The 56,968-nt window shown below is 71.6% G+C and carries 51 protein-coding genes, 1 rRNA gene and 3 pseudogenes (1 of these 55 cut by a window edge); 17 read left to right on the top strand and 38 right to left on the bottom strand.

The window, feature by feature from the left end; translation table 11 throughout:
- Positions 1-646, top strand: a pseudogene (gene ctaD, locus ABD355_RS31040) (aa3-type cytochrome oxidase subunit I); its annotated part reaches 1,064 nt to the left of the window's first position; the annotation flags it as partial.
- Here the strand turns inward: ctaD and ABD355_RS31035 are convergent.
- The 4 genes and pseudogenes from ABD355_RS31035 to ABD355_RS31020 all read right to left on the bottom strand — a co-directional run bounded on the left by ABD355_RS31035 (position 645) and on the right by ABD355_RS31020 (position 4,544).
- The gene (locus ABD355_RS31035; protein ID WP_344404136.1) at positions 645-1,688 is read right to left on the bottom strand and encodes a helix-turn-helix transcriptional regulator; all 1,044 of its coding nucleotides are present in this window, start codon (positions 1,686-1,688) and stop codon (positions 645-647) included. The pseudogene ctaD and the gene ABD355_RS31035 overlap by 2 nt on opposite strands.
- Before the next feature lie 51 nt (positions 1,689-1,739).
- Positions 1,740-2,587 (bottom strand): annotated as a pseudogene (locus ABD355_RS31030) (hypothetical protein).
- A 111-nt stretch (positions 2,588-2,698) separates the two neighbouring features.
- Positions 2,699-4,000, bottom strand: coding sequence for an ABC transporter substrate-binding protein (locus tag ABD355_RS31025; protein WP_344404135.1), 1,302 nt, complete (start codon positions 3,998-4,000; stop codon positions 2,699-2,701).
- Entirely contained in the window at positions 3,969-4,544 is a 576-nt protein-coding gene (locus ABD355_RS31020) for an MTB12 C-terminal domain-containing protein (RefSeq protein ID WP_344404134.1), read from the bottom strand. Before ABD355_RS31020 ends, ABD355_RS31025 begins: the two co-directional genes overlap by 32 nt.
- A gap of 135 nt (positions 4,545-4,679) precedes the next feature.
- Between ABD355_RS31020 and ABD355_RS31015 the strand changes: the two genes are divergently transcribed.
- From ABD355_RS31015 to ABD355_RS31005, 3 genes are read left to right on the top strand one after another with little or no spacing between them, the layout of a single operon-like run.
- Positions 4,680-5,156 (top strand): hypothetical protein, encoded by a 477-nt coding sequence (locus ABD355_RS31015; RefSeq protein ID WP_344404132.1) that lies wholly within the window; start codon positions 4,680-4,682, stop codon positions 5,154-5,156.
- 9 nt (positions 5,157-5,165) lie between these two features.
- Positions 5,166-7,973, top strand: a complete 2,808-nt coding sequence (locus ABD355_RS31010; RefSeq protein ID WP_344404131.1) for an ABC transporter permease subunit — start codon at positions 5,166-5,168, stop codon at positions 7,971-7,973.
- Positions 7,970-8,686 (top strand): ATP-binding cassette domain-containing protein, encoded by a 717-nt coding sequence (locus ABD355_RS31005; RefSeq protein WP_344404130.1) that lies wholly within the window; start codon positions 7,970-7,972, stop codon positions 8,684-8,686. The genes ABD355_RS31010 and ABD355_RS31005 overlap by 4 nt, the downstream gene beginning before the upstream one ends.
- On the opposite strand, the gene ABD355_RS31000 is transcribed toward ABD355_RS31005, so the two are convergent.
- Positions 8,580-9,230, bottom strand: a complete 651-nt coding sequence (locus ABD355_RS31000) for a transglycosylase family protein (RefSeq protein WP_425585813.1) — start codon at positions 9,228-9,230, stop codon at positions 8,580-8,582. The two genes, ABD355_RS31005 and ABD355_RS31000, sit on opposite strands and share 107 nt — an antisense overlap.
- A gap of 110 nt (positions 9,231-9,340) precedes the next feature.
- Positions 9,341-9,997 (bottom strand): transglycosylase family protein, encoded by a 657-nt coding sequence (locus ABD355_RS30995; RefSeq protein ID WP_344404129.1) that lies wholly within the window; start codon positions 9,995-9,997, stop codon positions 9,341-9,343.
- 510 nt (positions 9,998-10,507) lie between these two features.
- Here ABD355_RS30995 and ABD355_RS30990 point away from each other — a divergent pair.
- Both ABD355_RS30990 and ABD355_RS30985 read left to right on the top strand, forming a co-directional pair.
- Positions 10,508-11,290, top strand: a complete 783-nt coding sequence (locus tag ABD355_RS30990; protein ID WP_344404128.1) for a hypothetical protein — start codon at positions 10,508-10,510, stop codon at positions 11,288-11,290.
- Positions 11,291-11,351: 61 nt separating this feature from the next.
- Entirely contained in the window at positions 11,352-11,702 is a 351-nt protein-coding gene (locus ABD355_RS30985) for a hypothetical protein (protein ID WP_344404126.1), read from the top strand.
- A 52-nt stretch (positions 11,703-11,754) separates the two neighbouring features.
- Here the strand turns inward: ABD355_RS30985 and der are convergent, their stop codons facing one another.
- From der to aroH, 5 genes are all read right to left on the bottom strand, one after another.
- Positions 11,755-13,233: a ribosome biogenesis GTPase Der gene (gene der / locus ABD355_RS30980; RefSeq protein ID WP_344404124.1), complete on the bottom strand. Its 1,479-nt coding sequence runs from the start codon at positions 13,231-13,233 to the stop codon at positions 11,755-11,757.
- 79 nt (positions 13,234-13,312) lie between these two features.
- Positions 13,313-13,996: a lysophospholipid acyltransferase family protein gene (locus ABD355_RS30975; RefSeq protein WP_425585812.1), complete on the bottom strand. Its 684-nt coding sequence runs from the start codon at positions 13,994-13,996 to the stop codon at positions 13,313-13,315.
- Positions 13,954-14,640, bottom strand: coding sequence for a (d)CMP kinase (gene cmk, locus ABD355_RS30970; protein WP_344404122.1), 687 nt, complete (start codon positions 14,638-14,640; stop codon positions 13,954-13,956). Before cmk ends, ABD355_RS30975 begins: the two co-directional genes overlap by 43 nt.
- 199 nt (positions 14,641-14,839) lie before the next feature.
- Positions 14,840-15,934, bottom strand: coding sequence for a prephenate dehydrogenase (locus ABD355_RS30965; protein WP_344404121.1), 1,095 nt, complete (start codon positions 15,932-15,934; stop codon positions 14,840-14,842).
- On the bottom strand, positions 15,931-16,293 hold the full coding sequence (gene aroH, locus ABD355_RS30960) for a chorismate mutase (RefSeq protein ID WP_344404120.1): 363 nt from the start codon (positions 16,291-16,293) through the stop codon (positions 15,931-15,933). Before aroH ends, ABD355_RS30965 begins: the two co-directional genes overlap by 4 nt.
- 230 nt (positions 16,294-16,523) lie before the next feature.
- Here aroH and ABD355_RS30955 point away from each other — a divergent pair, with 230 nt between their 5' ends.
- The 4 genes from ABD355_RS30955 to ABD355_RS30940 are packed head-to-tail and all read left to right on the top strand — an operon-like array spanning position 16,524 to position 18,954.
- Entirely contained in the window at positions 16,524-17,183 is a 660-nt protein-coding gene (locus ABD355_RS30955) for a hypothetical protein (protein ID WP_344404119.1), read from the top strand.
- A gap of 25 nt (positions 17,184-17,208) precedes the next feature.
- Positions 17,209-17,793: a DUF6529 family protein gene (locus ABD355_RS30950; RefSeq protein ID WP_344404118.1), complete on the top strand. Its 585-nt coding sequence runs from the start codon at positions 17,209-17,211 to the stop codon at positions 17,791-17,793.
- On the top strand, positions 17,790-18,194 hold the full coding sequence (locus ABD355_RS30945) for a Rieske (2Fe-2S) protein (protein WP_344404116.1): 405 nt from the start codon (positions 17,790-17,792) through the stop codon (positions 18,192-18,194). Before ABD355_RS30950 ends, ABD355_RS30945 begins: the two co-directional genes overlap by 4 nt.
- Positions 18,195-18,216: 22 nt before the next feature.
- Positions 18,217-18,954: a nucleotidyltransferase domain-containing protein gene (locus ABD355_RS30940; protein WP_344404115.1), complete on the top strand. Its 738-nt coding sequence runs from the start codon at positions 18,217-18,219 to the stop codon at positions 18,952-18,954.
- Here ABD355_RS30940 and ABD355_RS44750 read toward each other — a convergent pair.
- The 3 genes and pseudogenes from ABD355_RS44750 to ABD355_RS30930 form a co-directional block, all read right to left on the bottom strand.
- Positions 18,886-19,077: pseudogene (locus ABD355_RS44750) on the bottom strand (nucleotidyltransferase domain-containing protein); the annotation flags it as partial. The gene ABD355_RS30940 and the pseudogene ABD355_RS44750 sit on opposite strands and share 69 nt — an antisense overlap.
- Positions 19,078-19,223: 146 nt before the next feature.
- Positions 19,224-20,246, bottom strand: a complete 1,023-nt coding sequence (locus tag ABD355_RS30935) for an ADP-ribosylglycohydrolase family protein (RefSeq protein ID WP_344404114.1) — start codon at positions 20,244-20,246, stop codon at positions 19,224-19,226.
- Positions 20,243-20,959, bottom strand: a complete 717-nt coding sequence (locus ABD355_RS30930; RefSeq protein WP_344404112.1) for an NUDIX hydrolase — start codon at positions 20,957-20,959, stop codon at positions 20,243-20,245. Before ABD355_RS30930 ends, ABD355_RS30935 begins: the two co-directional genes overlap by 4 nt.
- A 132-nt stretch (positions 20,960-21,091) precedes the next feature.
- Here ABD355_RS30930 and ABD355_RS30925 point away from each other — a divergent pair, with 132 nt between their 5' ends.
- Positions 21,092-22,063, top strand: coding sequence for a DUF72 domain-containing protein (locus ABD355_RS30925; RefSeq protein WP_344404111.1), 972 nt, complete (start codon positions 21,092-21,094; stop codon positions 22,061-22,063).
- Here ABD355_RS30925 and ABD355_RS30920 read toward each other — a convergent pair.
- The 12 genes from ABD355_RS30920 to pyrG all read right to left on the bottom strand — a co-directional run bounded on the left by ABD355_RS30920 (position 21,946) and on the right by pyrG (position 36,343).
- A complete protein-coding gene (locus tag ABD355_RS30920) occupies positions 21,946-23,361 on the bottom strand; it encodes an MFS transporter (RefSeq protein ID WP_344404110.1) in 1,416 nt (471 codons plus the stop codon). The two genes, ABD355_RS30925 and ABD355_RS30920, sit on opposite strands and share 118 nt — an antisense overlap.
- Before the next feature lie 54 nt (positions 23,362-23,415).
- Positions 23,416-23,970 carry a TIGR03086 family metal-binding protein gene (locus tag ABD355_RS30915; RefSeq protein WP_344404109.1) on the bottom strand — a complete coding sequence of 185 codons (555 nt, stop codon included), beginning with the start codon at positions 23,968-23,970 and terminating at the stop codon, positions 23,416-23,418.
- On the bottom strand, positions 23,967-24,929 hold the full coding sequence (locus ABD355_RS30910) for a sigma-70 family RNA polymerase sigma factor (RefSeq protein WP_344404108.1): 963 nt from the start codon (positions 24,927-24,929) through the stop codon (positions 23,967-23,969). The genes ABD355_RS30915 and ABD355_RS30910 overlap by 4 nt, the downstream gene beginning before the upstream one ends.
- A 100-nt stretch (positions 24,930-25,029) precedes the next feature.
- Positions 25,030-26,151, bottom strand: coding sequence for a pseudouridine synthase (locus tag ABD355_RS30905; RefSeq protein ID WP_344404107.1), 1,122 nt, complete (start codon positions 26,149-26,151; stop codon positions 25,030-25,032).
- Positions 26,151-26,804 (bottom strand): SMC-Scp complex subunit ScpB, encoded by a 654-nt coding sequence (gene scpB / locus ABD355_RS30900; protein ID WP_344404105.1) that lies wholly within the window; start codon positions 26,802-26,804, stop codon positions 26,151-26,153. Before scpB ends, ABD355_RS30905 begins: the two co-directional genes overlap by 1 nt.
- Positions 26,801-27,871 (bottom strand): segregation and condensation protein A, encoded by a 1,071-nt coding sequence (locus tag ABD355_RS30895; RefSeq protein ID WP_425585815.1) that lies wholly within the window; start codon positions 27,869-27,871, stop codon positions 26,801-26,803. Before ABD355_RS30895 ends, scpB begins: the two co-directional genes overlap by 4 nt.
- Before the next feature lie 384 nt (positions 27,872-28,255).
- A complete protein-coding gene (locus ABD355_RS30890; protein WP_344404104.1) occupies positions 28,256-28,837 on the bottom strand; it encodes a hypothetical protein in 582 nt (193 codons plus the stop codon).
- Positions 28,822-29,997, bottom strand: a complete 1,176-nt coding sequence (locus ABD355_RS30885) for an AAA family ATPase (protein WP_099927832.1) — start codon at positions 29,995-29,997, stop codon at positions 28,822-28,824. Before ABD355_RS30885 ends, ABD355_RS30890 begins: the two co-directional genes overlap by 16 nt.
- Before the next feature lie 369 nt (positions 29,998-30,366).
- A complete protein-coding gene (gene ald / locus ABD355_RS30880) occupies positions 30,367-31,491 on the bottom strand; it encodes an alanine dehydrogenase (RefSeq protein ID WP_344404103.1) in 1,125 nt (374 codons plus the stop codon).
- A 135-nt stretch (positions 31,492-31,626) separates the two neighbouring features.
- Complete coding sequence (locus tag ABD355_RS30875; RefSeq protein WP_344404102.1) at positions 31,627-33,699, bottom strand: tetratricopeptide repeat protein; 2,073 nt, start codon at positions 33,697-33,699, stop codon at positions 31,627-31,629.
- Between the two features lie 162 nt (positions 33,700-33,861).
- Complete coding sequence (locus tag ABD355_RS30870) at positions 33,862-34,488, bottom strand: NUDIX domain-containing protein (protein WP_344404101.1); 627 nt, start codon at positions 34,486-34,488, stop codon at positions 33,862-33,864.
- 184 nt (positions 34,489-34,672) lie between these two features.
- Positions 34,673-36,343 (bottom strand): CTP synthase, encoded by a 1,671-nt coding sequence (pyrG, locus tag ABD355_RS30865; RefSeq protein ID WP_344404100.1) that lies wholly within the window; start codon positions 36,341-36,343, stop codon positions 34,673-34,675.
- A gap of 469 nt (positions 36,344-36,812) precedes the next feature.
- On the opposite strand from pyrG, the gene ABD355_RS30860 reads away from it, so the two are divergent.
- The 3 genes from ABD355_RS30860 (at position 36,813) to ABD355_RS30850 (ending at position 41,899) form a co-directional block, all read left to right on the top strand.
- Positions 36,813-38,615, top strand: coding sequence for a glycoside hydrolase family 15 protein (locus ABD355_RS30860; RefSeq protein ID WP_344404337.1), 1,803 nt, complete (start codon positions 36,813-36,815; stop codon positions 38,613-38,615).
- A gap of 66 nt (positions 38,616-38,681) precedes the next feature.
- Positions 38,682-40,064 carry an FAD-binding oxidoreductase gene (locus tag ABD355_RS30855; RefSeq protein ID WP_344404098.1) on the top strand — a complete coding sequence of 461 codons (1,383 nt, stop codon included), beginning with the start codon at positions 38,682-38,684 and terminating at the stop codon, positions 40,062-40,064.
- Between the two features lie 179 nt (positions 40,065-40,243).
- Positions 40,244-41,899 carry a PucR family transcriptional regulator gene (locus ABD355_RS30850; RefSeq protein ID WP_344404097.1) on the top strand — a complete coding sequence of 552 codons (1,656 nt, stop codon included), beginning with the start codon at positions 40,244-40,246 and terminating at the stop codon, positions 41,897-41,899.
- 10 nt (positions 41,900-41,909) lie between these two features.
- Here ABD355_RS30850 and ABD355_RS30845 read toward each other — a convergent pair whose 3' ends face one another.
- Positions 41,910-43,046, bottom strand: a complete 1,137-nt coding sequence (locus ABD355_RS30845; RefSeq protein WP_344404096.1) for a glycosyltransferase family 4 protein — start codon at positions 43,044-43,046, stop codon at positions 41,910-41,912.
- A 380-nt stretch (positions 43,047-43,426) separates the two neighbouring features.
- Positions 43,427-44,416 (bottom strand): helix-turn-helix transcriptional regulator, encoded by a 990-nt coding sequence (locus tag ABD355_RS30840; protein WP_344404095.1) that lies wholly within the window; start codon positions 44,414-44,416, stop codon positions 43,427-43,429.
- A 100-nt stretch (positions 44,417-44,516) separates the two neighbouring features.
- Here ABD355_RS30840 and ABD355_RS30835 point away from each other — a divergent pair, with 100 nt between their 5' ends.
- Positions 44,517-44,915, top strand: coding sequence for a VOC family protein (locus tag ABD355_RS30835; RefSeq protein WP_344404094.1), 399 nt, complete (start codon positions 44,517-44,519; stop codon positions 44,913-44,915).
- Positions 44,916-44,992: 77 nt separating this feature from the next.
- Here ABD355_RS30835 and recN read toward each other — a convergent pair whose 3' ends face one another.
- The 4 genes from recN to ABD355_RS30815 all read right to left on the bottom strand — a co-directional run bounded on the left by recN (position 44,993) and on the right by ABD355_RS30815 (position 48,891).
- Positions 44,993-46,711, bottom strand: coding sequence for a DNA repair protein RecN (recN, locus tag ABD355_RS30830; protein WP_344404336.1), 1,719 nt, complete (start codon positions 46,709-46,711; stop codon positions 44,993-44,995).
- Positions 46,712-46,842: 131 nt separating this feature from the next.
- A complete protein-coding gene (locus tag ABD355_RS30825) occupies positions 46,843-47,748 on the bottom strand; it encodes an NAD kinase (RefSeq protein ID WP_099927840.1) in 906 nt (301 codons plus the stop codon).
- On the bottom strand, positions 47,745-48,560 hold the full coding sequence (locus ABD355_RS30820; RefSeq protein ID WP_344404093.1) for a TlyA family RNA methyltransferase: 816 nt from the start codon (positions 48,558-48,560) through the stop codon (positions 47,745-47,747). Before ABD355_RS30820 ends, ABD355_RS30825 begins: the two co-directional genes overlap by 4 nt.
- 7 nt (positions 48,561-48,567) lie before the next feature.
- A complete protein-coding gene (locus tag ABD355_RS30815) occupies positions 48,568-48,891 on the bottom strand; it encodes a hypothetical protein (protein WP_344404092.1) in 324 nt (107 codons plus the stop codon).
- Between the two features lie 42 nt (positions 48,892-48,933).
- Here ABD355_RS30815 and ABD355_RS30810 point away from each other — a divergent pair, with 42 nt between their 5' ends.
- Entirely contained in the window at positions 48,934-49,281 is a 348-nt protein-coding gene (locus ABD355_RS30810) for an SCP2 sterol-binding domain-containing protein (RefSeq protein WP_344404091.1), read from the top strand.
- Here the strand turns inward: ABD355_RS30810 and ABD355_RS30805 are convergent.
- From ABD355_RS30805 to ABD355_RS30790, 4 genes are all read right to left on the bottom strand, one after another.
- A complete protein-coding gene (locus tag ABD355_RS30805; RefSeq protein WP_344404090.1) occupies positions 49,265-50,143 on the bottom strand; it encodes an ABC transporter ATP-binding protein in 879 nt (292 codons plus the stop codon). The two genes, ABD355_RS30810 and ABD355_RS30805, sit on opposite strands and share 17 nt — an antisense overlap.
- Positions 50,140-51,177 carry a FecCD family ABC transporter permease gene (locus ABD355_RS30800; RefSeq protein ID WP_344404089.1) on the bottom strand — a complete coding sequence of 346 codons (1,038 nt, stop codon included), beginning with the start codon at positions 51,175-51,177 and terminating at the stop codon, positions 50,140-50,142. The genes ABD355_RS30805 and ABD355_RS30800 overlap by 4 nt, the downstream gene beginning before the upstream one ends.
- A complete protein-coding gene (locus ABD355_RS30795) occupies positions 51,174-52,217 on the bottom strand; it encodes a FecCD family ABC transporter permease (RefSeq protein ID WP_344404088.1) in 1,044 nt (347 codons plus the stop codon). Before ABD355_RS30795 ends, ABD355_RS30800 begins: the two co-directional genes overlap by 4 nt.
- Positions 52,218-52,317: 100 nt before the next feature.
- Positions 52,318-53,346: an HAD hydrolase-like protein gene (locus ABD355_RS30790; protein ID WP_344404087.1), complete on the bottom strand. Its 1,029-nt coding sequence runs from the start codon at positions 53,344-53,346 to the stop codon at positions 52,318-52,320.
- A 72-nt stretch (positions 53,347-53,418) separates the two neighbouring features.
- Between ABD355_RS30790 and ABD355_RS30785 the strand changes: the two genes are divergently transcribed.
- Positions 53,419-54,711 carry a DUF1015 domain-containing protein gene (locus ABD355_RS30785; protein WP_344404085.1) on the top strand — a complete coding sequence of 431 codons (1,293 nt, stop codon included), beginning with the start codon at positions 53,419-53,421 and terminating at the stop codon, positions 54,709-54,711.
- 63 nt (positions 54,712-54,774) lie between these two features.
- Here ABD355_RS30785 and ABD355_RS30780 read toward each other — a convergent pair whose 3' ends face one another.
- Both ABD355_RS30780 and rrf read right to left on the bottom strand, forming a co-directional pair.
- Positions 54,775-55,533, bottom strand: coding sequence for a hypothetical protein (locus ABD355_RS30780; protein ID WP_344404335.1), 759 nt, complete (start codon positions 55,531-55,533; stop codon positions 54,775-54,777).
- 1,188 nt (positions 55,534-56,721) lie between these two features.
- Positions 56,722-56,838: ribosomal RNA gene (rrf, locus tag ABD355_RS30775) — 5S ribosomal RNA — on the bottom strand.
- Positions 56,839-56,968: the final 130 nt, after the last annotated feature.

Below are 56,968 nucleotides of genomic sequence, written 5' to 3'. Positions count from 1 at the left end.
GTTCGTCACCGGCGCGGTGCTGCTGCCGTTCTTCTCGTTCATGACGTTCCTCATCGCCGTTCCCACCGGCGTGAAGTTCTTCAACTGGATCGGCACCATGATCAAGGGCTCGCTGTCCTTCGAGACGCCGATGCTGTGGGCGTGCGGCTTCCTGGTGACGTTCCTGTTCGGCGGTCTGACCGGGGTGATCCTGGCCTCGCCGCCGCTGGACTTCCATGTCTCGGACACCTATTTCGTCGTGGCGCACTTCCACTACGTGGTGTTCGGCACGGTCGTCTTCGCGATCTTCGGCGGCTTCTACTTCTGGTGGCCCAAGTTCACCGGCAAGATGCTCGACGAGCGGCTGGGGAAGATCCAGTTCTGGACGCTCTTCGTCGGCTTCCACACCACGTTCCTGGTGCAGCACTGGCTGGGCGCGGAGGGCATGCCACGGCGGTACGCCGACTATCTCGCGGCGGACGGCTTCACGGCCCTCAACACCATCTCGACGATCGGGGCGTTCCTGCTCGGCATGTCGACGCTGCCGTTCCTCTACAACGTCTGGAAGACCGCCAAGTACGGCGAGAAGGTCGAGAGCGACGACCCCTGGGGCTACGGCCGCTCGCTGGAGTGGGCGACCTCGTGCCCGCCGCCCCGGCACAACTTCAGGGTCCTGCCGAAGATCCGCTCCGAGTCCCCGGCGTTCGACCTGCACCATCCCGAGTTCGCGGCGACGCCCGAGGAACCTCTCGGAGAAGAGCGCGAGAAAGCCGGTCCCGGGCCGTCCTGATCGCCTCGGTGAGCTCGGCGGGCTCCAGAACCTCGAAGTCGAAGCCCGTCATCATCACGTGAATCACCATGACGTCGAGGCTCGCCGCCCCGGTGCGCAGAATGCAGGCGTCGGGGCCGTCCGCCTCCAGCTGCCCCGCCGAGGGCGAGATGCGCTCCGCCGCCTCTTCCAGGGGCGCGCGCAGCCGGACGACGGCATGGGAGGCGTACGCGCGCGTGGAGACGCCCTTCGAGACGTACGCGGCGAGGTCGTCGGCGGGCGGGGTGCGCGGTGCGAAGCGCGGGCCGTGCGGCGGCTTCGGCGTGATGCGGTCGACGCGGAACGTACGCCAGTCCGCGCGATCGAGGTCCCAGGCGACCAGATACCAGCGGCGCTCGGAGCACACCAGGCGGTGGGGTTCGACGCTCCGGCGGCTCGAAGCACCCCCGTGGTCGCTGTACTCGAAGCGCAGGCGTTCGCAGTCCCGGCAGAGGTTGGCCAGTTCGGTCAGGACGGCCGGATCAACCGCGGAGGGCTGCGGGCCGCGCAGCATCGGCACGGTGAACGCGTTGAGGGCGCCCACCCGGCGGCGCAGCCGGCTGGGCAGCACCTGCTCCAGCTTGGCGAGGGCCCGTACGGAGGTCTCTCCGATGCCCTCGATGCCCTGCCCGGCGGCCGTGCGCAACCCGACGGCGACGGCGACCGCCTCGTCGTCGTCCAGGAGCAGCGGCGGCAGCTCGGCGCCCGCGCCCAGCTGGTAGCCACCGCCGGTGCCGGGGCTGGCGTTGACGGGATAACCCAGCTCGCGCAGGCGGTCCACGTCCCGGCGCACGGTGCGCGCAGTGACACCGAGACGGTCGGCGAGATCGGCGCCGGACCACTCGCGGTGGGCCTGGAGAAGTGAGAGCAGACGCAGCAGTCGTGCCGAGGTCTCCAACATGGGTCCGAGTCTGCCAGCCGTTGCGGACCGCTGCTGTCCTCAAGCTGCTGTCTAAAGCGGTGGGCTCACCGCGGTGACGGACACGGACAGATCGTTGTCCCGTGTGTAGTAAGGTCCGGCCTCCACCGGTCCGTACGGCGCGTCCACACGCACGCGTGGATAGGTGAACACGGGCTTCTTGTCGGCCACGTCGTCGAGCAGCCGCGCGATCCGCACCGCCGGTCCCGCCTCCCCCGCCGGTCGCAGCCACAGGTCCCACAGGCCCGGTTCCAGGGCGCCGTAGACCACCTTGAAGCGGAACTCGGTGCGGTCGGCGAGCACTTCGGCCCGCCGCACCGGGACGGGCGCGTGCCGGCCGCGCAGCTCGGCATGGGCGTCCGGTCCGAGCCCGATGCCGTACATCCGCCCCGGCACCGTCAACACGCCCTGTCTGATGCGCAGTTCGCCCGCCTCGGCGTGCGGGGCGCGCAGCCAGCTGCGGACGGTGAGGTTGCCCTGCCGGGATGGGGGTCCCCCCGGTTCGAGCGAAGTCGAGAACTGGGGGAGTACGGGATGCGGACGGCGACATGGCCGCGGGAGCCGCTGGGGGTCCGGGCGGCGAGCGAGCGCAGATCGGTGACGCCGGGCGCCAGGCGGCGCGGCTCGCCGGCGTCCACGCGCGCGTAGGCGTCCCAGCGGCCCTCGGGGAGGGCGACGATGCTGGGCAGCGCGGCCCGCAGCCGACCGTCCGCGGAAGGGGTCAGCGGCAGATACACCTCGTCGTGGCTGTCGCGGCGGCGCAGCACGAGCAGGGCCGTGGCCGTCTCCCCGACCGCGCGGACGTCGAAGGTCAGGCCGCCCGCGGAGTCGGCGATGCAGTCGGCGCGCAGCGGTGTGGACTGCGAAGCCACCGTCGTCATGCGGTAGGGATCCCTTCTCGGCCTGTGCTTCTCGGTTAGACCCGCGAACAGGCGCTTTGGTTGCCCTTTACCCGGACCACGGCCCGATGCCGAACTACGGCCGACACCGGACTACGGCTGGTAGGAGAGTTGCGGCACGTCGAAGCAGTTGCTGTTCATGTCGCCCTGGGACACCCAGCCCCTGCCGTCCTGCCAGCGGGCCACCGACACACAGGCCCTGCGGTCCTTCGGCGGCTCGGCCAACCGCTCGAAGACGACGGGAACCAGCAGCCCGCCCGCGGTGTAGTTCTCACTGCGGTTCATAAAGGCGTCGACGCACGCACGCGTGATGCCCGCCTGTGCACAGGACTTCGCCGCGTCCGTGAACCACATGGCGGCCGCCCAGCCCTCCACCTGCCACTGGGAGTGCGTCTTCAGGCCCCGCGTGGCGTCCCGGAACTGCCGTACGGCCGTGTTGCCGGTGTCCTCGTAGTTCCGGCTGGAGCCGGTCGCCCACAGGGCGTTGCGACAGCGCGGGGAGTCCTTGTAGTCGTCGGGGACGGTGGACGTCCAGTTCTGGACGTTGGTGACCTTCGCGATGACCTTGGCGCCGACCTCGTCCATCGCCTTGCACAGCTGGGCGTTGCCGTGGGTGTCGATGGCGTCGAAGACCAGGTCGGCGCCCTGCTCCTTCAGATCGGCCGCGGCGGCACGGAAGTTGGGCAGCGCGAAGTCGACCTGCTCGGTGACCACCTTGTAGCCCTCGGCCTTCAGGCCCTGCTCGACGAGGCGGGCGTACGCGGCGGACGCGGCCTGGTTGTAGGACACGACGGCGGCCGTGCGGGCGCCCTTCTCGCGCTTGAAGTAGCGGTAGACCTCCGTGCCGCCGTAGAGCTTTCCGTTCCAGCCGGGGGTGCCGTTCCGCGGGGCGAGGCTGCCGTAGATGCCGTAGAGGTGCGGCCAGGTGTCGTAGGCGGCGCCGATGGGCTGGCCGCCGATGTCGGGCACGCGCGCGTGGGAGACCCGGGAGGCGCCCGCGTAGTCCAGGGCGGTGGTGGCGACCAGGGCGACGACCTGGTCCTCGTCGATCAGCTGGTGCACGCAGGTGTTGTTGCCGACGCCGCTGCCGCCGTCGTCGCACTCGCGCACCTCGACCGGGTGCCCGTCGATGCCGCCGCGCGCGTCGAGCCGGTCGAAGAAGGCCTTGGCGCCGTCGCGCGGGCCGGTGAAGGTGTTGCCGCCGACCGGGCTGGTGGCGCTGGTGATGATGCCGACGCGGACGGGCGTCCCGCCGGTGGGCGCGGGCGCGCTCGTGCGGCCGCCGTGCTCGAAGTCGCTCTCCGGCAGGCGGCTGCCGCAGGCCGTGCCCAGCAGGAGCAGCAGCGCGGCGGCGGCCGCGTGTTCAGCAGCCCGGTGCCGGCGAGGCCGACGCATCGCCGCTCAGCTTGACCAGGGCGCACAGCGTGTTGACGGACACCTTCCAGGTGCCGCTCTGCTGGACCGAGGTCCCGGAGGCGTTCGGCAGGGCGGTCGCGCCGTTCAGGGTCAGGGTGTACGTCACGGTCGCCCGGGTCGGCGAGGTGAACTCGATCTTCTGGACCTTCGCCTGCACCTGCCCGCCGCGTTTGTCACCGCTGAAGGCCTTCAGGACCGGCGCCATCCGCTCGCCGTTCTCCAGGACCTTCTGCTTCTGCGCCAGGGGCGTCTTGGGGTCGAAGAACGTCTGCCAGTTCCTGCTGATCTCCTGCTTGGCCGCCGCCGGGTCGGCGGGCGCGGTGGCCGGCGCGCTCGTCGTCTTCTCCACGGACGGGGTGGGGGGCGTGCTCGCGCTGCCACCGCCGTTGCTGTCACTGCACGCGGCGAGGACCGGGGCGAAGATGAGAACAAGGGCGGCCGCGAACGCCGTACCCCGTCCCGCCGCCCCTGGGCCGCGCCCCCTGCCTGCGTTCCCCCGCCTGAGGTCGCTCCCGAGAACCATCTGGCTCACCACCGGGTGTCGGTCCGGGCAAGGTGCGCCCGGTGCTTTCAGGGTCAGCTTCCAGGAGGCATAGTGCAAGCCATTGGCTGACATGGACAGGCACATGCACAGAAACGCGACGTGTGGGAGCCAGTTATGCGGACAGGCCGACTGCGGACCCTGCACCCCGTCCTGTGGGCCGGCTGGGCCGCGCTCGCCGCGGGTGCGGTGCTGTGCGTCATCGGCTGGTACGGCATCTCCGGTGAGCGTTACGCCGAGCGTCAGCTGCCCTATCTCGCCTCCTGCACGGTCCCCGGCGCCGCGCTCATCATCGCCGGGTCGGTGCTGCTCACCCATGGGCGCAACACCCTCACCGCCGCGCGCGTGGAGGAGCTCTACGGCCTCCTGGTCGCCGCCGAGTCCGCCGACGCCGACGAGTCCCGGCAGACGGCCGCCCTGCCCCTCGCGGTCAGCGGTGACCTGCTGATGGTGCCGGGCGGCACGCTGTGGCACCGCGCGGACTGCCCGCTGGTCTCCGGGAAGGTGGAGGCCGTACCGGTCGACGCGAAGCTGCTGCAGAGCGGCGAGCTGGGTCCGTGCCCGATCTGCGAACCCGCCGACGAGACCGACTGAAGCCTGACGATGTCCTCCCTGACGTACGACCTCACGCTCGCCGGCCTCTCCGTCGGCAGCGCGGCCGCGCTCACCGGGATCGGCCTGATCGTGACGTACCGCGCGACCGGCGTGCTCAACTTCGCGCACGGCGCGATCGCGATGGTGTGCGCGTATGTGCTGCGGCAGTGTGTGATCGGGTGGGGCTGGCCGCTGTGGCTGGGGGCGACGGTGACGCTCGTCGTCCTGGCCCCGGCGATCGGCGTGGCCCTGGAACGGTTCGTCTTCCGGCCGCTCGCCGTCCTGGGCAGCGACCCGGCGCAGACGCTCGTCGCGTCGATCGGGGTCTTCGTCCTGCTGGTCGGCGGGGCGGCACTGGTGTGGGGGCAGGGCGCCCGGGACGACGCCCCCGAACTGGTCTCGGAGGACCCCTGGGGCCAGCTGGCCGTGGTGCTCGTGCTGGCCGTCGGCGTCGGCACGGTGATCCGCTGGACGCGGTTCGGGCGGGAGCTGCGGGCCGTGGTGGACGACCGGCAGCTCGCGGTGCTCGGCGGGATCGACGCGGACCGGGTGGCGGCGGCGGGCTGGGCGTTCGGTGCGTTCACGGCGGGCCTGACGGGGGCGCTGCTGGCGCCGTATGTGCGGCTGGACCCGTACGGGCTGCCGCTGCTGGTCATGGAGGTGGTGGCGGTCGCGGTGACGGCGCGGATGCGGAACCTGCCGGTGGCCGTCGTCGTGGCGCTGGGCGTGGGGATCGCGCAGAGCCAGCTGACGCGGCTGCACCCCTCCGGTTGGGGCGAGCCTCTGCTGCAGGCGGTGGGCGCGAACCTGTTCGTGGTGGCGCTGCTGGTCGCGGCCCTGGTGCTGCCGCGGATCGGCACCCGTGACGCGCTTCCCCGGACGGCCACCGCGCGCGTGCCGACACCGCCGGGCGCATGGATAGTGGCCGTCGTCCTGTTCCTGCTGCCGCTGGGTTTCGCGGGCTCCGACCTGCACACCTCGGTCCAGGTGCCGGCGCTGGGCGTGGTCCTGCTGTCCCTGGTGGTGGTCACCGGCCGGGGCGGCCAGATCTCCCTCGGCCAGGCCGCGTACGCGGGCCTGGGCGCCCTGTTCACGGCCCTCCTCGCGGCGGGCCGTTTCCCGGTGCTGCCGCGCCTGCCCGAACTGGCCGCCCTGGCGGTGGCGGTCGTCCTGGTGGCTCCCCTGGGCCTCCTGACGGGCTGGCCGGCGATCGGCCGCCAGGGCCTCGCCCTCGCGCTGGCGACGTTCGCGGTGGGCGTCGGCGTGAGCCGCTTCGTCTTCGCCCAGCCGTACGCCACCTCCGGCCTCGCCCTGGACCGCCCGGCGGGCTTCGACGGCGACCGCGCCTACTACGTCCTCGAACTGGCCCTGCTGGCAGTGGCGCTGCTGGCCACGCGGGCGCTGCGCCGAGGCCGCACGGGCCGGGCCCTGGCCGCCATGCGCGACCACGAGTCGGGCGCCTCGGCGGCCGGCGTCCAGGTCCCCTCGCTCAAGCTCCTGGCCTTCGTCTCGGGCGCCGCCCTGGCCGCGCTCGGCGGCGGCATGCTCGGCATGGGCCTGCGGGCCTTCGACCCGAACACCTACGACCCCGTACGCAGCCTGCTGTGGTTCGCCGCAGTCGTGGTCCTGGGCGCCGACAGCACCCTGGGCGCCCTGGCCGCGGCCGCCCTCCTGGTGGGCCTGGACGCGGGCGCCCGCGGCGGCGTGGCGGCAGCCCTGATCGGCGTACTGGCGGTGCTGGTCGGCCGGTTCCCCGGGGGTCCGTACGAGGCCCTGCGGAGGGCGGCAGCAGGCCTACGGCTGCGGCGGGAGGCGAGGCTGACGCCGCTGGGGGTCCGGGCGCGGGCGAAGCTGCGGCCTGCGGAGCAGCGGGCACCGGGGCGGCCCGCCCTGGCGGGCGTGACGGCAGCGTCACGGGCGCGGGCGACGGGGCCAGGAGACACCGAGGCCGCAGCCGGTACTGGGACCCGACGAAAACAACCAGCAGCCGCCGACGCCGCTCAGCCCCCACAGGGGCCACCCGCACCCGACCACGAAAGTGTCACGGGTGGTGCCGGTGGGACCTACAACCCGGCCGAAGGCCGGGTGCCCACCCACACACCCGCACCCGCCCCCACTCTCACAGCCCACGCCCTCCACGCCCGCTACGGCGGCTTCCAGGCCCTCGACGGAGTCACCCTCACCGTCCCCCCGGGACAGATCACCGCCGTCATCGGCCCCAACGGGGCAGGGAAAAGCACCCTGTTCCACTGCCTGGCAGGCACGCTCCGCCCCGCCCACGGCCAAGTCCGCCTGGGCGCAAGGGACATCACGGGGCTGGCCGCCCACACCCGCACCCGCCTGGGAATCGCCCGCACCTTCCAAGAACTCTCCGTCTTCCCGTCGCTGACGGTGGCCGAAAACGTCCGTGTGGGCGCCGAACAGGGCCGGGTGAACGACCCGGCAGCCGTGGACCGGGCCTTGCGCCTGCTCGGCCTCGACGGTCCCGTACGGACCCTGCCCGCCGCGGACCTCCCCACCGGCACACTGCGCCGCGCAGAACTGGCCAGGGCCCTCGCGGGCAGCCCCCGCGTGCTGCTGCTCGACGAACCCGCAGCCGGCCTCGACAGCACCGAAGTCTCCGCCCTGGCACGGGTGCTGAAGGCCCTGGCGGCCGACGGCACCGCCCTCCTCGTGGTGGAGCACGACCTCGACCTGGTCGCCGACCTCGCGGACGTCGTGCACGTCATGACGGCGGGCCGCATCGTCGCCTCCGGCCCACCCGGACACATACTCGACACCCTCGGCACCCTCGGCGCCGGGGAGGCGGGCCCATGACCATCTCCCTGCGCCACGCGCGCGTGCGTTACGGCCCCCTGGAGGCCCTGCACGGCGTCACGCTCGCCGCCCCCGGCCCCGGCCTCACCGTCCTGCTCGGCCGCAACGGATCCGGCCGTACGACCGCTCTGCGCGCACTGGCCGGCCTCGTACCGCTGTCCGGCGGTGCGGTGGTGTGGGACGGCGTCGACGTGAGCCGGATGCCGGCGTACGAACGGGCCCGGCAGGGGCTGTGTCTGGTTCCCGAGCGGCAGGCCGTGTTCGGCTCCCTCACCGTGCACGAGAACCTCGAACTGGCGTCCGGTGACTACGGGTTCGCCCTGGAGGCGTACCCGCAGCTGGAGCCGCTGCTCACACGCCGCGCCGGCACCCTCTCCGGTGGCGAGCAGCGCATGCTCGCACTCTCCCGCGCCCTGCTGGCACGCGCACGCGTGGTGCTCGTCGACGAGCCCGCGCAGGGCATGTCCCCCGCGGTCGCGGCCCGCACCTACGAGCTGCTGGGCGCCCTCGACGCCTGCGTCGTCATCGCCGAGCAGCGGCTGCCGCCCGGGCTGCAGGACCGGGGAGGGGTCATCGTGTACGAACTGCGCCGCGGGACCGTCGTGTTCAGCGGAGAGGCGGGCGAACGGGAGCGTCGTCCTCGGACAGGGGCGGGCCGGCCGCCTCGAAGTCCTGGTACGGCTCCCGGACGCGGGCCGAGCCCCGCGGGATGAGCAGCTGTGTACCGACGTTCAGCCGGTCGGGGTGCTCGCCGACCATGTCCCTGTTGGCCCGGTACAGCGACAGCCAGCCACCGTCGATGCCGTATCTGTCCGCGATCGACACCAGCGTCTCGCCGGCGTGGACGGCGTGCACGCGCCCCTGGAGGCGGTAGCGCTGGGAGCAGGCCGGCCAGGTCTCCCATCCCTGTGCGACCAGTACCTTCTCGGCCACGGCGATCTGCTCCTCGCGGCTGGCGAGATCCGCGCGCGGGGCGTACTTCAGCCCACCGAAGTACTTCCAGGTGGACTGCCGGAACTGCAGCCCGCCGTAGAAGCCGTTCCCGGTGTTGATGTCCCACTGTCCGCCGCTCTCGCAGTCCGCGATGCAGCCCCAGGGCCAGTGGTCCTTGGCGCAGGCGTAGGCGTAGGACAAGCGCACCGGAAGCGTTCCCGGCAGCGGTGGCGGTGGTGCCGCCTGCGCCGTGACGGGGACGAGGGCGCCGAACACGGCGGCGGCCAGCGCGAGTGCGAACTGCGTACGGTGCATGCGGAACATCGGGCCACGGTAAGCAGTGGGCGGCCCGCGACCGCTCCGGCGCGTCCGACGGGCCGAAGGGCCCCACCCGGTCGGACGACCGGACGGAGCCCTTCGGCGAGGGGAGCGGCTCAGAGGTCGAGCTGCTGCCCGGGCATGATCAGATCGGGGTCGGAGCCGATGACCGCCTTGTTGGCGGCGTACAGCCGCTGCCAGGTGGTCCCGTGCCGGGCGGCGATCTTGCTCAGGGTGTCGCCCTCGCGGACGGTGTAGTCGCCGCGGGAGGCACTGCGCGCCGTGTGGCCCGCCGAACGTGCCGGCGCCTTCGACGGCTTCGACTTGGCGACCGGTTCCGACTTGGTGACCGGTGCGGACTCGGTGGTTGCCGAGCCGGAGGAGGCCGCGGGCGCGCCGCCGTATGCTCCGGCCCGTCCCGAACAGACCGGCCAGGCGCCCCAACCCTGCGCGTTCTGGACCTTGGTGGCCACGGAGATCTGCTGTTCCCTGGAGGCCCCGGCAGCCGTCGGCGCGTAGGCCGTGCCGCCGTACGCGCGCCAGGTGCCGGCGGAGAACTGCAGCCCGCCGTAGTAGCCGTTGCCGGTGTTGATGTGCCAGTTGCCGCCGCTCTCGCACTGGGCGATGCGGTCCCACACCCCGCCGTCAGCCGCCGCGGCGTTGCCGGTCGCGGCGAGCAGCCCGAGCGGGGCGAGCAGTGCCGCCCCGGCGAGAAGCGCCGTCGTACGGTTCCTGCGGACGTTGTCACGGCTGGTATCGGCACACTCGGACATGTAATTCCCTCTCGAAACACCCGGGCTCCCCCAAGGCGGGGCGCGCTCCCGGCACATGGGCCGGTCGCCGCGTTCCGCCCCGTCCGCCGATGATCGCGTTCTGCCGGCACTGCCGGCTGGTGCGGTCGGCGGACCTTCCCGAGCGGTGCTCGTTGCACACGGCGGAGGAATCTAAGGAGCCTGTCGAGGCGTCAGCAACCAACTGCTTGTCATTCCAGGCCAGTTCGCCGTTACCGCCGGTATCAGCAATTTCCGGCCACCCACTTAATTCGCGGATATCCTGATTTGTCGACCATGAGGTCCGGGACCCTGTGACTCACTTCACGCAACCAACTTCCTTGGATATCCAAGGACTTGACAGTGAGTGCCCGATTCCGCACCTGCGGTGACCCTGTGCGGTGGATGGTTCGACTCCGTTCGCCCTGAAGCGTGACTCCCGCCACAGATCGCCCGTTGTCTCTTCATGAGCCCGGGACCCGCCCGGTTCACACTTCCCGAGGGGAGCCACCCGTGCCGCGCATGCTCGACGTCAGCGACGAGGTACGAGCCGAGATCGGTGACGAAGAAGCCGACCGGCTGCTCGCCGGAGAGAACGCCCCCGGCAGTTACGACTGCACCTCCTGCCGCACCCCGGGCGACTCCGAACAGGAGCGCACCAGCACCGTCCTGTTCGTCGGCGAGGAGACCGCCGTCCTCGCCTTCGCCCACGCCACCTGCCTGCCCTCGCAGGTCGTCCAGGTCACCGAGGAGCAGCTCCAGGGGGCCGTGCGCTCCATCTCCGGGGACACCGTGGACCTGGACCCCGACCAGGTCGTCCCCGAGCAGGCCGTGCTCGGTGTGACCAGCGGACTGGTCCTGATCGCCGGGGAGTTGCACCCGGCGCTGGTCGTCGAGCCGACCGGGCCCATCGTGCGGCCGGGCACGACCGGGCTCGGCGACGACTTCCTGCCGCTGCTGATCGAGCAGGGGTTCATGCCGCTCATGGAGCTGTCCGAGGTGCCGCCCGTGCTGCACGGCTGGTCGGTACTGCTCGCCATGGGGCAGCTGCACGCCGTGCTGCAGCCCGGCACGAACGGCGGGCAGCCGGTGGCGTGGTGGCAGGCGCACCAGCCGCTGCAGGTGACCGACGGCTGGCGGGCCGCCGCCAACAAGCACCAGCAGGTGCTCATGTTCGCAGCGCCCGTAGGGTCCATCGGGCGTCAGCCCAGGGAGGACCTGCTGCGGGACGCGCTCGACAAGGCGGCGGCCAATGGGAAGCTGGTCGGCGTCGCCATGCCGCTCGCGGGCACATGAGATCACCCAAAGAGGCGGATATCAACCGCATCCCTTGAAGTTCGGGGTCGTTTGGACATACGTGCACGCATACGACATCCCCCGCCGCCAGTCCTTCCAGCCGATTCCCTCCGCCCGCTCGGCCCAGGACATTTCGGGCAGCCACTCGGCCACGCCCATCTACGACGCGCTCTGGTCCGAGTACGTCAAGTCCTTCCGCACGCTGCCGGGTGACCGCAGCGGCGAGGAGAACCTGGGGTTCGTCGCCTTCGGCAACATTCCGACCAGTTCGGAGCCGCACGGAGGTCATCGGCCGGGATCGTTCAGCAGCTCGTACAGCGCCTACAGCGCCGGGGCCTACAGTGCCCGGCAGCAGACGCAGTGGCAGCGCCTGCCGGCCGCACTGCCACCAGGGCCGCGCGGCGTTCGCTGACACACAGGGGGTGGGCGGTCCCGATCGGGACCGCCCACCCCCTGTGTCGCGCCTACTTCTTCTTGTTGCCGCGCTTCTCCCGCACCCGCACCGAGATGTGGATCGGCGTCCCCTCGAAGCCGAACTCCTCGCGCAGCCGGCGCTCGATGAAGCGCCGGTAGCCCGCCTCGATGAACCCGGAGGCGAACAGCACGAACCGTGGGGGCTTGGTGCCGGCCTGGGTGCCGAAGAGGATGCGGGGCTGCTTGCCGCCGCGGATCGGGTGCGGGTGGGCGGCGACCAGCTCGCCGAGGAAGGCGTTGAGACGGCCCGTCGGGACACGCGTCTCCCAGCCGGCCAGCGCGGTCTCGATCGCCGGGACCAGCTTCTCCATGTGCCGTCCGGTGCGGGCGGAGACGTTCACCCGGGGTGCCCAGGCGACCTGGCCGAGCTCGGTCTCGATCTCCCGCTCCAGGTAGTAGCGGCGCTCCTCGTCGAGGGTGTCCCACTTGTTGTAGGCCATGACGATCGCCCGGCCCGCCTCGACGGCCATCGTCACGATCCGCTGGTCCTGCACCGAGATGGACTCGGAGGCGTCGATCAGGATGACCGCCACCTCGGCCTTCTCGACCGCGGCCGCGGTGCGCAGCGAGGCGTAGTAGTCGGCGCCCTGCTGGAGGTGGACGCGCTTGCGGATACCGGCGGTGTCGACGAACTTCCAGGTGACGCCGCCGAGTTCGATGAGTTCGTCGACCGGGTCGCGGGTGGTGCCCGCCAGCTCGTTGACGACGACGCGCTCCTCGTTCGCCACCTTGTTGAGGAGGGAGGACTTGCCGACGTTCGGGCGGCCGATCAGGGCGATGCGGCGCGGGCCGCCGACCGCGGTGCCGAAGGTCTGCTCCGGAGCGTCCGGCAGGACCTCGAGGACGGCGTCCAGCATGTCGCCGGTGCCGCGGCCGTGCAGCGCGGAGACGGGGTGCGGCTCACCGAGCCCCAGCGACCACAGGTAGGCCGCGTCCGCCTCACCGCTCTGGCCGTCGACCTTGTTGGCCGCCAGCACCACCGGCTTGCCGGCCTTGCGCAGCAGCCGTACGACCGCCTCGTCGGTGTCGGTGGCGCCGACCTTGGCGTCGACGACGAACACCACGGCGTCGGCAGCCTCGATCGCGTACTCGGCCTGCGCGGCCACGGAGGCGTCGATGCCGAGGACGTCCTGCTCCCAGCCGCCGGTGTCGACGACCTTGAAGCGGCGGCCCGACCACTCGGCCTCGTAGGTGACGCGGTCGCGGGTGACGCCCGGCTTGTCCTCGACGACTGCCTCGCGCCGCCCGATGATGCGGTTCACCAGGGTCGACTTGCCGACATTCGGGCGGCCGACGACGGCGAGGACGGGCAGCGGGCCGTGACCGGCCTCCTCGATGGCACCCTCGACGTCCTCGAGGTCGAAGCCCTCTTCCGCGGCGAGCTCCATGAAGTCCGCGTACTCGGCGTCGCCAAGTGCTCCGTGGTCGTGCTCCTCGCCCGAGCCGTCGGAGTGGATGTGGTCGCTCATGAAGTCCGTACCTCGTCGTTCATCGTGGTGATCGGTGGACCATCCGGTTTCTCCGGCTGATCCACTACTGAAGTGTCGCTCAGCGCCCGGTCAGGCGCCTGGCGTTTTCCAGGTGCGCGGTGAGCTGCTTCTGGATGCGTTCGGTCGCCTCGTCGAGCGCCTTGCGCGTGCGCCGTCCGCTGCCGTCGCCCGCCTCGAAGGGGTCGCCGAAGACGACGTCGATACGGCTGCGCAGCGGAGGCAGCCCCTTTATCAACCGTCCCCGCCGCTCGGAACTTCCCAGTACGGCGACCGGGACGACCGGTGCTCCACTGCGTACGGCGAAGTACGCGAGCCCGGCGCGCAGCGCGGCGAAGTCGCCCTCACCCCGGGTGCCCTCCGGGAAGATGCCGAGGACCCCGCCGGCGGACAGCACGTCCAGCGCCTGCGTGATCGCCGTGCGGTCGGCACCCGAACGGTCGACCTTGACCTGCCCGATGCCGAGCAGGAACGGGTCCAGCGGGCCGACGAACGCTTCCTTCTTGATCAGGAAGTGCGTCGGCCGGGGCGCCACGCCCATGACCATCGGACCGTCGATGTTGTGGGAGTGGTTGACGGCGAAGATCACCGGGCCGGTGGCGGGCACCCTCCAGGAACCCAGCACCCGCGGCTTCCACAGCCCGTACATCAGGCCGACGCCGATCCGGCGCCCGACCTCGGCGCCCCGCTCCGAAGGCTGAGTCACTTCCCGGCCCGCTTCTCCTCGACGAGGGTGACGACGCACTCGATGACCTGCGCGAGGGTGAGGTCGGTGGTGTCCACCTCGACCGCGTCGTCCGCCTTGGCGAGCGGCGAGGTCTTCCGGGAGGAGTCGGCCGCGTCGCGCTTGATCAGCGCCTCGCGGGTGGCGTGCACGTCGGCGCCCTTCAGCTCGCCGCTGCGGCGGGCGGCACGCGCCTCCGGCGAGGCGGTGAGGAAGATCTTCAGGTCGGCGTCGGGCAGCACGGTCGTACCGATGTCACGGCCCTCGACGACGATGCCGTGCTCCGCGGAGGTGGCCAGGGAGCGCTGCAGCTCGGTGATCCGGGCGCGCACCTCGGGCACCGCGCTGACCGCGCTGACCTTGGAGCTGACCTCCTGGGTGCGGATCGGGCCGGCCACGTCGGTGCCGTCGACCGTGATCGTCGGATTGGCCGGGTCCGTGCCGGAGACGATCTCGGCCTTGCCCGCCACGGCGGCGATCGCGGTCGGGTCGTCGATGTCGATCCCGTTGGTCACCATCCACCAGGTGATCGCCCGGTACTGGGCGCCGGTGTCCAGGTAGCTCAGGCCGAGCTGCGCCGCGACGGCCTTCGACGTGCTCGACTTGCCGGTGCCGGCCGGGCCGTCGATGGCGACAATCACGGGCTTGGCGACGCCGTTTTCCACGGGGGGACACCTTCCTGGTGCGGTGCGGTGGGTGTGTGGGGCCGCGGGGGTGCCCTGCACAAGGTTACTGGGTGCGCGTCACTCGTCCGGACGCGCGGCCTCTCAGCCCGTCCGGCGTTCGAGGACGAGGCCGTCCAGGCCGAAAGCGGGGGTCCGGGGGCGGCAGCCCCCAGCAGACGGCCACGACACGGCCGGGTGCCTACTGCCGAATCGCCCACCCTCGCTCCCGCAGGGCCGCCGTGAGGACCGGTGCCGTCTGCGGCTCCACCATCAGCTGGACCAGGCCCGCCTGCTGCCCGGTCGCGTGCTCGATGCGTACGTCCTCGATGTTGACCCCGGCCCGGCCCGCATCGGCGAAGATGCGTGCCAGCTGGCCCGGCTGGTCGTCGATGAGGACGGCGACGACCTCGTACGCCCGCGGGGCGGATCCGTGCTTGCCGGGGACGCGGACCTGTCCGGCGTTCCCGCGCCGCAGGACGTCCTCGATACCCAGGACGCCCTCGCCGCGCTTGGCCTCGTCGGAGGACTGCAGGGACCGCAGTGCCTGCACCGTCTCCTCCAGGTCGGCGGCGACGTCGGAGAGCAGGTCGGCGACCGGCCCGGGGTTCGCGGACAGGATGTCGATCCACATCCGGGGGTCGGAGGCGGCGATCCGGGTCACGTCCCGGATGCCCTGACCGCACAGGCGTACGGCCGCCTCCTCGGCGTTCTCCAGCCGCGCGGCGACCATGCTGGACACCAGGTGGGGCATGTGGGAGACCAGGGCGACGGCGCGGTCGTGGGCGTCGGCGTCCATGACGACCGGGACGGCCCGGCAGTGCGAGACCAGCTCCAGGGCGAGGTTGAGCACCTCGGTGTCGGTGTCCCGGGTCGGCGTGAGCACCCAGGGGCGGCCCTCGAAGAGGTCACCGGTCGCCGCGAGCGGTCCGGACTTCTCGCGGCCCGACATGGGGTGGGTGCCGATGTACTTGGACATCACGGACGGTTCCAGGCCCAGCGCCTCCAGCTCGCGGCGCGGGCCGCCCTTGACGCTGGCCACGTCGAGGTAGCCGCGGGCCGCGTCCCGGCGCATGGCGTCGGCCAGCACTCCGGCCACATGGGCGGGAGGCGCGGCGATGATCGCGAGGTCCACGGGTCCGGCGGGGGCCTCGTCGGTGCCGGCGCCGAGCGCGGCGGCCGTACGGGCCTGCTCGGGGTCGTGGTCGGCGAGGTGGACGACGACGCCCCGCTGGGACAGGGCGATGGCGGCGGACGTACCGATGAGGCCGGTGCCGATGACGAGCGCGGTTCTCACTGGGCGATGTCCTTGCGCAGGGCGGCCGCGGCACCGAGGTAGACATGGGCGATGTCGGCGCGGGAGCGGTCCGACTCGATGTGCGCCAGGACCCGCACGACGCGTGGCATGGCGCCCTCGATGTCGAGTTCCTGGGCGCAGATCAGCGGTACGTCGACGATGCCGAGCTTGCGTGCGGCGGCCGCCGGGAAGTCGCTGTGCAGATCGGCCGTGGCCGTGAACCAGATGCTGATCAGGTCGTCGGTGCTCAGGGCGTTCCGCTCCAGGATGGCGGTGAGCAGGGCCCCGACCTGCTCGTCCATGTGCCCGGCCTCGTCCCGTTCCAGTTGGACGGCTCCCCGGACCGCTCGTACCGCCACGGCTGCACTCCTCGCTGATGTACGGATCGGCTTTCGACCCTCCAGCCTAGTCAGCCCGCGGCGGGCGGGTGCGCGACGCCCGCCCGCTGAGACGGCGGCTCCGACGCCCTGCCAATGTCACTGAATCGCCCCAATTTCGCTACTTGGAGTGGGTCGCCCCTGTGCGCCTCTTTACGTCGGGGCCGGCTGTCCGCTCTGATGGCAGGACACCCGCCTCGGGGGAGGCCCGTATGAAGCGCCCTGGACCGCTGCTCACACTGCTCGCGGGACTGCTGCTCGGCCTGTTCATGCTGTCGCTCAACGCGACGACGGGATCGAAGAGCGCCTCGTCCCCGTACAAGGAGAAGTCGCCCGCCGTCACTGCCTCGCCGACTCCCTCCAAGGCCACCGCGTCGCCCAGCCCGTCGCCGTCGCCGGCGGCCGCGCCCCAGGGTGTCTACACCGGCCGTACCGACGACGACTCGTCCGCCGTGGCCGTCTCGCTGCGCGACGGCAGGGCGATCGCGTACTTCTGCGACGGCCACAACATCGAGTCGTGGCTGAAAGGCTCGGTGAAGGACGACGGGAGTCTGAGCCTGACCGGTGACCACGGCGCGAAGCTGAACGGCACGCTGAAGGACGGCAAGCAGATCCGGGGGACTGCTGACGTCGGCGGCGGGCACTACGCCTTCACCCTCGACAAGGCGAAGAAGCCGTCCGGGATCTACCGGGCGAACAGCCAGGTCGCCGGCGCCAGGATCGTCGGCGGCTGGATCGTCCTGCCGGGCGGCAAGCAGGTCGGCATCGTCACCCGCGACGGAGCGCCCTCGGCCGCGCCGGCCATCGACCCGGCGACGGGCGCGGTGACGGTCGACGGACAGCGGCTGACGGCACATCCCGTGACTCCTTGATCCTCCTGACCTGGGAGACGACACCATGACCGTCGACCCGAACGCCGCGACCCAGAGTTTCCCGCCCTCCGAGCCCGCCCATCGCGCCCCCAGTCCCGCCCGCTATCTCGTCCCGGCCCTCGTCGCCGCCGCGGTGGCCGTCGGCCTCGGGGTGTACGGCAAGGTCCACGACCCCACCGGGACGGCCTTCAACCTGGCCGGGTTCAGCAGCACCGGCGCGGTGAAGTCGTGGCTGGCGTCGACCGCGTTCTTCTTCGCGCTCGTCCAGCTGGTCAGTGCGTTCATGGTGTACGGCAAGCTGCCGGGGCCGCGCTGGGCGTCGGCGCTGCACCGCTGGTCGGGCCGGATCGCGTTCCTGGTGGCGGTCCCGGTCGCCGTGCACTGCCTGTACGCGCTGGGCTACCAGACCTACACAACGCGTGTGATGTGGCACTCGGCCCTGGGTTGCTTCTTCTTCGGTGCCTTCAGTGCCAAGATGCTGCTGCTTCGCTCTCAGCGGCTGCCCGGCTGGCTGCTGCCGCTCGTCGGCGGGCTGGTCTTCACCGTTCTCACGCTCATCTGGCTGACGTCCGCCCTCTGGTTCTTCCGCACGTTCGGAGTGACGACATGACCCACCGCTCGACGCGGCGCACGGTTCTCCTCGCGACGGGCGCGGCGACGCTCGCCGCGGGCTGCAGCAAGTACGGCAACAGCGACTCCGGGTCCGCGACGAACGCCTCCGGGGGGCAGGAGCTGGCGAAGACCTCCGAGATCCCGGTGGGCGGCGGCAAGATCTTCAAGGACCAGAAGGTCGTGGTCACCCAGCCGAAGAAGGACGAGTTCAAGGCCTTCTCGGCGATCTGCACCCACCAGGGCTGCACGGTGAGCACCATCTCGAACGGCACCATCGACTGTCCCTGCCACGGCAGCAGGTACCGCATCGCGGACGGCTCGGTGGCCGGCGGTCCGGCGCCGAAGCCGCTGCCCGCGGAGCAGATCAAGGTGGAGGGAAATTCCATCCGTCTGGCGTGAGGGGCCGCGTACGCTCCGGGACATGCTTCCCGAGACCCTGGTGCGTGACCACACGATCTACGCCTGCGTGATGGGTTCGCGCGCCTTCGGTCTGGCGACGGACGGCAGCGACACCGACCGCAGGGGCGTGTTCGTGGCGCCCACTCCCCTCTTCTGGCGCTTCGAGAAGCCGCCCACGCATGTCGAGGGCCCTGCTGAGGAGCAGTTCGGCTGGGAGCTGGAACGCTTCTGCGAGCTGGCGCTGCGCGCCAACCCGAACATCCTGGAGTGCCTGCACTCCCCGCTCGTGGAGTACGTCGACGACACCGGCCGCGAACTCCTCGCACTGCGCGGGGCGTTCCTCTCCCGCCGCGCCCACGAGACGTTCACGCGCTACGCCCTCGGCCAGCGCAAGAAGCTGGAGGCCCACGTCCGCCTGCGCGGCGCCCCGCGCTGGAAGCACGCCATGCATCTGCTGCGCCTCCTGATGAGCGCCCGCGACCTGCTGCGCACCGGCGCCCTCACCCTCGACGTGGGCGAGCAGCGCGAGCCCCTGCTGGCCGTGAAGCGGGGCGAGGTCCCGTGGCCGGCGGTCGAGTCGTGGATGAACCGCCTGGCCGCGGAGGCCGACGACGCAGCCCGCCACAGCCCCCTCCCCCAGGAGCCGGACCGCGCCCGCGTCGAGGCCTTCCTCATGCGCGTCCGCCGCGCCTCAGCCCTCCAGCCGGACGCGTACGACGAGGTCGTGCAGGGCGTCGTACCCGGCCGGGGCGTCCGCTAGCGCGAGGCCTCCTGCGCCCCGTCCAACACGCCGTGCAGTTCCTCGCCATCAGCCTGCACGCGCGCGTGCTCGACATCCCAGCAGCGCGGGCAGATGGGCCTGCACCTCGCCGCTGCGCACCATGGGGCCAACACCAGCTGAGCCAGGACGGAGCCGCCGCAGCGCAGCATCAGCCGTACGGACTTACGCACGTCGTACGTGACCGGATCCGTCCCGGCGCCGCCCGCTCCAACACCCCGCAGGCGATGTCCGAGTCGCGCGACGGGCACTCACGCGTCCCAGAGGGCGCCGAGCGTCAGCAGGTCGGTGCGGTATTCGATGCGGTCGGCCCATTCGTTCGGCCAGGCGTCGGCGCCCAGGTGGGCGCCCGCGAAGGCGCCCGTCAGGCAGGCGATGGAGTCGGAGTCGCCGGAGGTGCAGGCGGCCCGCCGAAGAGCCGTCACCGGTTCGTCGACGAAGAGCAGGAAGCACAACAGGCCGGTCGCCAGGGCCTCTTCGGCTGTCCAGCCCGCGCCGGTGGCCAGGCACGGGTCGGTCTCCACCGAGACCGTGCGCACGGCGTTTTGAAGGCGGCCGAGGATCTCCAGGCACTCGTCCCAGCCGCGCGCGATGAACTCCTCGGGGGTGGCGTCGCCGGCACGCGTCCACAGGTCGCCGAGCCAGGCGTGGTGGTAGCGGCTGCGGTTCTCCAGGGCGTACGACCGCAGCAGACCGACGAGGCCGGTCGGCTCGGCGCCCTGCGCGAGCAGCCGTACCGCACGGGCGGTGAGGTCGGAGGCGGCGAGCGCGGTCGGATGCCCATGGGTGAGCGCGGACTGCAACTGGGCGGCGCCCGCGCGCTGTTCGTCGCTCAGGCCGGGGACGAGCCCGACGGGCGCGACCCGCATGTTGGCGCCGCAGCCCTTGGAACCGATCTGGCTGGCGTCCTGCCAGCGGCGGCTCTCGTCCTTCAGCAGGTAGCAGGCCAGCAGGCAGGTGTTCCCGGGCGCCCGGTTGTTCTCCGGCGACTGGTACCAGTCCACGAACTCCTCGCGCAACGGCCGCTCCAGCCGCTTCGGCGCGAGCACCCCACGGTCCATGGCCGTGCGCAGGGCCCGTCCCACCGCCAGCGTCATCTGCGTGTCGTCGGTGACGATCGCGGGCTTCGGCAGCCGCATCCGACGCCACGGCCCGCACTTGGCGAGGATCGACGGCACATCGTTGAACTCGGTCGGAAAGCCGAGCGCGTCCCCGAGTGCGAGTCCGGTCAACGCCCCGGTGGCTGCTTGCTTGTCGACGATGGTGGCGGTCATGCAGGGCGTCCTTCCCGGGACGGTCGGAGGAGGGGCGGGTGCAGCGCGGTGGCCGGACCCGCCCGATACAGCGCGGCGGGTTTGCCCCGGCCGCCGGTCAGCCGGGCGGCACCCGGCACGGCCTCGACGAAGCCGGGCGTGGCGAGCACCTTGCGGCGGAAGTTGGGCCGGTCGAGAGCGGTGCCCCAGACCGTCTCGTAGACGTGCTGCAGCTCGCCGAGCGTGAACTCGGGCGGGCAGAAGGCGGTGGCGAGACAGGTGTACTCGAGCTTGGCGCCGACCCGTTCGTGGGCGTCGGCGAGGATCGTGTCGTGGTCGAAGGCGAGCGGCCCGGCCGAGTCGTACGGCAGCCAGCCCGCCCGCGCCGCGTCGCTGCCGGCCCGCGGCTCGGGCGCGTCGGGCAGCAGCGCGGTGAAGGCGACGGACACGACCCGCATCCGGGGGTCGCGGTCGGGTTCGCTGTAGGTGCGCAGCTGCTCCAGATGCAGTCCGGTGACGTCCGCGAGGCCGGTCTCCTCGGCGAGTTCACGCCGGGCGGCCGTCTCCGCCGACTCCCGCGGCTCGACGAAGCCGCCGGGCAGCGCCCAGTGACCGGCATAGGGGTCCTGGCCGCGCTCCACGAGGAGGACCTGCAGGGCGCCGTCACGGATCGTCAGGACGGCGAGGTCGACGGTGACGGCGAAGGGTTCGTAGGCGTACTTGTCGTACTCCATGGCACCGGCCTCCCACCCCCGGACTTTTTAATAGTCATATCGACTATAAACACGAGGTGTGTGCTTCCACAACCCCGAGCGCTTCCCCAACCCGCGTGCTTCCGTGCCTCCGAGAGGGGTAATCGGCACCGCATGGGCGAGATCCTCGTGGGCACGTGTTCATGGACGGACCGGGCACTGGTCGGCAGCGGCTGGTATCCGGCGGGGCGCAAGGACGCGGAGGGGCGGCTGAGGCACTACGCCGAGCGGTTCCCGGTCGTCGAGGTCGACTCGGCGTACTACGCGCTGCCGAGCGCACGCAACAGTCTCCTGTGGGCCGAACGGACGCCGGACGGCTTCGTCTTCGACGTGAAGGCGTTCTCGCTGCTCACGGGACACCCGACGCGGGACTCGGTGATGCCGGACGGGCTTCCCGCCGACCACCGGGATCCGAAGGTGCTCGACCAGGTGTGGGCGCGGTTCACCGAAGGGATCGAGCCGCTGCGGGCGGCCGGGCGGCTCGGCAGTGTGCTGTTCCAGATGCCGCCGTGGTTTCGCCCCGGAAAGCGGTGCGGGGAGTTCCTGCGGGAGTGCGCCGAGCGGACCGAAGGGTGGCCGGTCTCCGTGGAGTTCCGGCATCCCGGATGGTGGCGGCCGGAGTGGGCGGAGGCCACTCGCTCGTTACTGACCCGGTACGGCATGACCGCCGTGGCGGTGGACATGACGCAGTCGCTTCCCTTGTCCGTCCCGCCCGTCACGCCGGTCGCCGCGCCGCGGCTGTCCGTGGTCCGGTTCCACGGGCGGAGCCCGGCCTGGGGGTCGGGGAGCAAGGAGGACCGGTTCCGGTACGACTACGGGGAGGACGAACTCGTCGAATGGCTCCCCCGGTTGCGGTCACTGGCCGGGCGGACGGAGCAGCTCCACGTGCTGTTCAACAACTGCTGCGGTGCCGCCGCGGTCCGCGCCGCCGAGACCATGCAGGAGCTGCTCGGCGGCGCAAAGTGGGCTCACGCGCGCGTGCGTGACGGCGCGAACGCCGCAACCACCGCTCCGACTCCCGCCGCCCCGGCCGACACCCACAGCGCCGGTGCGCAGCCGTCCATGAAGGACGCGGGTGAGCCGTAGCCGCCGTACTGCGTGAAGACCAGCGCGGCGACGGCGATACCGAAGACGCCGCCCAGTTCGCGCAGGGCGTTGTTGACGCCGGCCGCGACGCCCGCGTCACCGAGGGGGACGGCGGAGGTCACGGCGTTGGCGACGCTCGGGAAGACCATGGAGATACCGACACCGGCGATGATCAGCGGGACGACCAACTGCCCGTACCGCACCCCGGGTTCGACCTGCCAGGCCAGCAGCGCGAGGCCAAGGGCCTGCAGGGCGAGGCCCGCGAACATGAAGGGCCGGGTGCCGAAGCGGTCCGCGAGGGCGCCGGCGACCGGGGCGACCAGCAGCGGCATCGCGTTCCAGACGAGGATGCGCACGCCCGCCTGCAGCGGGGAGTAGCCGAGCCCGGTCTGGAAGAGCTGCGTGATCATGAAGAGGGCGCCCAGCAGGGATCCGAAGACGAGGAAGGCGGCCGCGTTGGCGACGGAGAAGCCGCGGTTGCGGAAGTGCGCGAGCGGCAGCATCGGATAGCGGGCTCCCCTGCGCTCCCAGAGCAGGAAGGCGGCCAGGAACACGATCCCGGCGGCGAGCGCGGTCAGCACCTCGGCGCTCCCCCAGCCCGCCTGCGGGGCCCGGACCGGCGCCCAGGCCAGCCCCGTCACCCCAAGGGCCGCCAACACCAGCCCGACCAGGTCGAGTTGGGGCCGAGTGCCGTAGCTCTCGCGGAGCCTGGTGGCGGCGAACGGCAGCATCGCGAGGCCGATGGGCACGTTCAGCCAGAAGATCCACTGCCAGGACAGGCCCTCGGTGACGGCCCCGCCGAGCACCGGCCCGGCGGCCACTCCGAGACCGGTCACGCCACCCCATACGCCGATGGCGACGCCCCGCTTCTCGGCCGGGAACGCCTCGCTGATCAGGGTCAGGGTGAGGGGAAGCAGTACGGCTGCTCCGGCGCCCTGCACCACGCGCGCGCCGATGAGCTGGCCCGGGCCGCCCGCCAGCGCGGAGGCGGCCGAGCCCAGGGTGAAGACGGCGAGTCCGGCGAGGTACATCCGCCGCCGCCCGAACCGGTCGCCGAGCGCGGCGCCGGTCAGGGTCAGACAGGCGAAGACCAGGTTGTAGGCGTTGATCGTCCACTCCAGGTCCGACAGGCTCGCCCCGAAGTCGGCCCGCAGGGCGGGCAGCGCGGTCGCGACGACCACGACGTCCAGGGAGCACAGCAGCGCGCCGAGCCCGGCGAGGACGACGGTCCACACCGGTCGGTGCGGGGCCTGTCCGGCGGGTGGTTTGCGTACGGAGACACTCAGTGTGTCGGTCATGACGGGGGTTCCTTCCATGAGCTCTTGAGGTCGCTCACGGAAGGCAGACCACCCTCACCCCGGAAAGGAATCGCGCCGCCCCAGAAAGGCCAGCAGACGCGCCTCGGGGCCCGCGTGCAGCGGTACGGCGACGGGCGCGCCGAACCGCACGCCCCGGTCCTCCAGCGCCACCACGCACTGCGCCACCGCCAGCAGCTCTGCCGCCAGCGGGCCCGGTATGGGCCGGGGGCGCCCGCAGGCCTGCGCCACGTCCCATCCGTGCACGGCGATCTCCACGGCCCCCACGGCTGCCATCACCCGGACGTCCAGCGGCAGTTCGCCCACCAGCACCCGTTCCCCCGGGCCGGCCGCCCAGGCGCCGAGCACGGCGCACGCGCGCGTGCGGAACGCGCAGGCGAGGTCTCCCCCGGGGCGTCCCGGCGTCAGCCCGATCCGCCCGCCCGTCAGCCCCTCGTGCAGGGCGTCCAGCGAGTCGTCGAGATGCCCGAGCAGCTCCCCCAGGTCCCACTCCGCGCAGGGAGTGCCCCGCTCCAGACTCCCGGACCCGACCCCGGCGACACTTCCCAGTGCGTAGGCGAGCGAACGCTCCAGGAGCTCACCGCAGTTCACGACAGCACCCTGGGGAACCCGAAGCGGTCCACCTGCGCCAGGTCGATGAAGGCCGTGATGCGGGCCAGGGTGCCGCCCTCCACGGTGAGCACCTGCACCGAGTGCGCGCGCAGCACGCCGTCCACCCCGCGGACGTACATGACGACGGCCGGCTGCCCGTTCGCGCGCGTGGGCAGCATCCGGTAGCGGCCCTGGCCGTGTCCCCTGGCCCGCAGGAAGCGCAGCACGTCCTTCTTGCCGCGGAACCACTCCAGGTTGGGCGGCATCTCCAGCTCGACGCCGTCCTGGAGGAGATCGAGCAGCGCGTCCATGTCGGCGCGTTCGAAGGCGGCCATGTACCGGTCGAGCACCTCGCGGTCCGCCGCGCCCTCGGGCTCGACGACGAGGTCCTCATCGGGGGCGACCTCGTCGAGCCGGGCACGCGCGCGTTGGAGGCTGCTCTTGACGGCGGCCGTCGAGGTCCCGAGCAGCGAGGCGACCTCGGGCGCCCGCCAGGCCAGCACGTCCCGCAGGATGAGCACGGCCCGCTGCCTGGCGGGCAGGTGCTGCAGCGCGGCTACCAGCGCGAGCCGCAGGCTGCCGCGGGCGGCCACGACGGTCGCCGGGTCGACGAGCGAATCGGGCAGCGGCTGCAGCCATGGAACTTCCGTCGCAGGGGCCCTCAGCGGCTCCTCAGGCGCCTCGGACGGCCCACCGAGCCCCGCGGGCAGGGGACGCCTCGCGCGGCTCTCCAGCGCCGTCAGACACGTGTTGGTGGCGATGCGGTGCAGCCAGGTCCGCAGGGACGCGCGGCCCTCGTAGTCCTCGTAGGACCGCCAGGCCCGCAGATATGTCTCCTGCACCAGGTCCTCGGCCTCGTCGACCGAGCCCAGCATCCGGTAGCAGTGCGCGAGCAGCTCCCGCCGGTACGGGTCCGTCAGCCGGACGAACTCGTCGCGGTCCGTCGTCGTAGCAGGCATGGCCATTCCTCTCGCCGGTCATGAGTACAGACCGGCGAGGGAGCGAAAACGCATCGGCCGGTACCGGAGAGGATCCGGAACCGGCCGTGGCACAGGGCTGCTAGAGGTCGACCTCCTGCATCAGCATGCCGACCTCGGTGTTCGACAGCCTCCGCAGCCAGCCCGACTTCTGGTCGCCCAGGGTGATCGGCCCGAAGGAGGTGCGCACCAGCTTCTCCACCGGGAAGCCTGCCTCCGCCAGCATGCGGCGCACGATGTGCTTGCGGCCCTCGTGCAGGGTCACCTCGACCAGGTAGTTCTTGCCGGTCTGCTCGACCACCCGGAAGTGGTCCGCGCGCGCGTACCCGTCCTCCAGCTGGATGCCGTCCTTCAGCTTCTTGCCCAGGTCGCGCGGGATCGGGCCGACGATCGCGGCGAGGTAGGTCTTCTTCACGCCGTACTTGGGGTGGGTCAGGCGGTGCGCCAGCTCACCGTGGTTGGTGAGCAGGATGACGCCCTCGGTCTCGGTGTCGAGCCGCCCCACGTGGAAGAGCCGGGTCTCGCGGTTGGTGACGTAGTCGCCGAGGCACTGCCGGCCCTCGGGGTCCTCCATCGTCGAGACGACACCGGCCGGCTTGTTCAGCGAGAAGAACTGGTACGACTGCGTGGCCACCGTGAGGCCGTCGACCTTGACCTCGTCCTTCTCGGGGTCGACGCGCTTGCCCTGCTCCAGGACGATCTCGCCGTTGACCTCGACGCGGGCCTGCTCGATCAGCTCCTCGCAGGCGCGCCGGGAGCCGTAGCCCGCACGCGCGAGCACCTTCTGCAGCCGCTCGCCCTCCTGCTCGGCACCCGGGAAGGTCTTGGGCAGCTTGACGTCCTTCTTGCCCGCGTACCGCTCGCGGTTGCGCTCCTCGGCCCGGGCGTCGTACTCACGGGAGCTCGCCGGGGCCGTACGGCCCCGGCCCGTGCCCTGGCTCTGCCTGGGGCCGCCCTTGGCGCCGCCGCGCGCCGAGGCGCCGCGCCCCGACTTCGGGCCGTCCTGGGTGGCGCCGGGGCCCACGTCGTAGCGCCGCTCCTCCGGGCGGGGCTTCTTCGGCCGGCCGCCCTGCTTGTCGTCGCGGTTGTTACCGGCGCCGCGGTAATTACCGCGGCCACCGCTGCTCCCGCCGCGGCCGCCGCTGTTGCCACCACGGCTCCCGCCGTTGTTTCCGCTGCTGTTCCTGCCGCTGCTGCTTCGCATCAAAGTTCCGTCTTGTCGTCTGCGTCCTCGGAATCCGGAGCGTCCGGATCGAACGACGGAACCCCTTCCAGTGTCTCGGCCTCGATCGCCTCCGCCTCCGGGAGGAAGGGCGCGAGCTCCGGGAGCTCGTCCAGACCGCGCAGGCCCATCCGCTCCAGGAAGTAGTTCGTCGTCGTGTACAGGATCGCACCTGTTTCGGGTTCCGTGCCCGCCTCCTGGACCAGACCCCGCTGCAGCAGGGTGCGCATGACCCCGTCGCAGTTGACTCCTCGTACGGCCGAGACCCGGCTGCGGCTGACCGGCTGGCGGTAGGCGACGACGGCGAGGGTCTCCAGGGCGGCCTGGGTGAGCCGGGCCTGCTGGCCGTCCAGGACGAAGCCCTCGACGGCCGCCGCGTACTCCGGGCGGCTGTAGAAGCGCCAGCCGCCGGCGATCAGCCGCAGCTCGAATCCGCGGCCCTGCACGGCGTATTCGTCGGCCAGCTCCCGCAGTGCGTCCCCGACCTGCCGCTTGGGCCGCTGGAGGATCTTCGCGAGATGCTCCTCGGTCGCGGGCTCGTCCACAACCATGAGGACGGCCTCCAGGGCGGGCTTGAGGTCCAGGTCGGCGACGGTGCTCAGCCCTGCCGGGAGGGCGGTGGTGTCCTCGCTCACGCCTTGTCCTCCTTGGGCGGCTCGGGCGGTCGGTCGAATTCGTCGGTGACCATGGGCTGGGCTTCGCCCTCCCCGCCGGTCCAGCGCACGATCAGCTCGCCGAGCGCCGTCTCCTGGTCGAGGGCGACGGCCTTCTCCCGGTAGAGCTCCAGCAGGGCGAGGAACCGTGCGACGACGGTGAGGGTGTCGTCGGTGTCCTCGACCAGCGCCCGGAAGCTGGCCTCGCCGAGCTCCCTGAGCCGGGCGACCACGATGTGGGCCTGCTCCTGGACGCTGACCAGCGGGGCGTGGATGTGGTCCACGTACACCTGCGGCTTGGGCTTGGGCTGCATCGCCTTCACGGCGAGCTTCGCGAAGCCCTCCGCTCCGATGCTGATGACGACCTCGGGCAGCAGCTCGGCGTGATGGGGCTCGAGTCCGACGGTACGCGGATAACGCCGGGCCTCCTCGTCCAGCCGCTGGTTGAAGATGTCGGCGATCTGTTTGTAGGCCCGGTACTGCAGCAGCCGTGCGAACAGCAGGTCGCGCGCCTCCAGGAGCGCGAGGTCGGCCTCGTCCTCGACCTCGGCGGAGGGCAGCAGCCGGGCGGCCTTGAGGTCGAGCAGGGTGGCCGCGACGACGAGAAACTCGGTCGTCTGATCCAGATCCCAGTCCGGCCCCATCGCCCGGATGTGCGCCATGAACTCGTCGGTCACCTTGGACAGCGCAACCTCGGTGACGTCCAGCTTGTGCTTGGAGATCAACTGAAGCAGCAGATCGAAGGGCCCCTCGAAGTTGGCGAGCCGGACCTTGAAGACACCGTCGTCGTCGGCCTCACCGGGGGCGGCTTCCGCCCCCACGCCCGCTTCCAGGTCTGCGCCACCGGACTCGGCCCGAGGCCCGGGGGCCGCAGCTTCCGTCTGGGGCTCGGGACCCGCCCACGGAACCCCGGCCTCCGCCTCTCGGACCCTCTCCGGGGCCACGGCCTCCACCAAAGAGACAGAGACAGCCTCCGGCGCCACCGCGCCCGCGGACCGCTGCCCGGCTGCGGCTTCCGCCTGAGGCTCGGAACCCAACCCCGGAACCAGGGCCTCCGCCTCTGGGACCGTCTTCGGGGCCGCGGCCTCCGCTGAAGGCACAGAGACCGTCCCCGGCGCCACGGCGCCCGGCTCCAGGCCCAAGGGTCGCCGGCCGGCGACCGGCACCGGAGTCACGACATCCGACCCGGGCTCACGGAACGGTCGTTCAGCCCCGGCCTCCGCGCCCGGATCCGGCTCGGGGACGGCAGCCTCGTATTCCGTCTCCGCCGGGGTCGGGACCGGCTCCCCGGCGGACGCCTGCTCCCCGGGTGGAGCCGCCGGCTCGACCCGTGGAGTGCCGGGGCCCCGGCCCAGTACACGCCGACGGCCGCCGGAGGTGCCGGCGCCGGGGGCGGGTACGTCGTTCGAGGTCATGGCCCCCGCAGGCTACCGCTACCGCCCGCGCAGCCGGCGTACGAGGATGCTCGCGTCCCCGCGGGACTCCAGGTCCGCCAGGACCACGGCGACCGCCTCGCGGACGATCCGCCCGCGGTCGACCGCGAGGCCGTGCTCACCGCGGAGCACCAGGCGTGCGTGCTCCAGGTCCATGAGCTCCTCGGCGGAGACGTACACGGTGATCTTCTCGTCGTGCCGCTCGCGGCCGCTGGGCCGGCGTGAGGCCGAGGACCGGCCGCGCTTGCGGGACTGGGCGCCGGCGGCGGCAGAACCTTCCTGCGCCCCCTGACGTCGCCCGGAGCGCTCCTGGCCCGCGGCACGGCTGCGGGACTCACCGGCGTCGGCCGGCTCCGGCTCCGCGGCCACGTGCTCCGGGCCCTCGCCGTCGCCGCCCTGCGCGGGCACCGACTGCGGCGCGTCCTCGGGCGAGGCGGCCGCGGCCGGATCGCTCTCCCCCGCGGGCGCGGGCACACGGGCTTCTCCGTTGGCCCCCCGCCGCGGAGTGGACGGCTGGAGCGCCATTCCCCCTGTCGTACGGAAGAGTTCGTCGGCCCCCGGCAGACTCACTCGGCGTGACACCGGGCGAGCACCTCCCTGGCGAGCTGACGGTAGGCGGCGGCGCCGACGGAGTTGGAGGCGTACGTGGTGATCGGCTCACCGGCGACCGTGGTCTCCGGGAAGCGGACCGTGCGTCCGATGACCGTGTGGTAGACGTGATCGTCGAACGCCTCGACCACACGGGCCAGCACCTCGCGGCTGTGGACCGTGCGCGAGTCGTACATCGTGGCCAGGATCCCGTCGAGCTCCAGCTCGGGGTTGAGCCGCTCCTGGACCTTCTCGATCGTCTCCGTCAGCAGTGCGACACCGCGCAGCGCGAAGAACTCGCACTCGAGCGGCACGATCACCTTGTGCGCGGCCGTCAGCGCGTTCACCGTCAGCAGACCCAGTGAGGGCTGACAGTCGATCACGATGTAGTCGTAGTCGGCCATCAGCGGCTTCAGGGCCCGCTGCAGCGTGGACTCGCGCGCGACCTCCGAGACCAGCTGCACCTCGGCGGCGGACAGGTCGATGTTGCTGGGCAGCAGGTCCATGTTCGGGACCGCCGTCTTCAGGAGCACCTCGTCGGCCGCCATCCCCCGCTCCATGAGCAGGTTGTAGACGGTGAGGTCGAGCTCCATCGGATTGACGCCGAGGCCCACCGACAGCGCGCCCTGCGGGTCGAAGTCCACGAGCAGCACGCGGCGTCCGTACTCCGCGAGCGCGGCACCCAGGTTGATGGTCGACGTCGTCTTGCCGACGCCGCCCTTCTGGTTGCACATCGCGATGATCTTCGCGGGCCCGTGGTCGGTCAGCGGGCCCGGGATGGGGAAGTACGGGAGCGGACGCCCGGTCGGGCCGATGCGCTCACGGCGCTGGCGGGCAGCGTCGGGCGCGAGCGTGGCCGCGTACTCGGGATCCGGCTCGTACTCCGCGTCGGGGTCGTAGAAGTGCCCTTCGGGCAGTTCGTCGTAGTCGGCGAAGTGGTTGTGGGGCGCGCCACTTCCGTCGCCGGCCATGGCGTTCACGTGATGGCCATCCATGCTCTGGTGTGCAGTCCGGATCACCTGCGGACCCGGGCTCTGGTGGGCTGCGAAGGTGCGCACAGCTACGGAGCCGACAGCCTCGAACCCCGCGGGACCCTGGTCCCGTACAGGCGCTCCTGGTTGACCACCCCCGGGAGAAAATGTCGACTCATTCACAAGTCGTCTTACCTCCTTGGTGACCAGGAAACTTCTAGACAGGTCAGCGTGGCACCATGCCGACGACTGGCGACTCTATGGCGTGTCGGGCGTCCTCAGCAACACAATCCGCCGCACCGGGCTCGATGTGTCGACAATGAAACATCCCTCTGTCAAGGGCGTACGGCCGTCGCACGGCAGGATTCGCGGGTGTGCGAATCGGTCGAAGGGTTACGTTCGAGGCGAGTTGACCTAGAGCCGCAAAGTGACCATACACACATCCGGCCGGACCTTGTCGGGCAAGGTCCGGCCGGATGCGCACTGTTGACGACCTGTGTTGACGTATCGCCTTTTACCGAATGGTGACTTAGCGGCTCGACGACTCGCCGCTCAGCCGATCAGGCTCTCGAGCTCCACGTGCTCCAGTCCGTGCGCCTCTGCGACCTCGCGGTAAACGACCTTGCCGTCATGGGTGTTGAGCCCCTTGGCGAGCGCGGGGTCGCGGCGCAGCGCCTCCACCCAGCCGTGGTCGGCGAGTTCGACGATGTAGGGCAGCGTCGCGTTGGTGAGCGCGTAGGTGGAGGTGTTGGGCACCGCGCCCGGCATGTTGGCGACGCAGTAGAAGACCGAGTCGTGGACCTGGAAGGTCGGCTCGGCGTGCGTGGTGGGACGGGAGTCCTCGAAGCAGCCGCCCTGGTCGATCGCGATGTCGACAAGGACACTCCCGGGCTTCATGCGGGAGACGAGCTCGTTGGTGACCAGCTTGGGGGCCTTGGCGCCGGGGATGAGGACCGCGCCCACGACGAGGTCGGCGTCCAGGACGGCCTTCTCCAGCTCGAAGGAGTTGGACATGATCGCCCGGACCTTGGTGCCGAAGACCTTGTCCGCCTCGCGCAGCTTGTTGATGTCGCGGTCGAGCAGGGTGACGTGGAAGCCGAGGCCGACCGCGATCTGCGTCGCGTTCCAGCCGGAGACGCCACCGCCGATGACGACGGCCTTCGCGGGCTGGGTGCCGGGGACGCCGCCGGGGAGCACGCCACGGCCGCCGGCCGAGCGCATCAGGTGGTAGGCGCCGACCTGCGGGGCCAGCCGGCCCGCGACCTCGGACATGGGGGCGAGCAGCGGCAGCGCGCGATTGGGCAGCTCGACGGTCTCGTACGCGATCGCCGTGGTGCCGGACTCGATCAGCGCGTCGGTGCACTCCTTGGAGGCGGCCAGGTGCAGGTAGGTGAAGAGCGTCTGGTCCTTGCGCAGGCGGTGGTACTCCTCGGCGATGGGCTCCTTGACCTTCAGCAGCAGGTCGGCGGCGGCCCACACCTCGTCGGCGGTCGGCAGGATCTGCGCACCGGCGGCGACGTACTCGCTGTCCGGGATCGACGATCCGACACCGGCGTCGTGCTCGATGACGACCTGGTGGCCGTGGCGCACGAGCTCGTGCACACCGGCGGGGGTGATGGCCACCCGGAACTCGTTGTTCTTGACCTCGCGGGGGATGCCGACCTTCACGTCGATCACGGTCCTTGGCTCAGTGGATGTGGGGCAATACAACACATACCCAGGCATGCATGAGCACACCGGGAGACACCGCAGGAGAAGGTGCGGCAGAGCCAGTCTAATGAAGGCGTTCTCTCTGTCTAGCCTTCCATTGCATCAATCTTCGCCAGATGTACTACGGATTTCGCAGGTGTCATCGTCCTGTTGCAAGGGATCAAGGGGTTTCGGCTCCTGCTCGGTGTCCTCGCGCTCCTCCCCCAGCAGCCGCTCGGCCGTGCCCCGGTGCAGTTGGGCGGAGGCGGGATCGCCCAGGCGTTCCAGCGTGTCGGCGAGCCGCAGCTGCAGCGCCGCCTGCAGCCGTACGTCCTCGGCACGCCGGGCCCACTCCACCGCCTCGTGGCAGGTGCGCAGCGACTCCTCGGGCCGTCCCGCGTACTCCTGGACACGCGCGAGTTCGCTCAACGCCCGTGCGTGGGAGGCGATGTCGCCGTTCTTGCGGTGCCGGGCGATCGCCGTGCGCCAGCCGCGCTGGGCCTCGCCGTAGCGGCCCGCATAGGTGTGGGCCGCGGCGATACGGCCGTAGAGCCGGGCGGCGGCCGCACGCTCGCCCCGGGCCAGGCGCTCGGCGAGGGCGCGGCCGAACCAGTCGGCCGCCCGGTCGTAGTCCCCGAGCTCCAGATGCGCACCGCCTACGGATTCCATTGCGCGGCCGCTCGCGTACGGGTCGTTCGCCTCCCGTCCGGCGTCCAGCGCGGCCCGGTAGCGCGCCAGTGCCTCCGTCGTGCGGCCGGTCTGGGCGTCCAGATCGCCGAGGTTCAGCAGTGCGGCGGCCTTCTCGCGGGGCAGGTCCCGCCGCTCGGCCACGTCCAGGACGAGCCGGTGGATGCCGTACAGGTCGGGGGCGGCGGCCCGGGTGCCGAAGTGCGCGACCATGGCCTTGACCAGCTGGGACATCAGCCGGCGGGCGAGGGTGTCCAGCTCCCCGTCCGCGACGGCCAGCCGGGCCGCGGCCAGCAGCGCGGGCCTGCGCAGGCGCAGCCACTCCTCGGCGGCCCGGGGGCTCGGGAAGCGCAGGGAGCGCGGCATGCCCTGGAGCTTCTCGCGCGCCTCGGGGCTGTCCGTCTCAGTGATCACCCGGCAGGACTGCAGCAGCCGTACCGTCCGCTCCAGCATGCGGGCGCGGGCCAGCTGCACCTCGCCGGGGCGGTCCTGGCTCTGGGTGAGCTTCTTGAGCAGGGGGTGCAGACAGCCCGGCACCTCGTACTGCGGCAACGGCGAGTCCGCGGCCCGCAGCAGGCCCAGGGCGACGAACTCGTCCAGCGCGGCATGGGCGTCGCCGACCGAGCAGCCGGCGAGCGAGGCCGCGGTGTGCGGGTCGACCAGGCCGGCCGGGGCGAGGGAGAGCAGCCGCAGCATCCGGGCGGACGGTGCGGCAAGGGAGGTGTAGACGAGCCCGAAGACCCGGCTGAGGGGTGTGCCCTCACCCTCCGTGTGCAGATGCTTGGCCAGATCGGCGACGGCCGCCTTGGGGCGGGCGGCGAGCCAGCCGCCCGCCAGCGTCAGCGCGGCGGGATGCCCCTGGCACTCCTCGACCAGGCCCTCGGCGGCACGAGGGTCGACGGTGATGCGGACCGAGCCGGTGTACCGGGTGAGCAGCTCCAGGGCCGACTTGGTGTCGAGGCCGCCGAGGGTGCAGGGGCGGACGTCGGAGATACCGGTGAGGGGACCGCTCGACACGGCCACGACCAGGCAGTCCGGGGTATCCGGCAGCAGGGCGTCGACCTGTTCGGCGTCCGCCGCGTCGTCCAGCAGCACCAGGGCCCGGCGGTCGGCGAGGGCGGTGCGCAGCGCCTCGGCCAGGTCGTCCGCGGCGGCTCCGGCGGGGGTGGGCAGCCTCAACGCGGCGAGCAGTTCACGGGCGGTCTGCCCGAGCGGGACGGGTGTGCCGTCGGGCTCGCTCAGCCGCGCCCGGAGCACACCGTCGTCGTAACGGTCCGCAACCTGCCGTACCAGCTCCTCGGCGAGGGCCGTGCGTCCGGAACCGGGCCTGCCCGCGATGAGCAGTACGCGCGCGCGTGGAGCCTTGCGGCCGGAGAGGGTGTCCAGGCCCGCGCGCTCGATGTCGGCGCGGAGTTCCTTCAATTCCCTTGTACGGCCCAGGAACCGGCTCTGGTCAGCAGCGTGCCCCGACAGCCGTACACCGTCTGTGTTGACCGCCTGATCCGTCACGGGCCACACTCCCGTCCCACCGCACGCGCAAGCCCGCCGGGACTCCGGTACCGGGCATCAACAGAGCCTAGTTCACGCTCTGCAACGATCCTGGCGGAGCACGGCGGGCACATCCCCCGATCGGATCAGCAGATCGTCACACCGGTACGTAGGGGGCGGCGTTCAGGACTCGAAAGGACGCGCGGGCCACGGCGCCTCGGCGGGACGCAGCGCGTCGAGCCCGTCGCCCTGCTCTGCGGCCACCAGCGAAAGGACGCCCACGACAAGGCAGTTGTTGTGCAGCTCGCCCCCGAGGACGCCCCGTACGAGCTCCTCGACGGGCACCCGCGCGATCTCCATGTCGGCCTCTTCGTGCTCGACCTCGAAGCGGTCGCCCTCGGCCTCGGACAGACCGCGGGCGAGGAAGATGCGCACGGCCTCGTCGCAGCCGCCGGGGGTGGTGTAGACGTCGGTCAGCACCCGCCAGTCCTCGGCCTTGACGTGCGCCTCCTCGTACAGCTCGCGCTGGGCGGCGTGCAGCGGGTTCTCGCCCGGCACGTCGAGCAGACCGGCCGGGATCTCCCACAGCTTGTGACGTACGGGGTGGCGGTACTGGCGCACGAGCAGGACCCGGCCGTCCCCGTCGAGGGCGAGGACGGCGACCGAACCGGGGTGGACCTGGTAGTCGCGGCGGGCCACATGTCCGTCGGGCATGACCACGTCGTCCGTGCGCACGGAGGTCTTGTTGCCCACGAAGGGGGTCTCCGTCGCCCGGATCTCCCACTCCTCGGGGGTGTCCTTGATCGTCATGCCCTGTCCTTCCGCACGCTTGCGCCACACGCCGAGTGAAACGGGGCGCTCACCTTTTGAATGCGAGCGCCCCGGCTACCGTACAACTGGTGTGTCACTCAGCTTCGCCGCTCGACGTCCCCGCCGGCCGCCCCTGCTGACCTGCTTTTCTGCTGGGGGTCCGGGGGTCATCCCCCGGAATGACTCAGCCCTTGGAATTCTTCCGCTCGACCGAGGCCTTCACCAGACCGGCGAACAGCGGGTGCGGCCGGGTCGGACGGGAGCGCAGCTCGGGGTGCGCCTGCGTCGCCACCAGGTAAGGGTGCGTCTCGCGCGGGTACTCCACGTACTCGACGAGCTTGCCGTCGGGCGAAGTGCCGGAGAACAGGATGCCGGCCTTCTTCTCCAGCTCCGCGCGGTAGGCGTTGTTGACCTCGTAGCGGTGCCGGTGGCGCTCCTCGACGTACTCCTTGCCGTCGTACACCTCGCGCACGATCGAGCCCTCGGCCAGCTTGGCCGGGTACATGCCGAGCCGCATCGTGCCGCCCATGTCGCCCTCGCCGGCCACGATGTCGAGCTGCTCGGCCATGGTGGAGATGACCGGGTGGCCGGTGGCCGAGTCGAACTCGGTGGAGTTGGCGTCGGTGATGCCGGCCAGGTTGCGCGCGGCCTCGATCACGATGCACTGCAGGCCCAGGCAGAGGCCGAGCAGCGGGATCTTGTTCTCGCGGGCGTACTTGATCGCGCCGACCTTGCCGAGCACACCGCGGTCGCCGAAGCCGCCCGGGATGCAGATGCCGTCGACGTCGCCGAGCTGCGCCGCGGCACCGGCCGGGGTCTTGCAGTCGTCGGAGGTGACCCACTTGATCTTCACTCGGGCCCGGTTGGCGAAGCCGCCGGCGCGCAGCGCCTCGGTGACCGAGAGGTAGGCGTCGGGCAGGTCGATGTACTTGCCGACCAGCGCGAGGGTGATCTCGTGGTCGGGGTTGTGGACGCGGTCGAGCAGGTCGTCCCAGGTCCGCCAGTCCACGTCGCGGAACGGCAGGTCCAGCTTGCGGACGACATAGGCGTCCAGGCCCTCGCCGTGCACGGTCTTGGGGATGTCGTAGATCGAGCGGGCGTCGGGGCAGGCGACCACGGCGGCCTCGTCGACGTCACACATCAGGGAGATCTTGCGCTTGATCGCGGTGGGGACCTCGCGGTCGCAGCGCAGCACGATCGCATCTGGCTGAATACCGATGTTCCGCAGGGCCGCAACCGAGTGCTGGGTCGGCTTCGTCTTCAGCTCTCCCGAAGGGCCGATGTAGGGCAGGAGGGAGATGTGGACGACGAAGACGTTGTCACGCCCGACCTCGTGGCGGACCTGGCGGACGGTCTCCAGGAACGGCAGCGACTCGATGTCTCCGACCGTGCCGCCGACCTCGGTGATGACGACGTCGACCTCGTCGGTCGCCATGCGCCGGATGCGGTGCTTGATCTCGTTGGTGATGTGCGGGATGACCTGCACGGTGTCGCCGAGGTACTCGCCGCGCCGCTCCTTGGCGATCACCGTCGAGTACACCTGGCCGGTGGTGACGTTCGCCGAACCGTCCAGGTCGCGGTCGAGGAAGCGCTCGTAGTGGCCGATGTCCAGGTCCGTCTCGGCGCCGTCGTTGGTGACGAACACCTCACCGTGCTGGAAGGGGTTCATCGTGCCCGGGTCGACGTTCAGGTACGGGTCGAGCTTCTGCATCACGACCCGCAGGCCCCGCGCCTTGAGGAGCATGCCCAGACTGGAGGCCGTGAGGCCCTTGCCCAGGGAGGAGGCGACACCCCCGGTGACGAAGATGTGCTTGGTCGTCGTAGCTGTGCTGTTTCTGAAAGCGGGCGGCGGCATGGCCAAGAGGGGGCTCCCGTGGTCGCGGTTCGAGGTGCGGTGCCGGGGATTTCTCGCCCACCGGTCCACGGGCTACCAGGGTATCAGCGCCCGGAGGAGATGGCTTCCGGCCACGCACCGCACACGAGTCACCACAGACCCGCACGGTCCTTCGTGTTTCTCACCCGATGCTCACCCGTTCGGCCTAGTCGGGTTGCCCGGAGCGGCACGCAGATCATCTACGTGCGTCGTATCCTGCTCGGACACTCGCTGCCGAGCCCGGCCGGGTACACGGCACCACCCCCGCACGTGATGACCGGAACAACGAGAGCTCGTCAGTTCGTTGAGCATCAATTGTCGTTTTGCCACACGGCCAGGACGACTGCTTTGCTTCACCGCTCAACGACGCATTACAACGACCCCTTGACCGCAATAAGCGACAGCCCCCTTCCTTCACGGGGGTGACGTGGCCGTTCGACTGGAGTTGCACGTGGCCGGGCGCATCGAAGACTACGCACTCATCGGAGACATGCAGACCGCCGCCTTGGTCTGCCGGGACGGCACGGTGGACTGGCTGTGCCTGCCCCGCTTCGACTCGCATGCCATCTTCGCCGGCCTGCTGGGCACCGAGGAACACGGATTCTGGCGGCTCGGCCCCGCCCACGCGGCCGAGGCGCAGCCCCCGACGGCCGCCCGGCGCAGCTACCGCGGCGACTCCCTGATCCTGGAATCCGAGTGGGACACCCCGCGCGGCACGGTCCGAGTGACCGATTTCATGCCCCCGCGTGACGGCGCCCCCCAGCTGATCCGCATCGTCGAGGGCGTCTCCGGCCGCGTCCCGATGCGCTCGGCCCTCAGGATGCGTTTCTCCTACGGCCGGGTCGTGCCGTGGGTGCACAAGCACGACGGCCGCACGGTCGCGGTGGCGGGCCCGGACTCGGTCTGGTACGACACCGAGTGCGAGACCTACGGCAAGTCGCTGACCACGTACTCGGACTTCACGGTCGCTCCCGGTGACCGCATCGCCTTCACCATCTCCTGGCAGCCCTCGCACAAGGAGCCGCCGCCGCTGCCGGAGCCGGAGGCCTCGCTGGAGGCGACGGAGGACTTCTGGCGGGAGTGGGTGGAGCACTGCACCTACCACGGCCCGTACCGCGAGGCCGTGATCCGCTCCCTGATCACGCTGAAGGCGCTGACGTACGCCCCGACCGGCGGCATCGTCGCCGCCCCCACCACCTCCCTGCCCGAGGACATCGGCGGCGTCCGCAACTGGGACTACCGCTACACCTGGCTGCGCGACGCGGCGATCACCCTGTCCTCGCTGCTGCGCACCGGCTACCGCGAGGAGGCCCGCGCCTGGCGCGAGTGGCTGCTGCGGGCAGTCGCCGGCGACCCCGAGAACCTGCAGATCATGTACGGCATCGCGGGCGAGCGCGAGCTGGGCGAGGCGGAGCTGGACTGGCTGCCGGGCTACGAGAACTCGGCTCCGGTTCGCGTCGGCAACGGCGCCGCACACCAGCTCCAGCTGGACGTGTACGGCGAGGTCACCGAGGCCCTGCACCTCGGCCACATGACCGGCCTGGCCCGCAGCGACTACGCCTCCCTGCTCCAGCTCAAGCTGATCCGCTACCTGGAGCAGCACTGGGACGAGCCGGACGAGGGCATCTGGGAGGTGCGCGGCCCGCGCCGCCACTTCGTGCACTCCAAGGTCATGGCCTGGGTCGCCGTCGACCGCACCATCAAGCTCATCGAGTCCGGTGACGCGGACGGCCCGCTGGAGCGCTGGCGCGAGCTGCGCGACGACATCCACCGGGACGTGTGCGAGAAGGGCTACGACAAGGAGCGCAACACCTTCACGCAGTCGTACGGCTCGAAGGAGCTGGACGCCTCACTGCTGCTGATCCCGCAGATGGGCTTCCTGCCCCCCGACGACAAGCGCGTCATCGGCACGATCGAGGCGATCCAGCGTGAGCTGTCCACGCCGGACGGCTTCATCCTGCGCTACCCGACGGAGGGTTCCAGCGAGGGCGTGGACGGCCTGCCCGGTGACGAAGGGGCGTTCCTGGCCTGCTCGTTCTGGATGGCGGACGACCTGGCGATGATCGGCCGCGTGGACGAGGCCCGCAAGCTGTTCGAGAAGCTGCTCGCCCTCCGCAACGACCTCGGTCTGCTCGCCGAGGAGTGGGACCCGCGCCTGCAGCGCCAGGTCGGCAACTTCCCGCAGGCCTTCAGCCACGTCCCGCTCATCGACACGGCACTGCGCCTGACGGCCTCCGGAGCGTACGGCGGCTGAACAGGACCGCCGAGCCGGGCCCGCCTAGGCTGGAGCCAACAGCCCCTGTACGGAAGGGGGCGCCCCATGGCTTCCCCGTCGAAGGCGGGCGCGGCCCTCGCCGCGCTGCGTGAGGATCTGGTCGGCGATGTGTTCGCCCCGGGGGATGTCGGCTACGACGAGTCCCGGGCGGTCTTCAACGCCCTGATCGACCGGCGGCCGGCGGTGATCGCGCAGTGCGTGGACGAGGCCGATGTCGTACGGGCCGTGCGCTTCGCCCGGGAGCTGGATCTGAAGATCGCCGTGCGTGGCGGCGGGCACAGTGTGGCGGGCATGGCGGTGAACGACGGCGGCCTGGTCGTGGACCTGCGCCACATGCGTGCCGTCACCGTGGACCCGGCGGCCGAGGCCGTGCGGATCGCGGGTGGCGCCACCATGAGCGACCTGGACCGGGCGACCGAGCCGTACGGACTTGCGACCACCGGTGGCCGGGCCTCCACCACCGGCGTCGGCGGTTTCGTGCTCGGTGGCGGCACCGGCTGGCTGGACCGCTGGTGCGGACTGGCCGTCGACAATCTGCTCGGCGTCGAACTGGTCACCGCCGACGGCGAGCGGGTCCATGCGAACGCCGACGAGAACCCGGAGCTGTTCTGGGGCCTGCACGGCGGGGGCGGCAACTTCGGCGTGGTCACCGCGCTGACCCTGAAGCTGCACGAACTGCCCCTGTTCTCCGTGGCGTTCGTGATGTACCTCCCTGTCTTCGGCCGCGAGGTCGTGCGCACCTACCGCGAGATCATCACGGCCGCTCCGGTCGAGGCGTCCGGGATGGCCGTCTACGTCACCGGCCCGCCGGCCGAGTTCGTGCCTCCCCAGCTGGTGGGCCGTCTGATGTGCGCTGCGCTGCTGACGTACGCGGGCGGCGAGGACGACCTGCGCAAGCTCGCCGAGCCGCTGCTGGCGCTGCCGCACGAGGCCGAGGTCGTGGGCGCGATGCCGTACGCCGAGGTGCAGTGCCTGCTCGACGATCCGCCCGGTCTGCGGAACTACTGGTCGGCGGAGTACCTGACGGGCCTGCCCGACGACCTGGTGGAGGTCTACTGCGCCCGCGGCGAGAAGATACCCGTACCGACGGGCGTCCAGTACGTGCTGCTCCCGCAGGGCGGCGCGATCGCGGACGGTCCGCACGAGTACCCCGTGCCCTATCGGGACGCACCGTGGGCGGTGCACCCCTTCGGTATCTGGCAGGACCCGGCGGACGACGAGCGGTGCCTGCGATGGGTACGGGACGTGCGCGCCGACGTCCGTCCATGGAGCACCGGCGCGGTCTACCTCAACTTCATAGGCGACGAGGGCCCCGAACGGGTGATCGCCGGCCTGGGCGCGGAGAACACCCGGCGGCTGGGCGAGCTGAAGCGCCGCTACGACCCGGACAACGTCTTCCGCTTCAACCACAACATCACGCCGACCTGAGCACCTCCAGCGTGCGCGGGAACACCGGCCGGCCGGCTCCGGCCCCCCGAAGCCCGCCGCCGTGAACACATCGCTGTGAACCGGCACCGTCACCCCCAGCCACGCTCCACAGCACCTCGGTCGGCACCCCGCCCGCCCGGAGATGTCCCACAGGCACCCCCGCGGGTAGCGTCCGGCTCATGGACAGCAGTGCGGGCAGCGGTACGGGCAGTGGATTCGACACGCACGGTGCCGGGATCACCGTGCAACGGGCGCTGGAGCTGCCCGGTCTGCGCAGCGGGCTGCCGGAGGTCCTCGCGGGCGCCGACCGGCTGCAGCGCACGGTGCGCTGGGTGCACGCGGGCGAGGTGCCGCACATCGCCTCGCTGCTGAAGGGCGGCGAGCTGCTGCTGACCACCGGCTATGGTCTCGGCACCCGGCCGGCCGAGCAGCGGGCGTTCGTGCGCACCCTGGCCGAGCGCGGTATCGCGGCCCTCGTCGTGGAGCTCGGCCCGCGTTTCACCCGCCTGCCCGCCGCGCTCGTCGACACGGCGCGCGCGGCCGGGCTCCCGCTGGTCCAGCTGCACCGCGAGGTGCCCTTCGTGGCGGTCACGGAGGAGGTCCACACCGAGATCGTCAACGGCCACTACGCGCTGCTGCAACGGGCCGAGGAGGTGCACCGGCGCTGTACCGAGGCCCTGCTGGGCGGCGGCGGGGTGCCCCAGGTGCTGGGCATCCTGGCCGGCTTCAGCGGCAACCCGGTCTTCCTGGAGACGACGGACGGACAGCTGCTGTACGCCGCCGGGGCCGGCCCCGAGGGCGCGGAGCCGCTCCAGGTGTGGGAGGGGCTGCGCGGCCACCACAAGGACGTCCCGCCGCCGTCGGGGTCGGTCCTGGTGGACGTGCCCGGAGGCGGCCCGGGAACAGGGTCGGTACGGGCCCGCCTGGTCCTCCTCCCCGTACGGGCCCCGCTGGCCCCCGTGCACCGCATCGCGGCCGAGCGGGCGGCCGGCATCCTGGCCGTCGTCCTGATGCAGGCCCGGCAGGAGGAGGAGCTGGCGGCACGCGGCCGCGGGGACTTCCTCACGGATCTCGCCGAGGGCCGTATCGCCGCGGAGGACGCGCCCGCGCAGGCGCGCGTGCTCGGCTTCAAGCCCGGCAACAGCCCGCTGCTGCCGGTGGTGATGCGGCTGGGCGACACGCTGTCACCGGGCGGGGGCTGGGCGGTGCTGGCACGCGCGGTCGCCGAGGAGCTGGCCTCGGTGGGGGTTCCGGTCCTGTTGGGCGTACGGCCCGTCGAGGGCCGCGTTCCGTTGCTGCTGGGCCTGCGCGCGGAGGCGGAGCGGTCGGCGGTCGCGGACCGGGTCGCGGCGGCGCTGCGGGCGGGCGTGGAGCGGGCCGGGATGCAGCGGCCGGGGGCGCCACCGCCGGTGGTGGTCGTCGGGGTGGCGGGCGGCTGGGCGGCGGCGTCGGCGGGCCTTCGGCACGCGGCGGAGACGGCGACGGCGGCGCAGGGCCTCTCGGACCGCCCCTGGTACGACGCCCGCCGCCTCGACATCGACCTGCTGCTGTGGCGGCTGCGCGACCACCCGGACCTGGCGGCCTTCGTGGACCGTGCGATCGGCCCGCTCCGCGACCACGACAACCGCTCCAAGCCGCCCCTGCTGCCCACCCTGGAGACATACCTAGCACACGCGGGCCGCAAGGCGGAGACGGCCCGCGAACTCCACCTCAACCGGCAGACCCTCTACAACCGCCTGGCCCGGATCGGCGAGTTGCTCGGCACGGACCTCGACGACCCGCAGACGGTACTGGCGTTGAGCCTGGCACTGCGAGCACGCCGGCACACCCCCTAGGGCCTGCCCCTCAGGCGAGCGGCCGGTGCTGGGTCAACTCGTCGTAGACGCTGAGCACTTGGGCGACGGTCTCGTCCTCCGTCGGCCAGGTGGCAGCCTGCCGGACGCCCTTCTCCCGGAGCAGCTCACGGCGCTCCGGATCGCCGAGGAGCCCGGTGACGGCGTCGGCGAGGGCCTCCGCGTCCCCGTACGGGACGAGTTCGGCGGCGTCGCCGACGAGTTCGGGGATGCCGCCGACACGGGTCGCGACGAGCGGCACGCGCGCGTGGAGCGCCTCCTGGGCGAGCACGGAGCGCGATTCCCAGCTGCTGGGCAGCAGTGCGAGATCAGCGGCGGCGAGCAGCGTCCGCACGTCGTCGCGCCGCCCGATGAGCCGGACGGGCAGCCCCTCGTCCTCGATGCGGCGCTGCAGCACGGTCCGCAGCGGCCCCTCCCCCGCGATCACGACGAGCGGCACGGGGTCGAGTCGCCGCCACGCGCGCGTGGCGTCCAGCAGGGTCTCGTAACCGCGGTGCCGGTCGAGGGAGCCGACGGCCATGAGCAACGAGCGGCCGGTGGCGCCCAGTTCGGCCCGGATCTTGGAGCTCGGGCGGTCGGGATCCTCCGGCTCCGCGCCCGGCGGCGGCCCGGGCAGCGCCACGGCGGCCAGCCGCGCGTCCCGCGCCCCGGTCCGGCGAGCCCGGTCCACGAGGTCCGAGGAGGTGCCGAGCACCACGGTGGCGGCCTTCACCACCCGCCGCTCCAGGAGGCGCAGCAGATGGGCGCGGGCTCCTTCGGCGTGCGCGCGGCTGTGCCAGGTGACCACGAGCGGGGTGCGCCGGCCGCTGAGGGCCAGCGCGGCCCGGAAGGAGGCGTGCAGCCCGTGCGCATGCACCAGGTCGGCGTCCTTGCACGCGTCCCGCAGCGCGGTCACGGCTCCCGGATCGCTGCTGCGCGGTACGTGCACATGGTCGGCGCCGGTCCCCGTGAAGTCGTAGGCGTGATCGGCCTCGACAGGCGCGCAGACGGTGACCCGCACGCCCCGTGCGACGAGCCCCGCCGCCAGCGAACGCACATGCGCGCTGCTGCCGGCGTTGCCGCCGCCCAGCACCTGCACGGTGCGCAGCGGCGACTGACCGTGCGGTGCGTGGCTGCTCACGGGGCTCACGTGGCCGGGGCTCCTGGTTCGGCGTCGGGCGGTCACGAAGAAAGTACAGAAGGATCCAGCGGAGGGGGTGTACCGCGCGGCTTCCTCCACGTACTACGCCAAGGATGCCAGGACGTACGGGTGTTCCGGCAACGAGAAGGTGACGCGAGTGCCGCACGGGGGCTGTGGGGCGGTGGGATTGGTCACTCGCACGAGTGAGAGAGGGGCACCTGACCCCCGCCCCATGACCGCGCCGCCTCGCTCACCTCGTCCCCGTACGCCGCCGGCCTACAACTCGACGATCCGCCCCGCGTGGTTCTTCCGCTCCCAACGCTCGCGCCCACCGGGCGGTTTGGCGCTCGGCGCCGCGATCCCACCCGGGTCACACACCCGGGCGGCGGTCAGGCCTGGCGGGCCCTGGACGTGAGGCGATCGGCGAGCGCGATGACGAGGTCGCGCAGTTCGGCGGGGCGCTCGATGACGAACGGCCGGTCGAGTGAGGCGAGTGTCCGAGGCAACCAGTCGAGCCGCTCGGCCCGTAGCTCCACGCGCAGCCAGCGCTCGGCCGCCGGGTCCCGGTCGGCCACCGGCTCGTGCTCCGCCACGCTCGCGACGCCGGCGGGGAGGTGCGCGCGGATCTGCTCCACCGTCCCGTGGATCCGCAAGGTCACCTCGTGCCGGTACTCGGCCGTGGCGAAACCTGTCAACACGCGCTCTGCCGGACCGGGACCCGCGGGCGCTTCGAAGGAGCCGGGCAGGGTCCTCGCGTCTGCGATGCGATCGAGCCGGAAGGTCCGGTCCTCGTCGACCTGGGCGTCCTTGCCCGTGACGTACCACCGGCCCGCGTGGGCGACGATCCCGTACGCGTGCAGAGTGCGTTCGCTACGGCGTCCGTCGCGGTCGGTGTAGCGGATCGAGACCGGGCGGCGGTGGCGCACCGCATCGGCGACGGTGAGCAGGAGTGCGGCGTCCGGGTGGCCCAATTCGCCGGGCCGGTCGGTGAAGTCGAGAGCTTCCAGGAGGCTGTCGAGCCGGCGGGCGATGTGCTGGGGCAGCACGCGCCGGATCTTCGCCGATGCCGTCTCGTTCGCCGTGCGCTCCGTGGTGGTCAGAGCCGCCCGGCGGCCGGCGACCAGGCCGAGGAGCACGGCCAGCGCCTCGTCGTCGCTGAGCATGAGCGGAGGCAGGCGGTACCCGGGAGCCAGCCGGTAGCCGCCGTAGCGGCCGCGCACCGACTCCACGGGTACGTCGAGGTCGATCAGCTGCTCCACGTACCGCCGCACGGTGCGCCCTTCGACACCGAGACGGTCGGCGAGTTCGGCCACGGTCCGGGTGCCGCCCGACTGCAGGAGTTCCAGGAGCGTCAGCACGCGGCCGGTGGGTCGAGGCATCTTCGGAGCCTAACCCGAATACAGGACCGATTCTGTCCCCTATTTCTCCTAGCCTGCGACGTGCACGACCGCCTCGCCCAGCACAGCCAAGGAGATTCCCATGGACTTCGTCTCGATCCGCATCATCACCGGCGACGTAGCGCGCCTCGTCGAGTTCTACGAGCGAGCCACCGGGGCACGGGCGACGTGGGCCACCGAGGACTTCGCCGAACTCAGGACCGCGGGCGCCACCCTCGCGATCGCCGGCACCCGCACCGTCCCGCTGTTCGCCCCGGGCTCCGCCCGCCCGGCGGACAACCACAGTGTGATCACCGAGTTCCTCGTCGACGACGTGGACCGCGTCCACCAGAACCTGACCGGCTTCGTCACCGACTTCGTCAACGAGCCCACCACCATGCCCTGGGGCAACCGTTCACTGCTGTTCCGCGACCCCGACGGCAACCTCGTCAACTTCTTCACCCCGGTCACCGCGCAGGCCATCGAAAAGTTCGCACGCTGACGCCACGGACAGCCGCCTCACGCGGGAGCCCAGAGATCCCGGGCTCCCGGTGAACACGGCGCCCGAAGACACCACACCTAGACGTCCGCCCGGGCCGTGGCCAGCAGTTCCTCCGCGTGTGCCCGGGCGGTCTCGGAGTCCTCCTGGCCGGCGAGCATCCGGGACAGCTCCCGCACCCGTTCCTCGCCCTCGAGCACCTTCACGCCGGACCGGGTCACGGACCCGTCGTTGGTCTTCTCGACCAGCAACTGCCGGTCGGCGAAGGCGGCCACCTGCGGAAGGTGGGTCACGACCACGACCTGCGCGGTCTTCGCGAGCTTCGCCAGCCGCCGCCCGATCTCGACGGCCGCCTTGCCGCCGACGCCGGCGTCGACCTCGTCGAAGAGATACGTCGGCACGGGATCCGTCCCCGCGAAGACGACCTCCACGGCGAGCATCACACGCGAGAGCTCGCCGCCGGAGGCACCCTTGGCGATGGGCCGGGGCGGCGCCCCCGGGTGCGGGGCCAGCAGCAGCTCGACCTCGTCGGCGCCCGACGGCCCGTAGGCGACCGCACGCCCGCCGACCTCCACGCCCTCCGGGTCCTCGGTCTGCCGGATGTCGAACGACACGCGCGCATGCGGCATCGCGAGCGAGGCGAGCTCCGCGGTCACAGCGGCCGCGAACCGCTCCGCGGCCTCCGTCCGCGCATCCGTCAACGCCTGGGCAAGTCCGCCCAGTTCGGTCCGCAGCGCGTCCCGCTCGGCGGTCAGCTCGTCGATCCGCTCGTCGTCGCCGTCCAGCTCGGTCAGCCGCGCGGCGCTCTGCTCGGCCCATGCGAGCACGGAGTTGATGTCCTGCCCGTACTTCCGGGTCAGACCGGTCAGCGCGGCCCGCCGTTCCTCGACGGCCGCCAGTCGCAGGGGATCCGCGTCCAGATCGTCGGCGTACCCCGCCAGCTCCCCGGCGACGTCGCCCAGCAGGATCCCGATCTCCCCGATCCGGTCGGCGAGCGCGGCCAGCGCCGGATCGTGCGCCCGTACGGCGTCCAGTGCCCGCTGGGCCCCCGCGACGAGCGTGGCGGCGTCGATGCCCTCGGGGTCCTCCGGGTTACCGGCAAGGGCGGCATGAGCGGCCGTGGCGGCGGACGACAGGGCCTCCGCGTGCCCGAGCCGCTCGGCCTCCTCCGCCAGCTCCACGTCCTCGCCGGCCCGCGGCTCCACGCCCGCGATCTCGTCGAGCCCGAACCGCAGCATGTCGGCTTCCTGGGCCCGCTCACGCGCGCGCGTGGTGATCTCGTCCAGCTCCACGGAGACGGCCCGCAGCCGCCGGTACGCCTCGCCGTACTTGGCGAGCGGCCCCGCGACGGCGTCCCCGGCGTACCGGTCCAGCGCCTGCCGCTGCCGTGACAGCTTCAGCAGCCCCTGCTGATCGGTCTGCCCGTGCACGGCCACGAGATCGTCGGCGAGGTCGGCGAGCAGTCCCACGGGCACACTGCGCCCGCCCACATGCGCCCGCGACCGTCCCTCGGCGGAAACGGTACGGCTGATCAGCAGCGCCCCGTCGTCGAGCTCGGCCCCGGCCTCCTCGGCGCGTACGACGGCCGCGGCGCCCGCGGGCACGGCGATCCGCCCCTCCACGACCGCCTTCTCGGCCCCGATCCGCACCAGCGCCGGGTCCGCCCGCCCACCCAGCAACAGCCCGAGGCTGGTGACCACCATGGTCTTGCCCGCACCCGTCTCACCGGTGACGGCAGTGAACCCGGGCGACAGCTCGACGACCGCATCGTCGATGACGCCGAGCGACCGTATCCGCATCTCTTCCAGCACGGACACGACCTTACGAGGTAGGGGGCGCCGAGTGCGACGCCCCCCGTCCCGGTTCTGTGAAGGTGCAGGTGACGAATCCGCATCGACCGCACATTGTCACCCGGGCGAGTGCACGGCTTTCAATGAGGCGCCCCACGCCACCCGGAAACCGGCAACGCGAACTTGGCCACAAGACGATCGGTAAATGACGCATGGTGCAACCGAGCCAACCGCACCGGCACAGCCCCCCGCCGCACCTCCACCCTCGCCCCCGGCGGCAACTCCACCGTCCGCCGCCCGTCACACCACAACACGCCCGGCGGAATGTGAGGCAGCACCTCGACCGCCAGCACGGAATCCGGCGAGGTGACCAACGGCTTGGCGAACAGCGCATGGGCACTGATCGGCACCATCAGCAGCGCTTCCACTTCGGGCCACACCACAGGCCCGCCCGCGGAGAACGCATACGCCGTGGACCCGGTGGGCGTCGACAGCACGATGCCGTCGCAGCCGAACCCCGTGACCGGCCGCCCGTCGATCTCCAGCACGACTTCGAGCAGCTTCTCGGCGCCGGCCTTCTGCACCGCCGCCTCGTTCAGCGCCCAGTCCGTGTGGACGATGTTCCCGTTCTGGTGAACGACGACGTCGACGGTCATCCGCTCCTCGACCTCGTACGCCTTCGTCACCACCCGGTCGACGACCTTGTCCAGATCGTCCCGCTCGGCCTCGGCGAGGAACCCGACCCGCCCGAGGTTGACGCCGAGCATCGGCACCCCGGACGCCCGGGCGAACTCGGCGCCCCGCAGCAGCGTCCCGTCGCCTCCGAGCACGATCAGCAGCTCGCACCCGTCGAGGCACTGCGGAGTGGCCTCCTTGACCAGCTGCACCTCCTCGGGCAGCGGCAGATCGGCCGCCTCGTACTCCAGGACGCGCACGCCGATGCCCTCCCGCAGCAGCCCCTTCACCACGAGTTCGGCGCTGCGAATGGCCGCGGGCCGCCCGGTGTGGGCGAGCAGGAAAACTGTACGAGCTCGGTTCTGGGTCAACGCGGCCCCTCCGCCACTGCACGGTCAACGTCGGCCGGGTCCAGTTCGGGTGCCCCGGTCCGCAGCCACAGAAAGTACTCGACATTCCCGGAAGGTCCGGGCAACGGACTGGCGGTGACACCCTTCACCCCGAGCCCGAGTTCCCACGCCTTGAGTGCCACACCCCGCACGGCCTCCGCCCGCAGCTGCGAACTCCGTACGACTCCCCCACTGCCCAGCCGTTCCTTCCCCACCTCGAACTGCGGCTTGACCATCATCACCAGGTCGGCGTCCGGTTTCACACACCGCACCAGGGCGGGCAGGACCAGCCCGAGCGGGATGAAGGACAGATCCCCCACGACAAGATCCACAGGCTCACCATCGATCTCTTCAAGCGTCAACTCGCGTACGTTCGTACGGTCCTTGACGGTGACGCGTTCATCGCTCTGAAGAGTCCAGGCAAGTTGTCCGTATCCGACGTCCACGGCGACGACGTGCGCGGCCCCCGAGCGCAGCAGCACATCGGTGAACCCGCCGGTGGAGGCGCCGGCGTCCAGCGCCCGCCGCCCTTTCACCACCAGCCCCTGCGGCACGAACACCTGCAGCGCGCCGGCGAGCTTGTGCCCGCCCCGGGAGACGTACTCGGGATCGCTGTCGTCGGCCGTGACGACGATCGCCGCCGCGGTCTCCACCTGCGTGGCAGGCTTGGTCGCGACGGTCTTGCCGACGGTGACCCGCCCGGCCGCGATCAGCTGGCTGGCATGCTCACGTGAGCGCGCGAGCTTCCGGCGGACCAGCTCCGCGTCCAGACGGCGGCGTGCGACTCCTGCCACGTTCGGTTCAGCTCCTAGTGCCATACGAGGGTGAGGGCGCCCTCTGGTCATACGACGGCGAGGGCGCCGGAGGTCCCGGGCGGGCGTCGAGCGCGGTGAGCGCGTCGCGCAGCCCCCGGTGTACATCCTCGTACACCTCGAGGTGGCCGTCGGTGGCGAGGTGGTCGGCGTCGCCGAGGCGCTCCAGCTGGGCGTCCACGTCGGCGTTGCCGGTCGGGGTGCGGGGCACGTTCAACGGCGCGGGGGCGGCGGGGTCGTACTCGGGTTCCTGCACGGGTTCGACCTCGACCGTTTCGTCCCCCACCGTGGCGTCGGGCACAGAGTCGCTCATGCCCAGACGCTACCCCGAACCGCTGGGGTACCGTCGATCGCGATGGCCACGATCGAGGAGTGCCGCGCCGCACTCGAGAAGCTCTCGGACAACATGCAGACCGCCGAAGGGGACGTCCGCACGGCCGCGTCCCTGGACCGCTCGGTGAGCTGCCGGATCACCGACCTCGACATCACGTTCGTCGGCAGGATGACGGGCGGCCGGATCGTGGTGCAGGACACGATCCAGGGCCCACCACGGGAGAAGGCCGAGATCAGACTCACCATGAAGGGCGACGACCTGGTGGCCCTGGTCGACGGCGAGCTGAACTTCGCCAAGGCCTGGGGATCAGGCCGGGTCAAGCTGGAGGCGGGCCTGCGCGACCTGTTCCAGCTCAGGAAGCTTCTGTAGCCACCACGCGCGCGCGTGCCTTGCGCGCAGCAGGCACCACCAGCGGGGTTCCCGTCTCCGGGTCGTCGACGACCTGGCAGCGCAGCCCGAAGACCTCCTCGACCAGTTCGGCCGTGACGATGTCGCCCGGCGCACCCTCGGCGATGACCTGGCCGTCGCGCAGGGCGATGAGGTGGGTGGCGTACCGAGCGGCATGGTTGAGGTCGTGGAGGACGGCGACGAGCGTGCGGCCCTGCTCCTCGTGCAGCTCGGCACACAGATCGAGGACGTCGATCTGATGCTGGATGTCCAGATATGTCGTCGGTTCGTCGAGCAGCAGCAGCGGGGTCTCCTGGGCGAGCGCCATGGCGATCCACACGCGCTGCCGCTGCCCGCCGGACAATTCGTCGACATAGCGATCGGCGAGCCCGGCGACCCCGGTCTGCGCCATCGACTCCTGCACGACCCGCTCGTCCTCGGCCGACCACTGGCGCAGTATGCCCTGGTGCGGGTACCGGCCGCGGCCCACCAGGTCGCCGACGGTGATTCCGTCGGGCGCGATCGACGACTGGGGCAGCAGGCCCAGCGTCCGCGCGACCTTCTTCGCCGGCATCGACTGGATGACCTGCCCGTCCAGCAGCACCCGTCCCCGGCTCGGCTTCAGCATCCGCGACAGCGCGCGCAGCAGGGTGGACTTGCCGCACGCGTTCGGGCCGACGATCACGGTGAACGAGCTGTCGGGGATCTCCACCGAGAGCTGCTCGGCGATGACCCGCTGGTCGTAGGCGAGGGTGACGTTCTCGGCGGACAGCCGGTTCACAGTGCTCCTTGGGATGTACGTGTTCTTCGAGCCGCTCAGGCCCGGCTCAGCGAGCTCGCTCATATCCGGCCGGCCTTGCGTTCGGTGACCAGCAGCCACAGGAGATAGACACCGCCGAGGACACCGGTGACCACACCCACGGGCAGCTGGTCGGCGCCGAAGGCCCGCTGCGAGATCCAGTCGGCACTGACCAGCAGGGCGGCGCCCATGCACAGGGACGACAGGAGATTGGGGCCAGGCGAGCGGGTCAGCCGACGGGCGAGCTGCGGCGCGGTGAGCGCCACGAAGCTGACGGGGCCCGCGGCGGCGGTGGCGGTCGCGGTGAGCAGCACGGCGGCCACCATCAGCAGCGCCCGTACCCGCTCCACCCGCACCCCGAGAGCGTTCGAGACGTCGTCGCCCATCTCCATCATTCGCAGCGCCCGTGCGTTGGCGAGGACCAGCGGTACGAGTACGGCGCACAACCAGAGCAGCGGCCGGACCTGGGCCCAGTCACGGCCGCTCAGCGACCCGGTCATCCAGACGACCGCCCGGGCGGCGTCGACGATGTCGGAGACCGTGAGCAGATAGCCGTTGACCGCCGTGACGATCGCGGACACCCCGATACCGACCAGGACCAGTCGATAACCGTGCACTCCACGCTTCCAAGCGAGCAGATAGATGGCAAGTCCGGTCGCCAGCCCGCCCACGAGCGCCCCGAGGGTGACCTGGGCCGCGCTCCCGGAGAACAGCACGATCATCACGAGCGCCCCGGCCGTCGCCCCCTGCCCGAGGCCGAGCACGTCCGGGCTGCCCAGCGGATTGCGGGTGACGGCCTGGAACAGCGCGCCACCGAGCCCCAGCGAGGCCCCGACCAGCAGCCCGACCAGGACACGCGGCAGCCGCAGCTCATTGACGATGAACTCCTGCCCGGCGTTGCCGCCCCCGGCCAGTGTCTTCAGTACGTCGCCTGCCGAGATCGGGAAGTCGCCGGTGCCGATCAGCAGGACGCTCGCGGTGAGCGCGGCGAGCAGCAGCAGGGCGACGACGGTGGCGGCCCGGACGTCCAGACGCACGGAGAGCCCGCCCGGCGTCCTCAGCACACGGTTGCTCTTCACAGCTGCGCCGTCCTCCGTCGTCGTACCAGAAAGATGAAGACCGGCCCGCCGATGATCGCGGTGATGATGCCGACCTGGAGCTCCGAGGGCCGGGCCACGACCCGTCCGATGACATCGGCACCGAGCAGCAGCACGGGCGACAGGATGGTGGCGTACGGCAGGATCCAGCGCAGATCGGGACCGGTGAAGGACCGTACGAGGTGCGGGACCATCAGCCCCACGAAGGCGATCGGCCCGCAGGCGGCGGTCGCCGCACCGCACAGCACGACGGCGGCGAGCATGGACAGCGCCCGGGTGCGGTTCAGATGGGCACCCAGGGCCTTGGCGGTGTCGTCGCCCATGGCCACGGCGTTGAGCGGCCGGGCGAGCGCGAGGGCGAGGAGCGTGCCGACAGCGAGGAACGGCAGCACCTGCAGGATGGTCGAGTCGGTCGCCGAGGAGAGTGAACCGACCGTCCAGAAGCGCATTTTGTTCAGCGCCGCGTCGTCCGTGATCATCACGGCCTGCAGATAGCCGTACAGCGCCGCGCTGATGGCGGTGCCGGCGAGCGCGAGCCGCACCGGCGTGGCGCCCCGGCTGCCGCCGAGGAACCAGACCAGCGCCCCCACGGCAGCGGCCCCGAAAAAGGCGAACCAGACATAGCCGCCCAGGCTCGTGACACCGAAGTACGTCATGGCGGTGACGACCGCGGCCGACGCGCCCGCGTTGATGCCGAGCAGTCCGGGGTCGGCCAGCGGATTGCGGGTGAGCGCCTGCAGCACCGCCCCGGACAGTCCGAGAGCCGCGCCGGCGAGCAGCCCGAGCAGGGTCCGCGACAGCCGCTCGTCGACCACGACGTCGCCGTACGTCCCCGTGTCCTGGAACAGCCCGTGCCAGACCTGCTCCAGGGGCAGCTCTTTCGCCCCGACGGCGATGCTCGCCAACGCGACGAGCACCAGGACGGCAGCGGAGGCAACGAGCCCAAAGGCACGTATCGCCCGGCGGGTTGGAGGCGCGGGGGCGGTCTCCGCGCGCTGTTCTGTAGGACTGTCGACCAACACGCAAGTTAGGTTAGCCTACCCTCGCATCACCCTCCGATCCCCGGTCACGACGGCCGGGCGATTCAGAGCCCCCGCCCGCTGCCCCGCCCGGTGCGTCGCCTCACAACTCCAGCCGCGCCAGCGCCTTCCCCGCATCCAGCGCACACACGCCCTCGCCGGCCGCCGTCCAGGCCGCGGCACACAACGCCCGCAGCCCGTCCAAGTCCTCGCCGTCACCGTCCAGTTCGAGCCGGTCCACACCGGCCGTCGCCGTCCACCCGCCGCACCGGAAGCCGTCCCCCGCCTCGACGACCTCGGGCTGTCCCGTGAGCAGCCCGCGCAGATCCGCGTCGACGTACGTCGGGCGGTGCTGCGGCGGCGCGGCGAGCAGCCGCGCGCCGTCGGTGACACCGGTCAGCACGAGCAGCGAGTCGACCTCCCCGTTGAACGCGCCCTCGATGTCCGTGTCCAGCCGGTCCCCGACCACCAACGGCCGCCGGGCGCCCGTCCGCAGGATCGTCTCCCGGTGCATGGGAGGCAACGGCTTGCCCGCGACCTGCGGTTCGGCACCGGTCGCTATCCGTACCACCTCCACCGCGGCGCCGTTGCCCGGTGCGATCCCGCGCGCACTGGGAATCGTCAGGTCGGTGTTGGAGGCGTACCAGGGCACCCCCCGAGCGATGGCGTAACAGGCTTCCGCGAACCGCGCCCACTGCAACTCGGGCCCGCCGTACCCCTGCACGACCGCCGCCGGATCGTCCTCCGCCGACTCGACGGGCACGAGTCCCCGCTCCCGCAGCGCGACCCGCAGCCCCTCCCCACCGATGACCAGCACCCGCGCCCCGGCCGGCACCTGCTCGCTGATCAGCCGTGCGACCGCCTGCGCGGAGGTGATGACGTCATCGGCCCCGGTCGGTATCCCCAGCTCGGTCAGATGGTCCGCCACCGTGTCCGGCGTCCGCAGCGCGTTGTTGGTGACGTACGCGAGATGCATCCCGCCCGCCCGAGCCGTGGCCAGCGACTCGACCGCGTAGGCGATGGCATTGCCCCCCGCGTACACCACACCGTCGAGGTCGAGCAGCGCGGTGTCGTACGCCTCGCTCAGGGCCTGGCCACTGCCCTCGGGCCTCGTCCTGACGCTCTGGCTCATTCCACATCGCTCCTCGTTCGACGGCTTTCCCCCGATCATCCCTCACGCCACTGACACACGTACGATGCCGGGATGAACACAGCAGGTCACTCGGAAGCAACGGCGCGCCGAGGCCTGGAACTCACCCCGTTCCGAGGCCTTCGCTACGACCCCGACCGGGTCGGCAGCCTCGCCGCCGTGACGTCCCCGCCGTACGACGTCGTCGTACGCCCCGACGGCCTGCACCATCTCCAGTCCGCCGACCCGCACAACATCGTCCGTCTGATCCTGCCGCAGGCCACCACTCCCACGGCCCGCAACGAACAGGCCGCCGACACCCTGCGCCGCTGGCTCGCCGAAGGCATCCTGACCACCGACCCCGAACCCGGTCTGTACGTCTACGAGCAGCGCGACGGCGGCGGAATGCTGCAGCGCGGCATCATCGGCGCCCTGCGCGTCTCGGACCCGACGGAGGGCGTGGTCCTGCCGCACGAGGACGTCATGCCGCACGTGGTCGCCGACCGCGCGGCCCTGATGCGCGCCACCTCGGCGAACCTCGAGCCCCTCCTCCTGACCTATCGCGGCAACGGCTCGACGTCATCGGCGATCGAGGTCGTGGAACGCGTCGCCGACCGCCCTCCCCTCCTGGCCACCACCACGGAGGACGGCTTCAGCCACCGCCTGTGGTCGATCACCGACCCGGACGACCTCAACCGCATCCAGTCCGACCTGTCCCAGCACCAGGCCCTCATCGCAGACGGCCACCACCGCTGGGCGACCTATCGCCGACTCCGCACCGAGCACACCTCGCCGAGCCCCTGGGACTACGGCCTCGTCCTCCTCGTCGACACGGCCCGCTACCCGCTGCGCGTCCGCGCCATCCACCGCCTCCTGCACGGCCTGCCGGTCGCCGACGCACTCGCCGCCCTGGACGGCCTGTTCCGCATACGGCACCTGCCCGTACCCCTGCCGGAGGCCCTGGAAGCCCTCGCGGACGCCGCCTGCGCCGGCAGCGCCTTCCTGCTCGCCGGCGACGGCGCGTTCCACCTGATCGACCGCCCGGACCCGGACCTCCTGGCCCGTACGATCCCCGCCGACCGCCCCGCGGCCTGGCGCACCCTGGACGCCACGGTCCTGCACGCCACGCTCCTCGACCATGTCTGGCACATCCCCGAGGACGACCCGTCCCGTATCGCCTACATCCACGACACGGCGGCCACCGTCGAGAAGGCGGAACGCGACGGCGGTACGGCCGTCCTGATGCACCCGGTCCGCGAGGAGGTCGTCCGCGACCTGGCCCGCCAGGGCGTGACGATGCCCCGCAAGTCGACCTCGTTCGGCCCGAAGCCCGCGTCGGGACTGGTGCTGCGCGCGCTGGACCTCTGAGGCCCTCTGAGCCCTCTGACATGCGAAAGGGCGGGACCTCACGGTCCCGCCCTTCCTCACAGCTCAGTCCTTGTCGTCCTCGGCCTCGGTTTTGGCCTCGACCTCGGTCTCCGTGGCGTCGCCCTCGTCACCTTCGTCGCTCTCGTCGAAGGCGTCGACGAACTCCACACCGTCCAGCTCGGCAAGCCGGTCCGAGGCGTCCGTGCTGCCGTCCTTGTCGGCCTCGACTGCCTTCGCGAACCACTCCCGCGCCTCGCCCTCGCGACCGGCGGCGAGCAGCGCGTCCGCGTAGGCGTACCGCAGCCGCGCGGTCCACGGCTGCACGGAGCTGGAGGCCAGCTCGGGGCTCTGCAGCGTCACGATGGCCGCGTCGAGCTGCCCCATGTCACGCCGGGCGCCGGCCGCGACGAGCCGCATCTCGACCTGCCCGGCCTTGTCCAGCCTCTGCACCTCGGGCGCCCCGGCCATGTCCAGCGCCTTCTCCGGCCGCCCGAGCCCGCGCTCGCAGTCGGCCATGACGGGCCACAGCTCCGCGCTGCCGGTCATCCGCCGCGCGGCGCGGAACTCCGCAAGCGCCTCGGAGTACTTCTGGTTCGCGTACGCGGCGAACCCGCCCGCCTCGCGGACGGCGGCGACGCGCGACGCCAGCCGCAGCGCGATCTTGGAGTAGGCGTAGGCGCGCTCGGGGTCCTCGTCGATGAGCCGGGCGACCATCACCAGGTTCCTGGCGACATCATCCGCGAGCGTCTTCGGCAGACTCAGCAGCTCCTGCCGTACGTCCTTGTCGATCTCGTCGCCGGTGACGTCCTCCGGGATGGGCAGCCGCTTGATCGGCTCGCGGTCCCGGTCCCGCTCGTCACGGACCCGGCCGCCGCCACCGCCGCGTCGGTCGTCACGCCCACGGAAGCCTCCGGGACGCCCACCACGGTCGTCCCGACGGGGGCCCCCGCGTCCACCACGGTCGTCACGGCCGCGGAACCCACCGCGCTCGCCCCGGCTGTCGTCCCGCCGGAAGCCACCGCGGTCGCCTTCCCGACGATCGCCACGGTCGTCCCGCCGGAAGGGCGGACGCTCTCCGCGCTCGCCACGGTCATCACGGCGGAACGAAGGGCGGTCTCCGCGCTCTCCACGGTCTCCGCGCTCGTCACGGCGGAAGGAGGGACGGTCTCCACGGTCTCCACGGTCGTCACGCCGGAAGGACGGACGGTCTCCCCGCTCCCCGCGGTCGTCGCGCCGGAAGCCTCGGTCGCGGTCGTCGCCACGGAAGCCACGGTCACGGTCGTCCCTGCGGTCGTCGCGGCGGCCGTAGCCACCGCGGTCGGACCCACCGCGGTTGTCGTCACGCCGGTCGTCCCGACGGTCGTCCCTGCGGAAGCCGCCACGGTCGCCGCGCTCATCGGTACGGCGGTCGTCCCGACGGCCGTATCCGCCACCCCGGTTGTCGTCCCGACGGAAGCCACCGCGGTCGTTGTCGCGCCGCTCGCCACCGCGGTCGTCACGGCGGAAGGAAGGACGGTCGCCACGGTCTCCGCGGTCGTCACGGCGGAAGCCGCGGTCACGGTCCCGGTCGTCCCGACGCGGCCCGCGGTCACGGTCGTCGCGCTGGAATGCCGGACGGGAGCCACGGTCGCCCTCGCGCCGGTCGTCCCGACGGCCGTACCCGCCACCGCGGTTGTCGTCCCGACGGAAGCCTCCGCGGTCCCCGCGGTCATCACGCGGGCGGTCGTCGCGCCGGCCGTGCCCACCGCGGTTGTCGTCGCGGCGGCCGTAGCCACCGCGGTCGGCCCCACCGCGGTTGTCATCGCGCCGGTCATCCCGACGGAAACCACCGCGGTAACCGCCACGGTCGCCGCGGTCCCCACTGTCCCGTCGCCGCTGGTCGCGCTCCGGTCGGTCGTCGGGAGAGTTGGTGGACATCGGTGACTCCTGTCTTCGGTACACAAGCATTGTAAAAACGAAAGGACCCCTGGTCCCAGCTGAACGCTGGGACCAGGGGTCCTTCCAAAGATTGTTCGGCGGCGTCCTACTCTCCCACAGGGTCCCCCCTGCAGTACCATCGGCGCTGTAAGGCTTAGCTTCCGGGTTCGAAATGTAACCGGGCGTTTCCCTCACGCTATAACCACCGAAACCCTAATGGTTTCGAGCGAACAAGCACACTCTTCTGTTATGTGTTCTGCTCTAGAAACCGGCAACGGTCGTTGCCTCAGAACTAACACAGTGGACGCGAGCAACTGAGGACAAGCCCTCGGCCTATTAG

Source organism: Streptomyces longisporus (assembly GCF_039532765.1).
Taxonomy (GTDB): Bacteria; Actinomycetota; Actinomycetes; order Streptomycetales; family Streptomycetaceae; genus Streptomyces; species Streptomyces longisporus.
Note: the sequence above shows the minus strand (reverse complement) of the source record. Positions and strands in the feature narration are given on the sequence as shown.

Bases quoted from the DNA above. Each gene is read 5' to 3' on its own strand.
- ABD355_RS31000 (WP_425585813.1), bottom strand. From the start codon at position 9,230: ATGTTCCGCATGCACCGTACGCAGTTCGCACTCGCGCTGGCCGCCGCC.
- ABD355_RS31025 (WP_344404135.1), bottom strand. From the start codon at position 4,000: ATGCGTCGGCCTCGCCGGCACCGGGCTGCTGAACACGCGGCCGCCGCC.
- ABD355_RS30805 (WP_344404090.1), bottom strand. From the start codon at position 50,143: ATGAGCGAGCTCGCTGAGCCGGGCCTGAGCGGCTCGAAGAACACGTAC.
- ABD355_RS31015 (WP_344404132.1), top strand. From the start codon at position 4,680: ATGCGGACAGGCCGACTGCGGACCCTGCACCCCGTCCTGTGGGCCGGC.
- ABD355_RS30905 (WP_344404107.1), bottom strand. From the start codon at position 26,151: ATGCGAAGCAGCAGCGGCAGGAACAGCAGCGGAAACAACGGCGGGAGC.
- ABD355_RS30790 (WP_344404087.1), bottom strand. From the start codon at position 53,346: ATGAGCCAGAGCGTCAGGACGAGGCCCGAGGGCAGTGGCCAGGCCCTG.
- ABD355_RS30945 (WP_344404116.1), top strand. From the start codon at position 17,790: ATGACCCACCGCTCGACGCGGCGCACGGTTCTCCTCGCGACGGGCGCG.
- ABD355_RS30815 (WP_344404092.1), bottom strand. From the start codon at position 48,891: ATGAGCGACTCTGTGCCCGACGCCACGGTGGGGGACGAAACGGTCGAG.
- ABD355_RS30835 (WP_344404094.1), top strand. From the start codon at position 44,517: ATGGACTTCGTCTCGATCCGCATCATCACCGGCGACGTAGCGCGCCTC.
- ABD355_RS30925 (WP_344404111.1), top strand. From the start codon at position 21,092: ATGGGCGAGATCCTCGTGGGCACGTGTTCATGGACGGACCGGGCACTG.
- ABD355_RS30920 (WP_344404110.1), bottom strand. From the start codon at position 23,361: ATGACCGACACACTGAGTGTCTCCGTACGCAAACCACCCGCCGGACAG.
- ABD355_RS31010 (WP_344404131.1), top strand. From the start codon at position 5,166: ATGTCCTCCCTGACGTACGACCTCACGCTCGCCGGCCTCTCCGTCGGC.
- ABD355_RS30940 (WP_344404115.1), top strand. From the start codon at position 18,217: ATGCTTCCCGAGACCCTGGTGCGTGACCACACGATCTACGCCTGCGTG.
- ABD355_RS30855 (WP_344404098.1), top strand. From the start codon at position 38,682: ATGGCTTCCCCGTCGAAGGCGGGCGCGGCCCTCGCCGCGCTGCGTGAG.
- ABD355_RS30785 (WP_344404085.1), top strand. From the start codon at position 53,419: ATGAACACAGCAGGTCACTCGGAAGCAACGGCGCGCCGAGGCCTGGAA.
- ABD355_RS30810 (WP_344404091.1), top strand. From the start codon at position 48,934: ATGGCCACGATCGAGGAGTGCCGCGCCGCACTCGAGAAGCTCTCGGAC.
- ABD355_RS30840 (WP_344404095.1), bottom strand. From the start codon at position 44,416: ATGCCTCGACCCACCGGCCGCGTGCTGACGCTCCTGGAACTCCTGCAG.
- ABD355_RS31035 (WP_344404136.1), bottom strand. From the start codon at position 1,688: ATGTTGGAGACCTCGGCACGACTGCTGCGTCTGCTCTCACTTCTCCAG.
- ABD355_RS30935 (WP_344404114.1), bottom strand. From the start codon at position 20,246: ATGACCGCCACCATCGTCGACAAGCAAGCAGCCACCGGGGCGTTGACC.
- ABD355_RS31020 (WP_344404134.1), bottom strand. From the start codon at position 4,544: ATGGTTCTCGGGAGCGACCTCAGGCGGGGGAACGCAGGCAGGGGGCGC.
- pyrG (WP_344404100.1), bottom strand. From the start codon at position 36,343: ATGCCGCCGCCCGCTTTCAGAAACAGCACAGCTACGACGACCAAGCAC.
- ABD355_RS30995 (WP_344404129.1), bottom strand. From the start codon at position 9,997: ATGTCCGAGTGTGCCGATACCAGCCGTGACAACGTCCGCAGGAACCGT.
- ABD355_RS30850 (WP_344404097.1), top strand. From the start codon at position 40,244: ATGGACAGCAGTGCGGGCAGCGGTACGGGCAGTGGATTCGACACGCAC.
- ABD355_RS30930 (WP_344404112.1), bottom strand. From the start codon at position 20,959: ATGGAGTACGACAAGTACGCCTACGAACCCTTCGCCGTCACCGTCGAC.
- recN (WP_344404336.1), bottom strand. From the start codon at position 46,711: ATGCGGATACGGTCGCTCGGCGTCATCGACGATGCGGTCGTCGAGCTG.
- ABD355_RS30870 (WP_344404101.1), bottom strand. From the start codon at position 34,488: ATGACGATCAAGGACACCCCCGAGGAGTGGGAGATCCGGGCGACGGAG.
- ABD355_RS30955 (WP_344404119.1), top strand. From the start codon at position 16,524: ATGAAGCGCCCTGGACCGCTGCTCACACTGCTCGCGGGACTGCTGCTC.
- ABD355_RS31005 (WP_344404130.1), top strand. From the start codon at position 7,970: ATGACCATCTCCCTGCGCCACGCGCGCGTGCGTTACGGCCCCCTGGAG.
- ABD355_RS30950 (WP_344404118.1), top strand. From the start codon at position 17,209: ATGACCGTCGACCCGAACGCCGCGACCCAGAGTTTCCCGCCCTCCGAG.
- der (WP_344404124.1), bottom strand. From the start codon at position 13,233: ATGAGCGACCACATCCACTCCGACGGCTCGGGCGAGGAGCACGACCAC.
- ABD355_RS30910 (WP_344404108.1), bottom strand. From the start codon at position 24,929: ATGCCTGCTACGACGACGGACCGCGACGAGTTCGTCCGGCTGACGGAC.